The sequence below is a fragment of the Sorangium sp. So ce145 genome, from assembly GCF_051525985.1.
GTDB lineage: Bacteria > Myxococcota_A > Polyangia > Polyangiales > Polyangiaceae > Sorangium > Sorangium cellulosum_B.
Map to the genome: position 1 here is coordinate 4,013,774 of NZ_CP150315.1, position 57,671 is coordinate 4,071,444.

37 protein-coding genes (2 of these 37 running past the window's edge) are annotated in these 57,671 nt (G+C 72.4%); 20 read left to right on the forward strand and 17 right to left on the reverse strand.

Translation table 11 applies throughout. From position 1 onward, the window contains the following. Together WMF34_RS15260 and WMF34_RS15265 are read left to right on the forward strand one after the other, a co-directional pair. Positions 1-7,624, forward strand: partial view of a tetratricopeptide repeat protein gene (locus tag WMF34_RS15260; protein WP_437993729.1) — the 3' portion only. It extends 3,917 nt beyond the left edge of the window; the window shows 7,624 of its 11,541 coding nt (coding positions 3,918-11,541); the start codon falls outside the window, past its left edge; the stop codon is at positions 7,622-7,624. A gap of 267 nt (positions 7,625-7,891) precedes the next feature. After that, on the forward strand, positions 7,892-9,448 hold the full coding sequence (locus WMF34_RS15265; protein WP_231864852.1) for a serine/threonine protein kinase: 1,557 nt from the start codon (positions 7,892-7,894) through the stop codon (positions 9,446-9,448). A 48-nt stretch (positions 9,449-9,496) separates the two neighbouring features. Here WMF34_RS15265 and WMF34_RS15270 read toward each other — a convergent pair whose 3' ends face one another. Beyond that, positions 9,497-13,387: a serine/threonine-protein kinase gene (locus tag WMF34_RS15270; RefSeq protein ID WP_437993730.1), complete on the reverse strand. Its 3,891-nt coding sequence runs from the start codon at positions 13,385-13,387 to the stop codon at positions 9,497-9,499. A gap of 378 nt (positions 13,388-13,765) precedes the next feature. Here WMF34_RS15270 and WMF34_RS15275 point away from each other — a divergent pair, with 378 nt between their 5' ends. From WMF34_RS15275 to WMF34_RS15285, 3 genes are all read left to right on the forward strand, one after another. After that, positions 13,766-15,301, forward strand: a complete 1,536-nt coding sequence (locus tag WMF34_RS15275; protein WP_012235555.1) for a hypothetical protein — start codon at positions 13,766-13,768, stop codon at positions 15,299-15,301. Beyond that, positions 15,298-16,206, forward strand: coding sequence for a hypothetical protein (locus tag WMF34_RS15280; protein ID WP_437993731.1), 909 nt, complete (start codon positions 15,298-15,300; stop codon positions 16,204-16,206). The genes WMF34_RS15275 and WMF34_RS15280 overlap by 4 nt, the downstream gene beginning before the upstream one ends. Positions 16,207-16,406: 200 nt before the next feature. After that, positions 16,407-18,026, forward strand: coding sequence for a tetratricopeptide repeat protein (locus WMF34_RS15285; protein ID WP_231864853.1), 1,620 nt, complete (start codon positions 16,407-16,409; stop codon positions 18,024-18,026). A gap of 576 nt (positions 18,027-18,602) precedes the next feature. Here the strand turns inward: WMF34_RS15285 and WMF34_RS15290 are convergent. From WMF34_RS15290 to WMF34_RS15300, 3 genes are all read right to left on the reverse strand, one after another. Then, positions 18,603-21,035 carry a hypothetical protein gene (locus WMF34_RS15290; RefSeq protein ID WP_437993732.1) on the reverse strand — a complete coding sequence of 811 codons (2,433 nt, stop codon included), beginning with the start codon at positions 21,033-21,035 and terminating at the stop codon, positions 18,603-18,605. 107 nt (positions 21,036-21,142) lie between these two features. Then, on the reverse strand, positions 21,143-21,739 hold the full coding sequence (locus WMF34_RS15295; protein WP_437993733.1) for a hypothetical protein: 597 nt from the start codon (positions 21,737-21,739) through the stop codon (positions 21,143-21,145). Between the two features lie 20 nt (positions 21,740-21,759). Next, complete coding sequence (locus WMF34_RS15300; RefSeq protein ID WP_437993734.1) at positions 21,760-23,127, reverse strand: hypothetical protein; 1,368 nt, start codon at positions 23,125-23,127, stop codon at positions 21,760-21,762. A gap of 322 nt (positions 23,128-23,449) precedes the next feature. Between WMF34_RS15300 and WMF34_RS15305 the strand changes: the two genes are divergently transcribed. The 3 genes from WMF34_RS15305 to WMF34_RS15315 all read left to right on the forward strand — a co-directional run bounded on the left by WMF34_RS15305 (position 23,450) and on the right by WMF34_RS15315 (position 28,582). Beyond that, positions 23,450-25,153, forward strand: coding sequence for a DUF1592 domain-containing protein (locus WMF34_RS15305; RefSeq protein ID WP_012235561.1), 1,704 nt, complete (start codon positions 23,450-23,452; stop codon positions 25,151-25,153). Beyond that, entirely contained in the window at positions 25,150-26,514 is a 1,365-nt protein-coding gene (locus WMF34_RS15310) for a DUF1552 domain-containing protein (RefSeq protein WP_437993735.1), read from the forward strand. Before WMF34_RS15305 ends, WMF34_RS15310 begins: the two co-directional genes overlap by 4 nt. Positions 26,515-26,680: 166 nt before the next feature. Continuing rightward, positions 26,681-28,582 (forward strand): L,D-transpeptidase, encoded by a 1,902-nt coding sequence (locus tag WMF34_RS15315; protein WP_437993736.1) that lies wholly within the window; start codon positions 26,681-26,683, stop codon positions 28,580-28,582. Positions 28,583-28,628: 46 nt separating this feature from the next. Here the strand turns inward: WMF34_RS15315 and WMF34_RS15320 are convergent, their stop codons facing one another. Beyond that, on the reverse strand, positions 28,629-29,345 hold the full coding sequence (locus tag WMF34_RS15320) for a hypothetical protein (RefSeq protein ID WP_012235564.1): 717 nt from the start codon (positions 29,343-29,345) through the stop codon (positions 28,629-28,631). 548 nt (positions 29,346-29,893) lie between these two features. On the opposite strand from WMF34_RS15320, the gene WMF34_RS15325 reads away from it, so the two are divergent. After that, positions 29,894-33,481 (forward strand): protein kinase domain-containing protein, encoded by a 3,588-nt coding sequence (locus WMF34_RS15325; protein WP_437993737.1) that lies wholly within the window; start codon positions 29,894-29,896, stop codon positions 33,479-33,481. Between the two features lie 11 nt (positions 33,482-33,492). On the opposite strand, the gene WMF34_RS15330 is transcribed toward WMF34_RS15325, so the two are convergent. Next, positions 33,493-35,499: a PAS domain S-box protein gene (locus WMF34_RS15330; protein ID WP_437993738.1), complete on the reverse strand. Its 2,007-nt coding sequence runs from the start codon at positions 35,497-35,499 to the stop codon at positions 33,493-33,495. A 493-nt stretch (positions 35,500-35,992) separates the two neighbouring features. Here WMF34_RS15330 and WMF34_RS15335 point away from each other — a divergent pair, with 493 nt between their 5' ends. Further along, on the forward strand, positions 35,993-36,685 hold the full coding sequence (locus WMF34_RS15335) for a hypothetical protein (protein WP_012235567.1): 693 nt from the start codon (positions 35,993-35,995) through the stop codon (positions 36,683-36,685). A 217-nt stretch (positions 36,686-36,902) separates the two neighbouring features. On the opposite strand, the gene WMF34_RS15340 is transcribed toward WMF34_RS15335, so the two are convergent. Next, complete coding sequence (locus tag WMF34_RS15340; protein ID WP_437993739.1) at positions 36,903-40,448, reverse strand: protein kinase domain-containing protein; 3,546 nt, start codon at positions 40,446-40,448, stop codon at positions 36,903-36,905. Positions 40,449-40,622: 174 nt separating this feature from the next. On the opposite strand from WMF34_RS15340, the gene WMF34_RS15345 reads away from it, so the two are divergent. From WMF34_RS15345 to WMF34_RS15360, 4 genes are all read left to right on the forward strand, one after another. Continuing rightward, positions 40,623-40,856, forward strand: a complete 234-nt coding sequence (locus WMF34_RS15345) for a MoaD/ThiS family protein (protein ID WP_157906688.1) — start codon at positions 40,623-40,625, stop codon at positions 40,854-40,856. A 25-nt stretch (positions 40,857-40,881) separates the two neighbouring features. Then, positions 40,882-42,003 carry a GTP 3',8-cyclase MoaA gene (moaA, locus tag WMF34_RS15350; RefSeq protein WP_012235570.1) on the forward strand — a complete coding sequence of 374 codons (1,122 nt, stop codon included), beginning with the start codon at positions 40,882-40,884 and terminating at the stop codon, positions 42,001-42,003. Between the two features lie 78 nt (positions 42,004-42,081). Beyond that, a complete protein-coding gene (gene moaC, locus WMF34_RS15355) occupies positions 42,082-42,597 on the forward strand; it encodes a cyclic pyranopterin monophosphate synthase MoaC (RefSeq protein ID WP_044964956.1) in 516 nt (171 codons plus the stop codon). Further along, entirely contained in the window at positions 42,594-43,139 is a 546-nt protein-coding gene (locus tag WMF34_RS15360) for a molybdenum cofactor biosynthesis protein MoaE (RefSeq protein ID WP_437993740.1), read from the forward strand. The genes moaC and WMF34_RS15360 overlap by 4 nt, the downstream gene beginning before the upstream one ends. A 42-nt stretch (positions 43,140-43,181) precedes the next feature. On the opposite strand, the gene phoU is transcribed toward WMF34_RS15360, so the two are convergent. From phoU to WMF34_RS15395, 7 genes are all read right to left on the reverse strand, one after another. Next, the gene (gene phoU, locus WMF34_RS15365; protein ID WP_044964959.1) at positions 43,182-43,907 is read right to left on the reverse strand and encodes a phosphate signaling complex protein PhoU; all 726 of its coding nucleotides are present in this window, start codon (positions 43,905-43,907) and stop codon (positions 43,182-43,184) included. A gap of 20 nt (positions 43,908-43,927) precedes the next feature. Continuing rightward, positions 43,928-44,791: a phosphate ABC transporter ATP-binding protein PstB gene (pstB, locus tag WMF34_RS15370; RefSeq protein WP_437993741.1), complete on the reverse strand. Its 864-nt coding sequence runs from the start codon at positions 44,789-44,791 to the stop codon at positions 43,928-43,930. Between the two features lie 9 nt (positions 44,792-44,800). Then, positions 44,801-45,712: a phosphate ABC transporter permease PstA gene (pstA, locus tag WMF34_RS15375; protein ID WP_012235575.1), complete on the reverse strand. Its 912-nt coding sequence runs from the start codon at positions 45,710-45,712 to the stop codon at positions 44,801-44,803. Further along, the gene (gene pstC / locus WMF34_RS15380; protein WP_437993742.1) at positions 45,709-46,692 is read right to left on the reverse strand and encodes a phosphate ABC transporter permease subunit PstC; all 984 of its coding nucleotides are present in this window, start codon (positions 46,690-46,692) and stop codon (positions 45,709-45,711) included. Before pstC ends, pstA begins: the two co-directional genes overlap by 4 nt. A gap of 80 nt (positions 46,693-46,772) precedes the next feature. Continuing rightward, positions 46,773-47,882: a phosphate ABC transporter substrate-binding protein PstS gene (gene pstS, locus WMF34_RS15385; protein ID WP_012235577.1), complete on the reverse strand. Its 1,110-nt coding sequence runs from the start codon at positions 47,880-47,882 to the stop codon at positions 46,773-46,775. Between the two features lie 96 nt (positions 47,883-47,978). Further along, complete coding sequence (locus tag WMF34_RS15390) at positions 47,979-49,475, reverse strand: HAMP domain-containing sensor histidine kinase (protein WP_012235578.1); 1,497 nt, start codon at positions 49,473-49,475, stop codon at positions 47,979-47,981. 7 nt (positions 49,476-49,482) lie between these two features. Then, positions 49,483-50,178 carry a response regulator gene (locus WMF34_RS15395; RefSeq protein WP_012235579.1) on the reverse strand — a complete coding sequence of 232 codons (696 nt, stop codon included), beginning with the start codon at positions 50,176-50,178 and terminating at the stop codon, positions 49,483-49,485. 332 nt (positions 50,179-50,510) lie between these two features. On the opposite strand from WMF34_RS15395, the gene ndk reads away from it, so the two are divergent. From ndk to dapE, 4 genes are read left to right on the forward strand one after another with little or no spacing between them, the layout of a single operon-like run. After that, entirely contained in the window at positions 50,511-50,945 is a 435-nt protein-coding gene (gene ndk / locus WMF34_RS15400; protein ID WP_012235580.1) for a nucleoside-diphosphate kinase, read from the forward strand. Then, entirely contained in the window at positions 50,945-51,838 is an 894-nt protein-coding gene (locus WMF34_RS15405; RefSeq protein WP_012235581.1) for a hypothetical protein, read from the forward strand. Before ndk ends, WMF34_RS15405 begins: the two co-directional genes overlap by 1 nt. A gap of 42 nt (positions 51,839-51,880) precedes the next feature. After that, positions 51,881-52,756, forward strand: a complete 876-nt coding sequence (locus WMF34_RS15410) for a 2,3,4,5-tetrahydropyridine-2,6-dicarboxylate N-succinyltransferase (protein WP_012235582.1) — start codon at positions 51,881-51,883, stop codon at positions 52,754-52,756. Then, entirely contained in the window at positions 52,753-53,856 is a 1,104-nt protein-coding gene (dapE, locus tag WMF34_RS15415; protein ID WP_437993743.1) for a succinyl-diaminopimelate desuccinylase, read from the forward strand. Before WMF34_RS15410 ends, dapE begins: the two co-directional genes overlap by 4 nt. 96 nt (positions 53,857-53,952) lie before the next feature. Here dapE and WMF34_RS15420 read toward each other — a convergent pair whose 3' ends face one another. The 3 genes from WMF34_RS15420 to WMF34_RS15430 all read right to left on the reverse strand — a co-directional run bounded on the left by WMF34_RS15420 (position 53,953) and on the right by WMF34_RS15430 (position 56,330). Beyond that, the gene (locus WMF34_RS15420; protein WP_437993744.1) at positions 53,953-54,945 is read right to left on the reverse strand and encodes a sensor histidine kinase; all 993 of its coding nucleotides are present in this window, start codon (positions 54,943-54,945) and stop codon (positions 53,953-53,955) included. A 263-nt stretch (positions 54,946-55,208) separates the two neighbouring features. Further along, on the reverse strand, positions 55,209-55,637 hold the full coding sequence (locus WMF34_RS15425; RefSeq protein ID WP_012235585.1) for a response regulator: 429 nt from the start codon (positions 55,635-55,637) through the stop codon (positions 55,209-55,211). Positions 55,638-55,865: 228 nt separating this feature from the next. Continuing rightward, complete coding sequence (locus WMF34_RS15430) at positions 55,866-56,330, reverse strand: response regulator (RefSeq protein ID WP_012235586.1); 465 nt, start codon at positions 56,328-56,330, stop codon at positions 55,866-55,868. Positions 56,331-56,684: 354 nt separating this feature from the next. On the opposite strand from WMF34_RS15430, the gene WMF34_RS15435 reads away from it, so the two are divergent. Next, complete coding sequence (locus WMF34_RS15435) at positions 56,685-57,506, forward strand: sensor histidine kinase (protein WP_012235587.1); 822 nt, start codon at positions 56,685-56,687, stop codon at positions 57,504-57,506. A 120-nt stretch (positions 57,507-57,626) separates the two neighbouring features. Beyond that, positions 57,627-57,671 carry the start of a HEAT repeat domain-containing protein gene (locus WMF34_RS15440; RefSeq protein ID WP_437993745.1) on the forward strand. The gene runs 4,023 nt beyond the window's last position, so 45 of the gene's 4,068 nt are visible here — the first part of the coding sequence; the start codon lies at positions 57,627-57,629; the stop codon falls past the right edge of the window.

Consider the following 57,671-nt stretch of genomic DNA (forward strand, 5'->3'; position numbering starts at 1 on the left):
GGCCGAGGTCTACGAGCAGCGGCTCGGGCAGCCGGAGGAGGCGATCGCCGCGTACCGCGAGGTCCTCTCCATCGACAACACGAGCCTGGTGGCGCTGACGGCGCTCGACGGGCTCTTCAGCCGCCAGGGCATGTGGGAAGAGCTGGCGGACAACCTCGAGGCGCAGCTCGGCATCGCGGTCGAGGAGGAGGAGCAGATCCGGCTGATGCTCCGGCTCGCCGCGCTGCGGGAGTCGCGGATGCGGCTCGTCGACTCGGCGATCGACATCTACCGGCAGGTGCTCGAGCGCGAGCCGACCAACGTCGAGGCGCTCGGGGCGCTCGAGCGCCTCGGGAAGGTCGCCGAGCACGAGCTCGCGATCGCGGAGATCCTCGAGCCGCTGTACCGCCAGTCGGGCGACTTCCAGAAGCTCATCGGGGTGCACGAGGTGCAGGTGCGGCGCAGCGACGACGTGACCCGTCGCGTCGAGCTGCTCCACCAGATCGCCGTGCTCTACGAGGACGCGGGCGGCGACCTCAGCTCGGCCTTCGACACCTACGCGCGGGCGCTGAGCCAGGATCCGGCCTCGGAGTCGACCCAGGAGGGGCTCGACCGGCTCGCGCGCGCGACCGGTCGCTTCGCCGACCTGGCGCGCGTGTTCGAGACGCTGGCGGCGCAGCAGACCGACGCGGAGCTCGCGAGCTCGCTCTACACGATGAGCGCGCGGATCTACGAGGGAGACCTCGGCGACATGGACAGCGCCGTCGGGCACTACCGGCGCGTGCTCGAGATCGATCCGCGCAACCTGCACGCGGCCGAGTCGCTCGAGCGGCTGTTCAGGACCTCGGAGCGCTACAACGAGCTGTCGCAGATCCTCCAGCAGAAGGCGGACATCCTCGACGACCTGAGCGAGAAGAAGCTCGCCCTCTTCCAGGCCGCGAGCCTCGAGGAGGAGGTGCTCGAGCGGCACGATCAGGCCATCGCGGTCTACGGCAAGGTGCTCGAGCTCGACGCCGAGGATCTGCGGGCGATCGACGCGCTGACGAAGCTCTACCTCAGCCTCTCACGCTGGCAGGAGCTCCTCTCGGTCTACGCGAAGAAGGCCGATCTCGTCCTCGATTCGAACGAGAAGAAGCGCATCTACTACCAGATCGGCGCGGTGTACGAGCGCGAGCTCGGCAACGTCGCGAGCGCGATCGACACGTACCAGCGCGTGCTCGAGATCGATCCGGATGATCTCCAGGCGCTCGGGCGGCTCGACGTGCTCTACCAGACGTCGCAGAACTGGCTCGAGCTGCTCAGCGTGCTCCAGCACGAGGCGGAGATCACCGCGGACCCGGCGGAGGGCATCAGCTACCAGTACCGGATCGCGGAGCTCTACGAGAAGCACCTCGACGACGTGTCCCGCGCGATCGAGCTCTACCGCGATCTCCTGCAGCAGATGCCCGATCACGAGCCGACGCTGCGGGCGCTCGAGCAGATCAAGGACGGCAGCCGCGAGCCGCTCGGCGCCGCGCTGGTGCTCGAGCCGATCTACGACGCGTCCGGCGAGTGGCAGAAGCTGATCAGCGTGCTCGAGGTCCGGGTCAAGGTGGCCGAGGACCCGTACGAGAAGGTCGATCTGCTCCACCGCATCGCGCGCCTCTCGGAGGAGATGCTGAGCGACCACGTCACCGCGTTCGAGACGTACGCGCGGGCGGTGACGTGCGACATCGGCAACGAGGAGTCGCTCTCGAACCTGGAGCGGCTCGCGATGATGGTGAACCGCTGGCCGCAGGTCGCCGCGCTGTACGACACGGAGCTCGGCCGGCTCGACGAGGAGCCGGCGCGCTTCGTGGAGCTCGGGCTCCGGCTCGCGCAGATCTTCGAGACGCAGCTCGACGACATCGACAGCGCCGTCGCGCGCTACCGGCGCGTGCTCGAGGTCGAGCCGGAGAACCAGACCGCGATCGCGTCGCTCGATCGCCTGTTCACCGCGACAGAGCGGTGGGGCGATCTCGTCACCATCCTGTCGCGCGAGTCGGAGATCGCGCAGTCGCCGGACGAGATCCTCGAGTTCAAGTACCGGCTCGGCGTGGTCTATCAAACGCGGCTCAACGACCTGCCCGCGGCCATCGGGGCGTACCGCGAGGTGCTCACGGCGGCCCCCGAGCACTCGCCCACGCTCGAGGCCCTCGAGGGGCTCTTCGCGGCCGGGATCAAGCAGATCGAGATCGGCGCCATCCTGGAGCCGCTCTACCAGGCGGCGGCGGAGTGGGAGAAGCTCGGCGGGGTGCTCGAGGCGGAGCTCACCCACCTCACCGAGGCGCAGGAGCGGCAGGCGATGTACTACCGGCTCGGGGAGCTCCAGGAGGAGCGCCTCATCTCGCCGGACGGGGCCCTCGCCGTCTTCATGCGGGCGTTGAAGGAGTACCCGGGCGACGAGAAGACGCTCGAGGAGGTCGAGCGGCTCGCCGGCTCGGTCGACGGCGGCTGGGAGATGCTCGCCAACGCGTACGCCGACGTGCTGGGCATCCACAGCGACAAGGACGTCCAGACCGGCATCGGCAAGCGGCTCGCGCGGGTCTTCGAGACCGACCTCAGCGACGTCGCCAAGGCCGAGGAGACGTACCGGTACGTGCTCGGCATCGAGCCGCTCGAGGCCGAGGCGCTCTCGAACCTCGATCGGATCTACACGCAGCTCGAGCAGTACCCGGAGCTCGCGAGCGTGCTCGAGCAGCGGGTGCGCGCGACCGAGGATCGGCCGGAGCTCGTCGACCTGTATCTGCGGCTCGGTCAGACGTACGAGGAGCGGCTCGGTCAGCTCGACGACGCCATCCGCGCGTTCCGGCGCATCTTCGACGAGCTCGAGACGACGAACGAGCAGGCGATCAGCGCCCTCGAGCGCATCTACACGGCCAAGGGGGCGTGGACGCAGCTCAAGATCGTGCTGGAGCGGGAGCTCGAGAACGCGATGGGCGACAGCCAGGAGGCCGATATCCGCGCCAAGATGGCGCACCTGCTCGCCGATCGGCTGAACGACGTCCAGGGCGCGGTCGAGACCTGGAAGCGCGTCCTCGACCTCCGTGGCGAGGATCCGGAGGCGCTCGGGGCGCTGTCCAACCTCTACGAGCGGGTGGGGCAGTGGTCCGAGCTCTGCGACGTCCTCGAGCGGCATTACGACATCGCGATCGACGATGAGTCGCGCGTCGCGGTGCTGCTCCGCCGCGCCAAGCTGTTCCACGAGCAGCTCGGCCGCGACGACTCGTCGCTCGACGACTACCAGCGCGTCCTCGACATCGACTACGCGAACCTCGAGGCGCTCTACGCGATCGCGGCGATCTGGCGGCTGCGCAACGAGCCCGAGCAGATCGTGAGCTCGCTCCACCAGACGGTGGATCGGGCGCGGGACGTGCTGCCGGCCGAGAACGTGATCGCGCTGTACCGCGAGCTCGGGACGACCTACCAGCACGTCCTCGGGCAGGCGTATGACGCCATCGACGCCTGGAGGAAGCTGCTCGAGGTCGACCCGAAGGACTTCGAGGCGATGGCCGCCCTGGAGAACCTGCTCCGGGCCGAGGGGCGCTGGGTCGAGGTCGTCGACGTGAAGATGGGCCGGGCGGCGGCCTACGAGTCGCCGGCGGACAAGGTGCGCGAGTACCTCGAGGTGGCGCAGATCTGGGAGCACCAGGTCGAGGAGAAGGACCGGGGCACGCTCGCGTACGAGAAGGTCCTGGAGCTCGAGCCGACGCACGACCAGGCCTTCGCGGCGCTCGAGCAGCTCCACGACGCCGCCCGGCGGAGCGAGCCGCTCATCGAGCTCTACCTCGCGCGGCTCGAGTCGCGCGAGGAGGTCTCCGACAAGACCGACATCCTCCGCAAGGTGGCCCGGGTCTTCGAGGAGCAGCTCGAGGACAAGCCGCAGGCCTTCGACGCGCTGCTCACGGCGTTCGAGATGGACTTCTCCGACATGGACACGGTCCGCTACCTCGAGCGCATGGCGCAGGCGACGAACCGCTGGCCCGAGCTCGTGCAGACGGTGAACGGGTGGCTGCAGCAGCAGACGGCCCCGCTCCAGAAGATCACGCTCTGCCTGCGCCTCGCCAAGTGGTACGCGGAGGACCTCGGCCACCCCGAGTACGCCCAGCCGTACTACCAGCAGATCCTCGCGCACGACCCGAACAACGTCGCCGTGCTGCGCCAGATGGCGAACTTCTTCAAGAAGACCGGCCAGTGGCAGCAGCAGGGGCAGATGCTGACGAGCGCCCTCAACGTCGCGGTGACGGACGTCGATCGGAAGGAGGTCCTGACCGAGCTCGGCGAGGTGCTCGAGAAGCACATGGGCGAGGTCGAGCAGGGGCTCAGCTTCTACCGGCGTGCCCTCGACGTGGATCCGCTGCACCTGCCGGCCCTCGAGGCGCTGGAGCGGATCTACACGGATCGCGATCAGTCGAACGATCTCGTCGACGTCCTGCTCCGCAAGGCGCGGGCCGTGAACGAGCCCGACGTCGTCGCGGCCGTGAAGCTGCGCACCGCCGGCCTCTACGAGTCCAAGCTCGGCCTGATCGAGAAGGCCGGCGCGGTCTACCGCGAGGTGCTGGACATCGACGCCTCGAACCTCCTCGCGATGCGGGGGCTCGAGCGCGTCTACACGGCGACGCACCAGTGGCCCGATCTCGTGCGCGTCCTCGAGATGCAGCTCGACGTGGTCACCACGGAGCGCGAGCGCATCGACGTGCTGATGAAGATCGCGACCCTCCAGGAGGAGCAGTTCCTGAAGCCCGATCTGTCGGCCGCGCGCCTCGAGCAGGTGGTCGAGATCGATCCGAGCCACGAGCCCGCGCTCGAGGCCCTGGAGCGCTGCTATCGCCGGCTCCGCCAGTGGCACGATCTCATCAACACCTACGATCGCCACATCAACGCGGCGGAGGATCGGCAGAAGAAGATCGAGCTCTGGTCCCACACGGCCAAGGTCTACGCGGAGGAGATCGAGGACCTCGACCGCGCCATCGACGCGTACCTGAACATCGTCGACATCCAGGACACGCACATCCCGGCCCTGGAGGCGCTGGCGAAGCTCTACGAGAAGCAGGACAACTCGGCGAAGGCCATCGAGTACATGACGCGCGTCGCCGACCTGACGGCCGACGGCAAGCAGCGCGTCGAGATGTACTTCCGGATCGGCCGGCAGCTCGACGAGAAGCTCGGCGAGCGGGTCCAGGCCCAGGAGCGCTTCGAGATGGCGCTCGATCTCGATCCGTCGCACGTGCCGACGCTGGCGGCGCTGCGGGTGATCGCGATCGACGCGGCCGACTGGGACCGGGCGGCGCGTTACCTCGATCAGGAGCAGATGAACACCGACGCGCCCCGCGCCAAGGCGCGGCTGCTCGTCGAGCTCGGCAAGCTCCGGGACGACATGCTCGGCGAGCACGCGCTCGCGGTGCAGGCGTACGAGATGGCGCTCCAGAGCGATCCCGACAACGAGGACGCCGCGATGCCGCTCCTGAGCGAGTACGTCTCCACCGAGCGGTGGGCCCAGGCCGAGCCGCTCGCGGAGATGCTCGTCAGGAAGAGCGGCAAGCGCGATAGGTCAGAGCAGCACCGGCTGCAGCGGACCTTCGGGCGGGTCCTCGAGCGGCTCGGCAAGGACGACGCTTCGCTCAAGGCGTACACGGCCGCGCACAACCTCGATCTGACCGACCAGGAGACGATCCGGGGCCTGGCGGACGTCAGCTTCAAGCTCGGCGACTGGGCGAGCGCGCTGACGAACTACCAGAAGGTGCTCACCAGCCTCGACGAGGCCGAGACCGAGGAGCGCGCGACCGTCTACTACAAGCTCGGCTGCATCAAGCAGGCCCAGGGGCAGTCGAAGCAGGCGGTCAACAACTTCGAGAAGGCGCTCGGGGCCGAGCCCGCGCACCGGCCGACGCTCGAGGCGATGGTCGCCGTCTACGACGCGCTCAAGGACTGGAAGCAGGTCTGCCACTACAAGCGGCTGATCCTCGACAACATCATGGACGGCGCCGAGCGGTTCAAGATGTTGAACGACATCGGCGACATCTGGGTCGAGAAGGAGAACAACATCCCGAAGGGCGTGGAGGCCCTCGAGGAGGCGCTCGACCTGGAGCCGCAGAACCACGTGCTGCTCCACAAGCTGCTCCAGCTCTACCAGCGCACGGGGCAGTGGGAGCGGATGGTGGACTGCCTCCAGCGCATCGCGGAGCTGGAGCCGCAGCCGGATCGGAAGAGCCGTTACCTCTACACGATGGCGCAGATCTACCGCGACAAGCTGGACGACCCGGCGCGCGCGGTGGAGCTGTTCAACGACACGCTGGACCTGAACCCGCACTCCCTCGAGGCCTTCGAGCGCATCAACAAGATCCTCACGGCGCAGAAGGAGTGGAAGCAGCTCGAGCGGGCGTACCGCAAGATGCTGCACAGGGTCGCCGGCAAGGGGAACACGGACCTCGAGTACAGCCTCTGGCACGCGCTCGGGCTCATCTACCGCGATCGGCTCGGCGACAGGACGGCCGCCGTCGAGACGTTCCGCATGGCCTCGCGGCTCAAGCCCGAGGACGCGACGGAGCACCTGATCCTCGCGGAGCTCTACGAGCAGTCGGAGCAGTTCGATCTGGCGACCGGCGAGTTCCAGGCGATGGTCAAGATCGATCCGATGAAGATCGACCCGTACAAGCGGCTCTACCGCCTGTACGTGGACAGCAAGCGCTACGACCAGGCCTGGTGCGTCGCGGCGGCGCTGTCGTTCCTCCGCAAGGCCGATCCCGACGAGCAGCAGTACTTCGAGGACTACCGCCCGCAGGGGCTCATCCAGGCGAAGAGCCGGCTCGACAACGAGCAGTGGATCAGGAACCTGTTCCACGAGGAGGAGAACCTCTACGTCGGCAAGATCTTCGAGATGATCGCGGGGGCCGCGCTCAGGGCGAAGATCGAGACGCTGAAGCAGCGCCGTGAGCTGCCGGTCCTCGATCAGCGCTTCCTCCAGGATCCGGCGACCTCGACGGTGACGTTCGCCCGGACCTTCGGGTGGGCGGCCAACGTCCTCGGCCTGCCGGCGCCGCGGCTCTACGTGCGGAGCGACGTGCCCGGCGCGCTCGTCGCGGTGGCGAACGAGCAGCCGGCGTCCGTCGCGGGGCAGACCGTGCTGACCGGGTTCTCTCCGCAGGAGCTCACGTTCATCGTCGGCAAGCACCTCGCGATGTACCGCGGCGAGCACTACATCAAGACGCTGTTCCCGACGGTCACCGAGCTGACGGTGCTCCTCTTCGCCGGGATCAAGCTGGTCGCGCCCGACACGTCGGTCCCGCCGGACATCGAGAAGCAGATCACGGCGACCGCGCAGACGCTCCGCGGGTTCATGCAGCCGATGCAGCTCGAGGGGCTCCGCATGGTGGTCAAGAAGTTCCTTGCGGAGGGCGCGAAGGCCAACATCAAGCGGTGGGTCCAGTGCGTCGACATCACCGCGGCGCGCACCGGCCTGCTCCTCTCGGGCGATCTCGAGATCGCGAAGAAGATCATCGCCGCCGAGCCGCAGCAGCCCGGGGATCTCCCGCCCCAGGACAGGCTCAAGGAGCTGATCGTCTTCTCGACAAGCGATCAGTATTTCGCGCTGCGTCAGGCGCTCGGGATCGCCATCGGCGAGGGGTGATCCCGCGCGGCAGCAGGGCCTAAGTAGCGGAATTCACCTCATTAACCGGAGCACCCGGGGCACTCGGGGGAGCGCGCGTGTGCTCCTCGCCCCGGGGCTCCGCTGTGCCGGAGGGATGCACATCTCCATGAGTCTGCTTGACGAGTCAGCAATCCTTACGAACGATCAGGTGCTGTGACCTCGTCATCGATGATCGTCCGGCTCCCCGTGCAGTCCGCGAGAGGCTTCGGGAGATACAGGCTGATCGCAAAGCTTGGGCAGGGAGGGATGGCCGAGGTCTTCCTCGCTGCGCATCGCGGCCCGCTCGGGTTCGAGAAGCTGGTCGTGATCAAGCGGCTCAAGCCGGGGATCGCGACCGAGCCCGAGGTCAACGCGATGTTCCTCGACGAGGCGAGGCTCGCCGCGCGGCTGAACCACCCGAACGTCGTGCAGACGTACGAGTGCGGCCAGATCGACGACCAGTACTACATCGTGATGGAGTACCTGGAAGGGCACTCCCTCGATCGGATCTGCAGGAAGATCGACCCGTCGCGTCACCGCGCGGTCTACCTGGCGATCCTCGCCGATGCGCTCGCCGGGCTTCACTACGCGCACGACCTCATGGATTTCAACGGCCAGCCGCTCCAGGTGGTCCACCGCGACATCAGCCCGCACAACATCTTCGTCACCTACGACGGGCAGGCGAAGGTCGTCGACTTCGGGATCGCGAAGTGGGCGACGCGCGACGCGGACACGAGCACCGGCGTCGTGAAGGGGAAGATCCGGTACATGGCGCCGGAGCAGGCCCTCGCGACGATGGTCGACCGCCGCGCGGACATCTTCTCGATGGGCCTCATCTTCTGGGAGCTCGTCGTGGGCGAGCGCTTCTGGGGGGATCTCTCCGACGTGCAGATCCTCCAGCGGCTCACGTTCGGCGAGATCCCGAAGCTGCGCGAGCGGTGGCCCGCGGCGCCTGACGCCCTCGAGCGGATCTGCTCGCGCGCGCTCGCGATGGCGCCCGAGGAGCGGTACGCGACGGCGGCCCAGATGCGTGACGACGTCGAGGCGTACCTGGCGACGATGGGCCGCCGCCCCTCCTCGGCCGAGATCGGCCGCCTCATCGGTGAGACCTTCGCGCACCGCCGCGCCGAGGTGCGGTCCGCGATCAGCGACCAGCTGGGGCGGCTCCACGCCAGCGCGGCCGAGGGCGGGGAGGAGTTCGAGATCCTGCCGGTGCTCGAGGAGCGCGGCGCCGTGCCGTGGTCTCAGCGCATGCCGCTCTCGCAGATGTCGCAGCAGTTCTCCGCGCCGGTGGGGGACCAGATGCTGGGCGACGACCCGTCGCGCGAGGACAGCATCTCGAACCGCCAGACGATCCCCACGATCATGGTCGCCAACACCAAGTCGACCCGGCGGAAGGCGCTCTGGAGCGCGGGGATCGCGGTGCTCTCGATGCTGCTGATCGGCGGCGCGTGGGCGGTCCTCACGCTCCGCCCCACGACGACGCCGGAGGGCGATGTTCCTGCGGAGACCAGGGGGGGCGAGGCCACGCCGCCTTCTCCTCCGACCTACGCGCCCCCGGTCGCCAACCTCGTCGAGCTCCGGATCATCGCCACGCCGCTGGACGCGAAGATCTACCTCGACGACGTGGAGCTCCCCAGCAACCCGTTCTTCGCGAGGTTCAGCCGGGATGGCACCGGGCACCGCATCCGGGTCACGGCCGACGGGTACACCCCGGAGGCGCGCTTCGTGGTGTTCACGCGCGACGAGGTGCTGACCATCAACCTCCGCCCGGTGCCGTCGACGTCCCCCAAGGCGGGCGGCGGCACCGCGCCTCGGAAGTGACCGGCAGCGCCGCGGGCTCGGCGTGACCGCCGGAGGCCGCGCGGGGCGTTACGGCCGGCCGCTCAGCATCACCTCGAGCTCCGGCGGCACGCAGCCGTAGGCCTCGGCGGCCGCGAGCAGCGCCGAGTTCTGCGGCAGGTTGAGCAGGAACGAGCTGGCGTAGGGCGTCCCCTCGAGGCCCTTCAGCCGGCGCAGGAGCGGGGGCATCGCGCGCTCCATCGCGGCCCGCGCGCCCTCCAGATCGCCCATGTCCACGCAGGCGTCGTGGAGCGCGAGGTAGATCGGCGCCTCGTTGAGCAGGCTCGGCGCGCCCGCCTCGACAAGGGCCGCCGCCTCCCGCGCGATCTCGCGGGCCTGCTCGGCGTTGCCGAAGCGGCGCTCCGCCTCGGCGCAGAACCCGAGCGCCACGGGCAGGACGTCGCGGTTGTCGGTGACGCGGTACGCGTCGGTGGCCTTCTTCAGCAGCGAGCGCGCCCGCGCCAGGCCCGACGACTCGAGGCGCAAGAGCTCGCAGCCCCGGTAGAACAGGATGCCGAGCGTCACGCGGTCGCGCACGACCCACATGCTCCCCGCGGCCTCGTCCGCGCTCGCGCGCGGCTCCGCGAGCACGGCGTCGAGCCGGGGCTCGGGGCCGAACGTCGCCGCCCAGCAGAGCAGGATCATCTGCCCGTGGCGCGCCGCCCCGGAGCTGCCGATCGCCTGCGCCCTGGCGATGCCCCCCTCGATCTCCTGGAGCGCCTCTTCCCGGGCGCCGATGGTCGTCAGCGCGAAGCCGACGTTCATCGTCAGCATCGCCTCGCGCTCCTGCAGCCCGGCGCGGCGCGCGGCCCGCGCCGCGTTCCGGCGCGCCCCCAGCGCGGCGGCCGGCTCGCCGCGGGTCTGGTGGGCGACCGCGCGCGTCTGCCAGGCGTCGACCGCCGCCCAGACGAGGTTCCGCCGGGCCGCGAGGTCGAGCAGGTGCGCGGCCTCCTGCTCGGCCATCGCCAGCTGCCCGGCGAACGCGTGGACCTGCGCCAGCGTCGCCGAGCACTGCGCCTCCTCCTCGACGAGATCGATCGACCGGGCGCGGTCGCGCAGCGCCGTCAGCCGCCCCTCCAGGTCGATCCCCGAGCCGCACGCGTGGTCGTAGCGCGCGCGGGCCGTCAGCGTGCGCAGCTCGCTCGCCTCGTCGAAGACGTTCTCCCACATCGCCCGGATCGCCGAGTCGCGCTCGGGCGAGCGCGCGTCGAGCCGCGAGTACGCCTCCTCGAGGAGGACCGCGCGCGCGAACGCCGTCGGCTTGTCGGGGGAGAACACGAGCGCGCGATCGGCCATGGTGACCGCGTCGAGGAGCGAGTTCGTCGCCAGGGCGCGCCGCGCGGCGGCCTCCCAGCGGATCGCGGCCTCCTCGTGCTCGCCGCCGAGGTCGAAGTGCTGCGCCACCGTCGCGCTGTCCTCGCCGAGCCGATCGAGCCAGCGCGCCGCCGCGGCGTGCAGCCTCTGGCGGAGCTCGTCGCCGACGGAGGCGTACGCGACGTCGCGGACGAGCGCGTGCTTGAACAGGAACTCGCGCGCGGCCGGGAAGCGCGACGCGGGCTGCGCGACGAGGAGCTCCGCGGCGATGAGCTTCTTCAGCGCCGTCGCGGGCTCCGCCACCCCGACCTCGGCGAGGCCCACGTCCCACACCGACAGGCCGAAGACGCTCATGCGCACCACCGCCTCCCGGGTGGGCTCGTCGAGCGCGTCGAGGCTCACCTGGATGGCCGCCTCGATGGTCGGCGCCGTGGCGGCGTCCTTGCCTGAGGCGATGACCCGCGCGAGCTCCTCGGCGAAGAGCGGCGAGCCGGCCGCCTGCTGCGCGACGCGGTCGAGCGTGGCCTCCTCGAACGGCCGCGTGGCCGCGGCCGCGCTGAAGACCGCCCGCGCGATCTCGCGCGTGGCCCGGCGCGCGATGGGGCGCAGCTCCACGCGCACGTGGTCGCGGCCGGCGAAGCGCTGGCCCTGGTCGCGCCAGAACGCCGGGCGCACCATGAGCAGGATGAACAGCGCCCTCCCGGTCGCCCGCCCGAGGAGGTGATCGAGCCACGCGACGCTCTCAGGGTCGGCCCACTGCGCGTCCTCGACGAGCAGCGCGCACGGCTCGCTCGACGCCGCGTCGACGGCGATGTCGGTCATCGAGAGGTAGAGCGCGTCGCGCGCGCCGCGCAGGTCGACGCCGTCGGGGAACGGCTGGTTCGCGAGCAGGCGCGCGAGGAGCCCGCCGTCGCCGTGGAGCGGCCGCCGCGCGCGCACCGCGTCCTCGGCCTGCTCCAGCGACGCGCCCTTCGGAAGGCCCATGAGGACCCGCAGCGCGTCCGTGGCGACGCCGAGCGCCTGCGCGCGGCCGAACGACTCGCAGCGCAGCTGGATGAGCCGCGGCGGATCCGGTCGATCCACGATGCGGGCGACGAACTCGCGCGCGAGGCGGCTCTTGCCGATCCCCGGAGGCCCCGAGATGCTCATCACGACCGGCGTCCCGTCCTCCACGCAGCGCTCGAACGCCGCGACGGTCGTGATGAGCTCGGCGTCCCGCCCCACGAACGGCGTCTGCGCGTCGGGCCGCTTCGGCGCGCGCGCGAGCACCCGCACCGCGCCGCTCTCCAGCGGCTCGCCCATGAAGCGCCCGCGGGACAGCTCCACCGTGGTGGCGTCCGCGAGGACCCTGCCGGGGCCCGCCTCGCGCGCGAGCGCGACAGCGCGGTCGACGACCTCGCCGGCCGCGCGCGTCCTGTCGACGCGCATGCGGCCGGAGGCGACGCCGACGCGGCCGCCGCGGCCGCCGAGCGCGAGCCCGAGCTCCAGGGCGCGGGACGCCTCGTCGCCGTGGGCCTGCCGCACGCCGAGGTGGGCGGCGATCGAGTCCGTGCCGAGCGGCAGCGCGTCGGCCCCGCGGCGGCGCAGCGCATCGAGCTCCCGCTGGCGCTCCTCGCCGGTGGCCACGTGCAGCGCCACGATCGTGGTCACGAGGCGCGTCCCCATCGCGCCCGGCGGGTTGTCGCTCACGCGCAGCGGCGACGGGGTGGGCAGGTACGGCTCGTCGGCGAGCGCCGCGAGCCTGTCCGCCACCTCGCGCGCCGAGCTCGGCCGGAGCTCCCGGTCGGCGAGCAGGAGCGCGTGGATCAGGTCGTCGAGCGCCGGTGGCACGTCGAGCAGGAACTCCGAGAGGCGCGGCGCGGGCGTCGTCGCCAGGCGGACGAGGGTCGCGATCGAGGTCGGCCCCATGTGCGGGGGCCGGCCGGCGACCAGCTCGAACAGCGTCGCGCCGAGCGAGTAGAGGTCGCTGCGCGCGTCCACGGTCGCGTCGCCGCGCGCCTGCTCCGGCGAGATGTACGCCGGCGTGCCGACGAGGCCGCCCGCGTCCGTCGTGAGCACGAGCTCCTTCGACGCCGCCACGCCGAAGTCCACGAGCTTGGTGCGGAGCGGGGCGTCCGGCGAGCCGCGCAGGAGGAGGATGTTCGACGGCTTGATGTCGCGGTGGACGACGCCCGCGGCGTGCGCGGCCGCGAGCGCGCTCGCGACCTGCCGCCCGACCTCGATCCCCTCGCGCAGCGAGAGCGGGGAGCGCTTCTGGCGCGCCGCCAGGTCCTCGCCGTCGAGCCACTCCATCGCGATGAAGGTCGCGCCCTCCTCGATCCGCCGCCCCTCCGCGTCGACAGCGCTCGCCTCGAGCGTCCCGAACGCAACGACCCTCACGATCCCCGGGTGATCGAGCTCGGAGAGGACCTGCCCCTCGCGGGAGAGCCGGGCCTGGCCCTCGGCGTCGACGCCGACCGCCGTGATGATCTTCAGCGCGACGTACCGCTCCGTCTGCACGTCGAACGCGCGGTGCACGGTGCCGATCCCGCCGCGGCCGACCTCGTGCTCGATGTGGAAGCGGCCTGCGACGAGCGGCCGTGGGGACTCGATGCGCGCGGAGCTCATGCGCTAGCCGACGTGGTCCGTGGGATGGGCGCCGGGGGGGCTCCGGCGCAGCGGAGAGGCGATCTCATGGCGCCGGGCCGCGTGGGCCTGCGGTGTTCCGACAGGGCGCATTCGCGAAAGAGACTACGCCGTCGCTCATGGCAGTTCCAGTGTCGCGGTCACGGGAACCCGGCAGCGCGGCGGACGCGGCGATCCGGCCGGAGGCGTCGTCAGGCGTCGTCGAGCGAGCAGCGCGCAGCGCGCGCGGCGGGCCTCCCTTGACGGATCCGGCGGCTCCTCCTACGGTCGTCGGCTCCGCTGCTCGTTCAGCGTAACATTCAGCGTAACATTACGTTACGTTCACCGTTACGTTACGTTCGAGCGGCGGGGGCCATTTCGATGCTCGATCGCGTCGCCGTTCACCAGACCCGGCTGCGCACGCCCGGCCTCGGGCTCGACGCCAAGGGGGTCGCGCTCGGCGCCAAGGGGCTCGTCCTCCTGCCGTCGATCGATCGGCTCGTCGCCTTCCTGGCGCTCTACACGCGGCAGGGCTCGCTCGCGGACATCCTCCGCTCGCTCGTCGTCGAGATCGTGCGCTCGAAGCTGGGGGCGCGGGAGGTCACCCTCCTGTTCGCGGCCGAGAGCAGCGATCGGCTCGACCGTGTCGCCGAGATCGCGCGGCTCGCGGGCGGCTACAGCTTCACCGGCACGAGCCGGCACTTCGTCCAGTACCGCGACGCGGCCGCGCCGTTCGGGTACGACGTCCCGCAGATCCTGCCCAGCGACGCGGCGCTCTCGCTCTACCACAACGCCTTCTCGCAGACGTACGAGGTCGAGCGGCGCGTCGACGTGCGCACGCTGCTGCTCCGGCTCGAGCCGCACCTCGATCCGTCCGCCGGGCAGGACCCGGGCCCGCGCTGGCTGCTCGCGGAGTCGGGGCTCGGCCCGGCGCTGATCCGCTACTTCTCCCGGAGCAGCGTCGAGGCCGAGGTCGGCCTGTGCGAGTGGCCGCCGGAGTCGAGCTTCGATGACGCCCCGGTGCTCCGGTACCTGTTCCGCGCGCCGGCCATCCCTGCCCGGATGGTCCCGCTGCTCACGAGCACGCCGGGGCTCGGGTACTTCGTGCCGGTCGCGCCGGGCGCGGCGGTGGAGGTGGGGTTCCGGCACCCGGTCAACCTCCGCGCCTGCCCGGTGTTCGGCGAGGCGGGCCTCGTGCTCTTCCGGGGCGGGGGCCGCGAGGCGCTGGAGATCGCGAAGCTTCCGGCGATGGGCGACGTCGCGGCGTTCGCCCGGGTGGAGCTCGGCCGCGAGCCCGTCGCGGCGAAGGTGGCGGAGGGCGACGCGCTGCGCCCCGCGTCGGTCGTGCTCTCGCTCCGCCTCGTCCCGAGCTCCGAGCCGTGGCGGTCGGTCACGGCGTCGTGGATCCGGCCGCAGGAGATGCCGCTCCTGCGGCACGTCGCCTATGCGCTCGGCCCCGAGACGCTGCGCCGCGCCCGCATCGCCTTCACCGCGGCAGGCGCGTTCCTCCGGCACCCCACGGGCATCGAGGGGATCCCGGTCGGCGAGTTCTTCCGGGAGGTCCATCCGGGCCTCTACATCCCTGCCGGGTACGACGCTGTCCCTGCGGTCGCGCCCGGCGTGCTGTTCCGAGCGCTGGGCGCCCCCGCCGGGCAGGCGCTGTTCATCGGGCGCGACGGGAGGGCGATCGGCGTGCCGGAGGAGGCGTTCGTCGCGCTCGAGACGGCGCTGCTCGAGGCCCAGCAATGGTCGGCGGTGGCCGTGTCGTCCGCGGGCCTCACGGCGGCGCTGGCCACCGAGCTGCCCGAGGTCGTGCTCGGCGGCGTCGGCATCCGGCCGCTGCGCGACCTCGCCCCGTCCGAGGCGCTGGCCGAGCCGAGGGCGCTGCCGCCGGGCCCTGGCCGGACGCCCCAATGACCCAGCCTGAAGCGATCGCCGAGCGGCTCTCCGAGCTCCAGGCGAACGTGCTCGCCCCGCTCGTCCTCGGCGGTCCGCTGCGCCTGGTGCGCCCCTTCGGCGTCCGGCTCGCGCTCCTCCTCGGCGACGGCGCGCCGGCGCTCGATCGCGACCTCGGCTCGCGCATCGATCTGGTCCGCGTCCGCGTCGCCCGCCTCATCGCCCCGATCGACGTGCTCCCGGAGCTCGGCGCGGCCGAGTGGGCGCTCCTGGCCGCGCTGAACGATCTGCTCCAGCTCACGAACCACGAGCTCGCCGGCGTGCTCACGCGCAGCCGCTATCCCCGCCTGCTCGCGAGCGTGCGCGACCTCTGCGAGCTCGTGCCCGCGCCGGCGGACGTCGGGTCCGCGCTCTCGCGGCACGCGACGTTCGCGCGGGTGCTCGACTGCTTTCGCACGGACGCGCTCGTCGCCTGGTGGACGGGCCGCGCGAGCTTCCGCGGCCAGCGCCCGCCGCCGCGGCTGCTCCGGTGGCGGCAGCTGCGCGGCGTCCAGGTCGAGACCCGGCGCGTCGGCCTCGCGGACATGGGCCACGGCGTCGCGGGGCTCGCCCCGCCGGACTTCGCCGAGGCGCTGTCCCTCTGGATGACGCGCACGCCGCTCACGGATCTCGCGACCGCCGCGCGGAAGGATCCGCCGTTCGCGTGGTCGGCCTCGACGCTCGCGGTCGTCGCCACGCCTCCTGGCCGGAGCCTCGCGTACCGCGTCCTCCTGCGCCAGCCCCACGACCTCGCCGTCGCGGCGCTCGCCCGCGCCGCCCGCGAGGTCCCGCCGCGGTTCGGCCAGGCCCGGGCGCTCGCCGAGTCGTTCGCCAGCGAGGTCGCCGCCGGCATCAAGCTGCTCGACGAGCGCTCCGCGGCCGGCTGACCCGCGCCTCGCCACGCGCCCGTCCCGTCGTCTCCACGCACCGCGCGCGGCTTTGCTCGGTTCAAACGGGGCGTGGTACGCTCCGTCCTCCTTGGAGAGGCGCGCTGTCCTCGTGCCCGCGCCTTCGACATCACCTCACGGGCATGGCCCTGGGAGCGACGAACCGTTTGAACCGGCAAGACGCTGAGACTTCCGACAAGTTGCTTGCTTCCCTCTGGCGCGCGCGGCGCCGCGGCTCCTGTGTCGAGGCGTTGCCGCGCGCCGGGCGCTCCTGCGCGCGCCTTGCCGGCGTCGCGTTCGCGCTCGCGCTCGCGGTGAGCCCGGGCGTCGCGTTCGCGCAGGCGGAGGCGCTGCTCGACGAGGGCAAGAGCCTGATGAAGAAGGGCAAGGTCGAGGAGGCCTGCCCGAAGCTCGAGGAGAGCTACAGGCTGAGCCCGAGGTCGGCGACGCTCCTCGCGCTGGCGATGTGCCACGAGAAGCAGGGCAAGGTCGCGACGGCGTGGTCCGAGTACATCGATCTCGGCGCGGCGGCCCGCAAGGAGGGCAACAAGCGCCTGGAGGCCGACGCGAAGGCGAGGGGAGCGAAGCTGGAGCTGTCGCTCCCGCGGCTGACGCTGAGCGTGCCGCGGGCGGCCGCGGTCGAGGGGCTCGAGGTGATGCTGGACGGGGCGCCGGTCGACGGCGCGCTCTGGGGCCAGGCGCGGCCGATCGATCCTGGCCAGCACAAGGTGAGCGCGAGCGCCCCGGGCAGAAAGCCGTGGGAGAAGTCGGTCACGATCAAGCGGGGCGAGCGGAAGACGGTGGCGGTGCCGGCGCTCGCCAAGGACGCCTCGGCCGCTGCGCAGCCTGCGCCCGCGGCGGAAGCGCCCCCGCCGGCGGCGCCGGTGGCGGCGGCGCCGGAGAAGGGGAGCGCGGGGTCCGGGGACGGCGCCGCAGGGGCCGGGAAGGGCGCTGCTGGGCCGGGGAAGGGCGCCGCGGGGCCGGGGAAGGGCGCTGCTGGGCCGGGGAAGGGCGCTGCTGGGCCGGGGAAGGGCGCTGCTGGGCCGGGGAAGGGCGCGGTGGCTGCGGCGCCAGGGCAGGGCGCAGCGGGGCCGGAGACCGATGCGTCGCCTGCGGCATCTCCTGCGGCCGAGGAGCAGGAGCCGAGCTCTGGATCCTCGCCGAGGCACACCGGGAGCTTCGTGATCGAGGCTGGGGTGGCCGGCGGCGCGTTGATCGGCCTGATGGACTCCGGCAGCTTCGGCGATCTGAGCGCGTACTCGTACAGCTACAACATCCCGGAGGGTGAGCTCATCGCGCCCTGCGACGATGAGGTTTGCCATGCGAGCTTCGATCCGGCGATCGGGCCGTTCGTCGGCGGGGAGGCGTTCATCGGGGTTGCGCTCTCCGAGGATCTGCACCTCGGCGCGCGGGTGCTGGGCGGCTACCGGTTCGGCGGCGGTTATCTCGTTGTCGGCGGCCCCTCTGCCTCGATGCGCCTCGGGCGTCTCTGGCTCGGCCTTTCGGGGCTCGTGGGCCCTGTGGGGCAGCAGGCGAAGGTCACCGGGATCAAGGGGGAGATCCCCTCCGAGGTGGAGCACCTCAACTACGGCCGGAGCGAGGTCGCCGTGAACGCGCGCGAGGGCAGCCTGCCCGAGAGCGCGCTCGTGGAGACGCTCGCGTTCGGCGGGAGCGTCGACGTGTCGCTCGTGCTCGCGGACCTTCCGAGCGCGGGCTGGACGTCGGGCGCGCTCCTGCTGAGCGTCTCGCCGACGGTCATGAAGGGCCTCGACGGCTGGGTGTTCGCGGCGCCGGCGAGCCTCGGTTACCGCTTTTACTGAGCGGCCTCGCGACCTATCGCGCTCTCTCGTCGGGCGCCCGGGTGAGGGCACCGGGAGCTTCGGTGCCCGACGAGCGAGACGCGCGAGAGGGCGCAGCAGCGGCAGCGGATGCCCACCCCCGGTCCGTGCTCGGTGCTCCGCGCCTTTCACCTTTCCGGCCAGGGTGGAAGCCGGCGGGCGTCCCCCCACGCGGCGGTGCGTGCCGGCGGGCGTCCCCCCACGCGGCGGTGCATGCCGGCGGGCGTCCCCCCACGCGGCGGTGCATGCCGGCGGGCGTCCCCCCACGCGGCGGTGCATTCGACGCCGCCCGCGACGCGTTCGAGGCCGCCGCTCGCCTCGATCCCGAGGACGTATCGGCCCGCTGCGACCTCGGCGCCATGCTCTGCGAGGCCGGCCGCACCGGGCCTGCGCCACCTCGAGGCCGTCCTCGAGGCGCAGCCGGCGCACCCGACCGCCTTCCCGATCCACGCCTACCACCGCGCCGCGCGCGACGGCGACGGGGCATGCTGCAGCCCGCGCAGCTCCGCCCCGGTGTGCCACCCAGGGCAGCGCGGCGGGCCCCGCCCGCGGCGTAGCCTAGCCCCTCGGGTCCGCGCGCCGCCGCCGGGCGCGGCGCGCCTCGCCGCGGGCGCTGTCCGCCCCGCTGGCGGGCTCGGGCGGCGGGGCGAAGCCGATCGCCGCGAGATCCTTCTCGCCGATGACGTCGCCCTTGGCCACGAGCGCCGCGCGGAGCAGGACCGCGCCCATCTCGGCGTCGTTGCCGGGCCACGGGTGGTCGAGCACCGCCTGCAGCGCGCGCAGATCCAGGCCGAACGGCCGGCCCCGCAGGCGGACGCCGATGCGCGCGAGGTGATCCAGCGCGAGCGCACGGAGATCCTCGGCGCGCGACGACAGCGAGGGCAGCGCGACGGCCCGGTCGCCGAGCCGGTCCGCGAGCCGCTCGCTCAGCTGACCGGTCGCCGCGAGCGCGTCCACGGTCTGAGGCACCGCCACGACGAGCCCGACGTCGTCCGGCAGCGCCGCGCCGAGGTAGCTCTGCACCTCGGACGGCAAGGCCTGGGCGTCGAGCACGAGCAGCGTGCCCCCACGCGCCGCCTCGATGGGCGAGCTGTCCGGATCGCGCCACAGCGCGAGCGCGCTCGGCGCCCCCGCGGAGCCCTCGATCGCAGCCGCCTCGCCGCGCGCCGGCGCGGCGCCACGCGCCTGCGCGAACCCCTCGGGGACGGGCGCGGCGCCGTCGACGATCGCCAGCGGGCCGCCCGCGCGCGGTGAGGTCAGGTGGACGACCGCGCCCCACGCCACCGCGTCGATCCCGGGCGCCGTCAGCAGCGTGACCGGGCCGCCGGCCACGCCGAGCCGCTCCAGCTGCTCGAGCGCCGCGCGGGCGGCGGGGCTGTAGGCGGCGGCCCGCGCCGGCCGCGCGAGCAGCGCCGCGATCGCGCGGAACCGCCCCGCGCCCTGCGCCACGGCCCGCTCGAGCCGGCTCACCTCGCGCGCGCGCTCCTCCGCCTCGCGGCGGGCGGCGACCTCGCGGCCGCGCGACCCCGACAGCATCGCCGACACCGCGATCACCGCCCCGAGCCGGTCGGCGACCGCGCGCAGGCCGCTCACCTCCTCCAGCGTCATCGGCGACGCGCGCCGGGCCCGCGGGATGGCGAGGGCCCCGATCGGGCCCTCCGCGTCGTTCACCAGGGCGACCACGCCGACGTCGCGCTCCGCGAGCCAGGCGAGCAGCGGGCGCACCTCCGGCCGCCGGACCTCGACGGCCTCGGCGGCCTCGACGCGCAGGACGCGCTCCGGCTCGAGCTGGGCGAGCTCGATGAGGCGCGCCGGCACCTCCGCCGGCTCGGTGTGCTTGTAACCGGCGCGATCGACGGTCACCTGCTCCGGCGGCGAGAGCAGGTAGAGCGCCGGCGGGGCCTGCCCGGCGACGCCGGCGTCCGACGCCTCGCGCAGCGCGGAGAGCGCCGCCTCGAGCGCCGCCTCCGGCTCCGGGTTCATCGCCGCGCGCGTCGCGGCGTCGAAGGCCCCGAGCCAGCGCGCCCCCTCCGGCGCGAACCGGCGCGCGAGCACCGGCGCCGCGAGCCCCGCGAGCGCGCAGAGCGCGCACGCGCCGAACACGGCGACGCCGACGGAGGACTGCGGCGCGCCGCGGAGCCCGAGATCGCCGCGCGGCGCCTGGTGCACGGCGTACACCGCGAGCAGCGCCGGCGGGGTCGCGAGCGTCGCGACGGCGAGCGTGCCGCGGAGCGCGCGCGAGACCTGCGCCGCGTCCGCGGCCACGGTGCAGAACGCGACGCAGACCGCCGCGACGGCGCTCGTGACCGGCAGGATCGACTCGGGGGGCGCGACGCCGACGAAGGCCGCCGCGAGGCCGACCGCCAGCGCGGTCGCCGTGAGCAGCAGCGCGGCCTCGACGCGGTCGGCCACGCCGAGCTCGAGCCGCCGCGCGATGCGGACGCGCGCGATCGCCACGAGCGTCACCGTGAGCGAGCCGAGCGACGCGGCGGACGTGGCGTAGTGGACGAGCAGCGGATCGAGATCCGCCGCGCGCTCGGGCGCCACCGCGGAGACGGCGGGCAGGGCGACCGCCACGGTCCAGAAGAGCGAGGCGAACGCCGCCGCGTCGAGGCGCCGCGTGCTCGGCGGAGGCTCGAGGAGGCCGCCGAGGCCCGCGATGCGCGCGAGCCCGACCAGGGCGGCCATCGCCGCGGCCGCCGCGCCGAGGTTGCCGAGCGCGATCAGCGCGAGCCCGGCGGGGCCGCTCCGCGAGGCGGCGAGCATCGCGGCGCCGGTGAGGCAGACGGCCGCCGCGCGGCGGGCCGCCGGCTCGATCCGGTCCTCTCCCCGCGGCGGCCGCTCTACCCAGCGGAGGCCGAGCGCGAGCAACGCCGGCAGCCCGAGCAGGGCGAGCCACGCGGGCCCGTGGCCGCCGGACGCCCGGAGCGCGGCGAAGGCGGTGTAGGCGACGGCGGCCGCGGCGATCCAGAACGAGCGCCGGCGCAGCATCGCGGCGAGCGTAGCGTCTGGCCACGGGGGCGCCAACGAGGCGGTCTCATCGAGGGGACGACCGCGCCGCCCGCGCCGCTGCCGCGGCCAGAGGCTCCCTTGCTACCTCAGGGCGAGAGCGCCGCGATGTAGTCGTAGAGACACTTCATCTCGTCGGCGTTGAGCATCGGGCCGAGCGGCATCCGGTTGTTGCACGTCGGGTCGTCCGTGACCTTCACGTAGATCAAGCTGGCGTCCGGGTCACCCGGCACGAGCAGCGGGCCCCCGCCGCACGGCGCCGAGGCATTCTGGGCCGCTACCGCGGTTTCCCACCCCGCTGCGAGCGAGAGGCCCGACTGCTTCGACTCCGCGTCGTGGCAGCCCGAGGTGGCGCACCTCTCCATCACCAGCGCCTGCGCTTCAGCGCATCCGGCCCCGCCGCCGCTGCTCGCGCTGGTGGTCGGAGGATCGCCGCCGCTGGTGGTCGTGGGATCGCCGCTGCTGGTGGTCGTGGGGTCGCCGCTGCCGGTGGTCGTGGGGTCGCCGCCGCCGCTGGTCGCCGCGCCGTTGCCCTGGCCGTTTCCGCCGCCAGGCCCGTCGCCGCCGGCGAGGTACTGGTCCTTGTCCTCGAGGGTCCCCGCGCAGCTGATGATGAACGCGGCGCCGCTCATCATGGCGGCAACGGCGAGCGCGGTGCGCCCGCCAAGGAAAGCGATGTACGTCACGTGCTACCTCTCTCTCTCGCTCAGTAAACGTAGGCTCCGGCGAGCCGCACCCCAAGGTACTGGTCGATCGCCCCGCCGGCGACATACCGGTCGCCGATCGCGGGCTCGAACGACGAGAAGAACCGCGCGTACTCGATGAGGAGCCGCGCCTCGACGCCGGTCGTGACGGGCACGAGCACCCCGGCCATCGCGCCGATGCCCTGCACGCTCGCCCCGGCGAACCGCTCGTAGACCTGGCCTGACGAGAGCGGGAAGAGGTAGTCGGCGCCGAGCGCCAGCGCGACCGGGCCGACCGGCACCCGCGCGTCGAGGCCGGCCCGGATCAGCGTGTAGGAGACGTTCGGCACCGTGCTGGCCAGGGCCTCCGCCGCGTCGACCTCGAAGGTCAGGAGCCGGAGCCCGGCGGAGATGCCGAGCACGGACGACTCGCCGATCGACAGCCGCTCCCGCAGCCCCAGGTTGATGCGCTGGTAGGTCGTGCCGAGCGGGTCGCCGTCGCCCACCGCCGAGTTGAGGCCGGGCGCCATCATGAACCCCGCGGTGATGCCGAGGCCCTTGAGCACCGGGATGTCCGTCGACGCGAGCGGGTACACCTCGCCGGAGATCGACAGCGCGGGCTGACCGAAGACGTCGTAGGGCCGGAGGTTCTGCGTGACCGGATCGGAGTAGTCGAACCAGCGGCCGGCAAACTCGACGCCGGCCTCGATCGAGAAGAGCGCCGAGCGGGGGTCGTGGGGCTTGCGCTTCCCGCCCTCGTCGCCGTCGCCGCCCTTGTCGTCGCCGTCGCTGCTCTTCTCGTCGCCGTCCTTCTCGTCGCCGTCCTTCTCGCCGTCGCCGTCACCGGCGCCGTCCTTCGGCTGGTCCTCGTCGGCCGCGGCGGCCGCCGGCGCGATCTGCGAGAGCGTCGGGCCGAGCAGATCCTCCAGCGCCCTCTTGCGGTCGTCCCGCGAGCCGCCCAGCGGCACCGCGCTGTCCACCGCGAGGTCGCCGGCGTTCTCGTCGACGTAGACGAGGTAGACCTCTTTCTTCTTCTTCTTGTTCGTCCGCGAGACGCCGTAGATCACACCCTCGGCCTTCGCGGCCTTGCCCGCCTTGCGGATGCGGTCGATGGCCTTCTTCCGCTGGGCCTTCATCACCAGCGCGTCGCCCACCGGCTTGGTCTGGCCGGCGCTGCGCAGCGACTTCGAGAACGCGTCGTCGTCCACGACCTTCAGCGTCTCCGGGACGAGGGACACGATGTCTTCGCGGATGTCGTCCGCGTTCGGCCCCTCGATGTGGATCGCGATCGACTTCGACCCCTTGGGGGCGGCGAGCGCGATGGGCGAGAGCGCGAACGTCGTGACCGTCGCGGCGGAGAGCCCGAGGAGGATCCTCCCGCAGAGGCTCAAAGAGAGGGACAGCGTTCTGATCCTGATCGGCTTCCGCGCGGGCCTTTTGCCGGCAGCGGCGTCAAACGAAGCTTGCACGCGCGCGAGCCTACAGGTGATGTCGCGGCTGGATCCAGCGTCTTTCGAGGGGGCTCCGCGACATTTCTGATGACGCGCAGTGTAGCTACGAGACTCCGCTAAGATCGGACCCGCGGGCTCACCGAGCCTCGTCTTCCTTGGCGCCTTGACGGGCCCCCGCGACGTGAGACATGTCGTTAGCTCGATGCGCGGCGCCGCAACGCACCGCATCGCAGGCCAGCGCGTCCCCCAGGGGAGAGGGCAGATGGATCGGTCAAGAGGACGGCACCTCCGCGCGGCGCGCGGCCCCGGCGGCTCTCTCGGGCTTGCGATTGTCGTGGCGGCGGCCGCCGCCTGCTCCGGCGGGCGCGGCGGCGGGGCCGCGGGGGGAGCGGAAGGCGAGGCGCCGCGCTGCGCGGAGATAAGGCCGGGCGCGTCGCCGCTCCGGCGGATGACGCGATTCGAGTACAACAACACGATCCGCGATCTGCTCGGCGACGACAGCGCGCCGGCCGACGCCTTCGTGGTCGAGGAGGAGGCGCTCGGGTTCAACAACCAGGCGGCGGCGCTCGGGGTCACGCAGCTCCTCGCCGAGCAGCTCATGAAGGCCTCCGAGGCGATCGCGGCGCGGGCCGCGAAGGATCTCGGGAAGCTCCTTCCGGGGTGCGACCCGGCCGTGCAGGGGCCCGAGGCGTGCGCCGCGGAGCTCATCGAGCGCCTCGGCAAGCGCGCGTTCCGCCGGCCCCTCGCGCCCGCGGAGAGCGAGCGGCTCGCGCGGCTCTTCGCCTTCGGGAACGACGAGCACGGCTTCTCGACCGGCGTCGAGCTCGTGATCCAGGCGATGCTCCAGTCGCCGCACTTCCTTTACCGCGTCGAGCACGGCATGCCGGATCCGGCCGGCGAGGGCGTGGTGGCGCTCTCGGACCACGAGATCGCCTCGCGGCTCTCGTACCTGCTCTGGAGCTCGATGCCCGATGACGCGCTGTTCGCAGCGGCCGACGCGGGGGAGCTCCGCTCCGCGGAGCAGATCGCCGCGCAGGCCCGCCGCATGCTCGAGGATCCGCGCGCCCGCGCCGCCGTCGCGAACTTCCACGCGCAATGGCTGCAGCTCTCGAACATCGACACCCTCACCAAGGACCCGGCGGTGTACCCCGGCTTCCACGCCGGGCTCCCCGCGCTCCTCCGGGCGGAGACCGAGGCGTTCCTCGATCACGTCGTGTTCGAGGACGGCGCCGGCGACGTGGCGACCCTGCTGACGGCGCCCTACTCGCTGATGAACGCCGAGCTCCGCGCGTTCTACGGGCTGGGAGCGAGCGGCGCGGGGGCGCCCGGCGAGCTCTCGGTCGTGCCGCTCGACCCGGCGCAGCGCGCGGGCTTCCTCACCCACGCCAGCGTGCTCGCGGTGCTCGCGAAGCCGGATCAGTCCTCGCCCGTCCACCGCGGCAAGTTCGTCCGGGAGCGGCTGCTCTGCCAGATCCTGCCGCCGCCGCCGCCCGACGTGGACATCCAGCCGCCGCCGGTGCGGGAGGGGATCCCGACCCGCCGACAGTTCGAGCGGCACGCGGAGGACCCGGGCTGCGCTGGCTGCCACAGGCTCATGGATCCGATCGGCTTCGGGTTCGAGCGCTACGACGGGATCGGGCTCTACCGCGAGGTCGACCAGGGCGTCCCGGTCGACGCGAGCGGCGAGATCGTGGCGAGCCGGGATGTCGATGGGCCCTTCGACGGGGCGGTGGAGCTCGCGCACCGCCTCGCGGAGAGCGACGAGGTGCGCCAATGCGTCGCGACGCAGTGGTTCCGCTTCGGCTACGGCCGCGCCGAGCAGGCGGAGGACGAGTGCAGCATGCGCCAGATCCAGGCGGCTTTCGCCGAGAGCGGGTACAACATCAAGGCGCTGCTCGTGGCGCTGACCCAGACGGACGCGTTCCGCTACCGCCGCGCGGCGCCGGACGCAGGGGGCGCGCCGTGAGCGGCGCCGCGCAGCGCCGGGCGTCGAGGGGACGCCTCGATCGCCGCACCTTCCTGCGCGGGGCCGGCGGGCTCGCCCTCGCGCTCCCCTTCCTCGACGCCATGGCGGGATCGGCGAGCGCCGTCGATTTCCCGAAGCGCTTCGTCGTCTTCTTCACCGGCCTCGGCACGGTGAAGGAGGCCTGGCAGCCGACCGGGACCGAGACGTCGTTCGAGCTCGGAGAGATCCTCGCGCCGCTCTCTCCCTACCGGGACAAGCTGCTCGTCGTCGAGGGCATCGACATGGAGTCCGCCTACCACGGCCCGGGCGACTCTCACCAGCAGGGCATCGGCCAGGCGCTCACGGGCACGGAGCTCCAGGAGGGGACCCTCTTCCCGTACGCCTGCAACCCGGCCGCGCGGGTCGGCTGGGGCGGGGGCATCTCGGTCGACCAGTTCCTCGCCGCGCGGCTCGGGGATCGCACGAAGCTCTCGTCGCTCGAGCTCGGCGTCCAGGTCCAGTACGCCAACGTCTCGTCGCGCCTCTCGTACCTCGGCCCGGGCCAGCCGGTCCCGCCCGAGGACGATCCGCGCGCGGCGTTCGACCGCCTGTTCCTGGACCTCAGCGCCGATCCGGCGGAGCTCGCGCGGCGGCGCGTCCTGCGCCGCCGGGTGCTCGGCGGCGTCATGGAGGACTACGGCGCCCTCGCGCGCGAGCTGGGGGGCGAGGACCGGCGGAAGCTGGAGCAGCACCTCGACGCGCTGAACGACATCGAGCAGCGGCTCGACGTGCCGGCGCTCCTCGGCGGCGCGTGCGCGTTGCCGGCGCTGGGCGAGCCGCTCGACGTCTACGCGAACGACAACTTCCCCGCGATCGGGAGGCTGCAGACCGACCTGCTCGCGATGGCGCTCGCCTGCGATCTCACGCGGGTCGCGTCCATCCAGTGGAGCGCGACCCAGGCGGGCAAGGTGTTCACGTGGCTCGGCCAGTCGGAGACGCACCACGCGCTCTCGCACTCGAACATCGGCGACGCGGAAAAGCAGCAGCAGCTCGTCGACATCGGGCGCTGGCAGGCGGAGCAGCTCGCGTACCTGCTCGAGAGGCTCGACGCCGTCCAGGAGGGCACGGGCACGCTCCTCGACAACACGCTCGTCCTCTGGTGCACGGACATCTCGGAGGGGCAGAGTCACTCGCGGCGCGACATGCCGTACGTGATCGCGGGGGGCGCCGGCGGGGCGCTCAGGACTGGCAGATTTTTGCGCTATGCCGGCGATCCCCACAACAACCTGCTCGTCGCGCTCTGCAACGCGATGGGCGTGGACGTGTCGACGTTCGGCAACCCCGCCTACTGCACGGGGGTGTTGCCCGGCCTCTTGGCCTAGGTGCGCGCGCCGGAGATCCCGCCAGGGATCGCTGACCCGCGCGACCAGAGGGGCCGCGGAGCGGGCGCCGGGGTTCGGGGCGGAGCCGCGAAGAACCAGCGCCGGCGCGCGCCCGCCGCGTGTTTTGGGCTTTTCGTCGCGCGCCGATTTTGGCAAGTACGCCCGCATGGGCGCCCTGCTGTCCTCCGGGAAGCCTCACGGCGCGCGGCGCGCGGCGCGCCTCGCTCTCTGTCTCGCGCACCTCGCGGCGCTCGCAGCGGCGGCGTGCGGCTGTCGGAAGCCCGCGGACGTCGCGGCGGACGCGGGGGCCGCGGCCGCGGGCGCCGACGCGGCACCCGCGGCGCTCACGGCGACCGAGGGGCAGGCCGCGCCCGCGGAGCTCGCGGCGCCCGCGTGGCCGCCGAGCGACAAGCCGCTGCTCGGCGTGACGGCCTTCGTGGCGACCGTCTACAAGGAGCCGCGCGACACGTCGAAGAAGCTCGGGTACCTGCGCGTCGGCTCCAGGGTGCCTCGCTCCGCCGAGCCCGCCGGCACCGCGGGCTGTCCGGGCGGCTGGTACGCGATCGAGCCCCGCGGCTACCTCTGCGTGGGCGAGGACGCGACGCTCGACCTGAACGACCCCATCCTCAAGGCCGCCGGCCCCGGGCCGAACCTGAGGACCGCGCTCCCGTACCGGTACGCCTTCGTCCGCGCGGTGCTGCCGCTCTACCTGCGCGTCCCCACCGCCGAGGAGCAGCGCAAATCGGAGTTCAAGCTCGACGAGCACCTGTCGTGGTTCGAGGAGAACAAGGCGACCGTGCAGCGGGTCATCCTCGGCGCGAACGACGTGGCGATCGACGCGCGCGGCGTGCCGCTTCCGGGCAAGCAGCTCGGCGAGCTCGGCCTGGGGAAGAACTCGCTCGAGCTCGGCGAGGGCGCGTTGCTCGGCGGGGAGGGGGACGGCGACCCGATCCCGTTCTGGCTCGAGGGCGGCAAGCGGCTCATCCGAAACATCAGCGACTTCAAGGTCCCGGACTACGCGGTCTTCGCCGATCGCGCGCGGCGCTTCACCGGGCTGTCGCTGATCGGATCGTTCCCGACCGGACCGGAGTCGCTGAGCCGGCGGTTCGCGATCACGACCGATCTGCGGCTTGCGCCTGCGACGAAGATCAAGCCCGACACCGGCTCTCCCTGGCACGGCGTCGAGCTGACCGATGCGCTCACGCTGCCGCTCGCCTTCGTCCGCGCGCGCGGCGCTCGCGACGTCCAGATCCAGGGCGACAAGGCGACGCCGGGCAAGGAGCTGCCGTTCCGGGACGTCGTCCCGCTGACCGGCAGGATGCGCCGGATCGAGGGCGTGAAGTACTACCGCACCCGGGATCAGCGGTACGTGAGCCAGCTGGACGTCGGGCTCGCGGTCGCGCCGTCGGCGTGGCCGGAGGTCGCCGAGAAGGGCGAGAAGTGGATCGAGGTGTCGATCACGCACCAGACGCTGGTCCTCTGGGAGGGCAAGCGTCCGGTCTACGCCACGCTGGTCTCGACCGGCCAGGCCGGGGTGGCCGATCCCAAGACCACGACCGCGACGGTGCGCGGCGCCTTCCGCATCCGCAACAAGCACATCACGGCGACGATGGACTCGAACGAGTCGTCGAGCGTCGGCGGTCGCGCGGAGACGACCGCCGACGCGCCGTCGGCCTCGCGCGGCGCGAAGCCGGACAAGGGCGGCACGTCGAAGGAGCGCGCCTCGAAGAAGCCCGGCGCGAGCGCGGCGGCGAAGCCCGCGGCAGGCGAGAAGGCGGTCCCCCGGAAGGGTGACGGGGAGTACGGCGTGACGCGGCGCCGCGGCGAGGGGACCTACGCCCTCAAGGACGTGCCGTACATCCAGTACTTCGCGAGCGGCTACGCGCTCCACGCAGCGTACTGGCACGACGTCTTCGGCACGCCGCGCAGCCACGGCTGCATCAACCTGGCGCCCATCGACGCCCATCGGGTGTTCCTGTGGACCGATCCCCCGGTGCCGCCCGGATGGCACGCGATCAACACAGGCGAGGAGCTTGGCGAGGGCACGACGATCATCGTGCATGAATAAATAGGGGAGGCGATCGCCGTCCGGAGGAAGGGGAGCGGCGGGCGCTTCAGTGCTTCGGCGCGGTGTGGAGGAGGTCGGCCAGCGCGTCGTCCGCGGAGGCGGCGAGGGCGTCGAGGAGCGCGGCCAGGCGGGTGTGCTGGTCCGGGGTGAAGGGGGGCATGCCGAAGCGCGCGCGCACGCCTGAGAGGCGAAGAACGAGGCCGGCGCCGTCCTGGTAGCCGGCGATCCAGGGGCCGCGGGTGAGCTCGTCGCGGATGCGACGGAGCCGCGACTCGAAGGCGGCGCGATCGGCGAGGGCGCCGGCGGGGGAGGGGGCGCGCTGCTGGAAGTGGTGGATCGAGGCGGCGGCCTCGGTCGGTGCGCCGTCGATGGCCTCGAGGCCGGCGCGGAGGCCGTCGAGGAGGGGCGCGAGGCCGGTCCTGCGGACGAGCGCGCCATCGAGGCACATCTCCCAGAGCACGTGGGCGAAGAGCGCGAGCCGCGGGGCGCCGAGCGATGCGGCGCGCAACGCGGCGGCGAGGCGGCGTTCGCCCTCCACGAAGACGGGGGCGGCGTGGAACCAGCGGTCGGCGGCGACGTGGTGGTCGATGCCGGCCAGCACCTCGGCGAGGCGGGGCGGCGGGGCGGCGGGGCGATCGGGCGCGCGGGAGGGCCTGACGCGCCGGTCGGCCATGCGCCAGAGGTCCGGGAGCATCGCCGCCGCGCCCGCGGCGGCCGAGCCGAGGTCGCGCGCGGCGAGGTGGCGATGAAGCAGGAAGTTCATGCGTTCACGATGGCGCTGCCGTCCGCGGCGGTCGACGGTGAACCGATGCGGCGCGCTTCTCGCTCGCCCGTCGCGCTTCCGGATTCCCGCTCTGGGGCACGGGGAACAACTACGTCGTTCGGCGTCGCAGCGGGCCCGTGAGGTCCTGCAGCGCAAACCGACCATGTCATGTAGGCAAATCAGCGCCATCGAGCTCGAATCTCCGGCCTCTCGCTACCCGGGCACCGGAAATGTCTCCATGCCAGTCGCCCGTCGCGGCCGTCGTGGCTCGCCCGTCGCGGCCGTCGTGGCTCGCCCGTCGCGGCCGTCATAGCCTCCTTTCTTCCCTGGAGCCGCGGGCGAGGGGATGTGCGAGGCGGGGCGCGCGTGGGGACGGGCCGCTGTCCGAGCACTTTTGCCGGTCGCGCCTCCCTCGCGCAGCGAGGGAGGCGCGACCGGCCCATGCGAGTTCGGCGGGGCCCCACGCGCGCCCCGCCTCGCACATCCCCTCGCCCGCGGCCGTTGCATCTCTTGCTCGGGGTTCGGCGCAACAGGTAGCCTAGGCAACGATGCAGGCCAGCGACCCGTTCGGCTGGGTGGGGTCGATCATCGACGGCCAGTTCGCCGTCGAGGCGCTGGCGGGCGAGGGAGCGTTCGGCGTCGTCTACCGGGCCCGGCACCTCGGCTTCGATTCGCCGGTCGCCGTCAAATGTCTCAAGATCCCCGCGGGTCTAAGCCCTGACCAGCAGGACGGCTTCCTCGCCAAGTTCCGCGAGGAGGCGCGCCTTCTCCATCAGCTCTCACGCCGGACGATGGGCATCGTCCAGGCGCTCGACATCGGCGCCGCCGCCGCTCCGAAGGGGCCGTGGACGCCGTACATCGTCATGGAGTGGCTGGAGGGCGAGACGCTCGAGCAGGATCTCAAGCGCCGCAGCGCCGAGAAGCTCCCGCCGAGGAGCCTCGGCGAGGCGATCCGGCTCCTCGCGCCGGTCGCCTCCGCGCTCGCCGTCGCCCACGACGAGAACGTGTCTCACCGCGACGTCAAGCCGGCCAACCTGTTCCTGCTCGGCGACCGCATGAAGGTGCTCGACTTCGGGCTCGCCAAGGTCTTCTCCGAGACGCCGACGTTCGCAGAGGCGCTCGTCCAGACGGGACGAACGTTCCGCGCCTTCACGCCGCAGTACGGCGCGCCGGAGCAGTTCAGCCCGCGGTTCGGCGCGACGGGGCCCTGGACCGACGTCTATGCGATGGCCCTCATCCTCGTCGAGGTCGCGAGCGGTCAGCCCGCCCTCTCGGGCGGCGACGTCATCCAGCTCTTCGTCGCCTCGAGCGACGAGGCGATCCGGCCGAGCTTCCGCGCCCGCGGGGTGAACGCGAACGCCGACGTCGAGGCGGTCCTCGGCCGCGCGCTCGCGATCAACCCCTCGCAGCGGTTCCACAACCTCGGCGAGATGTGGGCCGCCCTGGAGGCCGCCCACCGCTCCAGCGTCGTCGTCGTGGCGCGCGACACCCTGCGCGCGCCCGCCTTCGGCCCGGCCGACGCGAACGACGACGCGGGGGACGGGTTGCTCGACCTCGCCGCCGTCCACCTGCCGCCGCTGCCGCCGCCGCCGGCGCTGTCCGTCCCGCCGCCGTCGCTGCCGCCGTCGTCGACGCCGTGGCGGGCGCCGGACAGCAGCGGGATGAGGGGGAGCGTGAGCTCCGATCGCGGCTCGCCGCGGACCCGGGCCGCGCTGCCGTTCGAGGGCGGTGAGCACCGGGTCTGCACCGTCCTGTTCGCCGATCTGTCCGAGGCGACCGCGCTCTCGTCGCGGCTCGATCCCGAGGACGTCAAGGACGTCGTCGACCGCTGTTATCAGGTGCTCGCGGAGCACGTCGAGCAGATGCACGGGATCGTCGAGCGGCCGATCGGCGGGCGCGTCATGGCGGTCTTCGGCGTCCCTCGCTCGACCGACAGCGACGCCGAGCGCGCGATCGTCGCGGCGCTCGGCGCGCAGGCCGCGATCCCGCGCCTCACGCTGCCGCGCGCCGCGCGATCGGTCCGCCTCTCGGTGCGGTTCGGGATCGCGACGGGGCGGGCCTTCGTCGGCGCCGGGGGCTCGGCGCGGCAAGATCTCGCCGTCATCGGCGACGCGGTCGACGGCGCGGGGCACCTGCAGCAGCTCGCGCCGCGCGGCGCGATCGTGATCGGCCGCGACACCCACCGCCTCGTCCTCGGGCGCTTCCACGTCGAGGCGCTCGACGCGGGCGCGAGCGCCGGCGCGGGCCGGGCGCCGCCGGCGTCCACCGCGCACGGCGCGGCGCCGCCGATCTACCGCGTGCTCGGCGAGGCGCCGCTCCACCACGCGCTCGTGCCGCCCGATTTTCACGGGCTCTCGACGCGCCTCGTCGGGCGCGGCGCGGAGATGCAGCGCCTGTGTGATCTCGTCGAGACCGCCTTCCACGAGCGGCGGCCGCGCCTCATCACGCTGGTTGGCGCGCCCGGCGTGGGACGGACGCGGATGCTCGCAGAGCTCTTCGCGGGCCTCCGCGACGGCGGCGCCGGGGGCGGCGCGCCCTCCTCGGAGCGCGGGTACACGCTCGCGCCGCCCGGGGGGCTGCTCGTCCTGTCGGCGCAGTGCTCGGCGCTCGCGCAGGATTCGAGCTATGGCCTGGCCGGCGCGCTGCTCCGCCGCTGGTTCGGGATCCACGAGGCCGATCCGGCCCAGGTCATCCTGCGCAAGCTGCGCCGCGGCCTGCGCTGGATCCGGCTGCGCGCCGCGCGCGCCCGCGTCCGCGCCGAGCGGGAGGCCGCCGGCGCGGGGGCCAGGGCCGCCGCGCTCGGGGGCGCGTCGCCCATCGTGGCCCGCGCGTCGTCCGTCCCCCTCCGAGGGCCGATCAGCTCGACCGTCAGCGGGCGCAGGGGAGCCGGGGCGGCGCGGTACGAGGACGACGACGAGCTCGATCCGTCCCCCTCGCTGTCGAGGCCGAGCGGGGGGAGCGACCTCGAGGAGATCCTCGCCCGGCTGGCGGCCATCCTGGGCGCGCGGCCTGCGCCCGCCGGGCTCCTCGAGGCCGCGGCGCGCGGCAGCGTGCTGGCGAGGCGCCGGATCGCCTCCGCGCTCGCGCTGCTCGTCGCCTTCGCGCTCGAGCGGACGCCGATGGTGATCGTGTGCGACGACCTGCAGTGGGCCGACGACGCGACGCTCGACCTCGTCGAGGAGCTCGTGGCGCACGCCGAGGGGCTGCCGCTCTGCATCGTGTGCACCGCGCGCCCCGAGCTCTACGAGCGCCGCCCGGACTGGGGCGTCGGGAAGGAAGCGTACGTCCGCGTCGACGCGTCGCCGCTCGCGCGGCGGCACGCGGAGGAGATGATCCGGGATCGGCTCCGCGGCGCCTCCGCGCTCGACCACGAGCTCGTGCGCGCGATCGCCGAGCGCTCCGAGGGCAACCCGCGAACCGTGGAGGAGACCCTCCACCTCCTCGTGGACGCCGGCGCCATCGAGGCCCAGGACGGCGCGTGGCACGTCCGTGACGACGCGCTCGGCGCGCTGAGCCTGCCGCCGGCGGTGCACGGCGTGGTCCAGGCGCGCCTCGACCGCCTGGACGAGGGCGCGCGCGGCCTCCTCGCGCAGGCCGCGGTCGTCGGCCGGACGTTCTGGGAGGGCGCGGTCGAGCGGCTCCGGAACGACGCCCCGCAGGCGCGCTCGCCGATGTCGAGCGAGCGCATCCTCGCGGAGCTCCAGGATCTCGATCCGCCGTTCTCGGTGCGCCACGGGGGCGGCGCGTCCACCGCCGAGCTGCTCGCGCGCCTCTGCGAGCGCCAGCTGATCCGGCTCCGCTCCCCCGCGTCGTTCCCCGGCGAGCGCGAGTACGTGTTCGTGGAGCAGGCGACGTGCGAGGTCGCCTACGAGATGCTGAGCCTCAAGATCCGCCGGCGGATCCACCTGCTCGTCGCCGACTGGATCGAGCACCGCGCGTCGAGCGTGGAGGCGCGCGACGAGGGGGCCGCGCTCCTCGCCCACCACTACGAGCGGGGCGGCGATCTGCGGGCGGCCGCGGCGGCGCACGACCGCGCCGCGGCGCACGCCGCCGCGATGGGCGAGGGCGCCGCGGCGGTGCGCCACGCGGCGCGCGCCCGGGAGCTCCACGACGAGCTCGCGGCCGACGAGGCGTAGGGAGGCCGCCGCTACCGCGCCTTGCCGGGCGCGCTCGGCAGCCGGGCGCCGGACACGACAAGCGCGTAGCGCAGGGCGTCCTCCAGCGCGCCGAAGGTCTCGAGCGCCCGCGCGTCGCTGCCGAGCGTCACGATGGCCTGCGCGACCCCGGGGGAGATCCCGGAGACGAGGCAGCGGCTGCCGAGCAGGCTCGCGGCCCGGGCCACCTGGAACAGGTGGTCGACCGTCGGCGTGTCCACGCCCTCCACGCCGGTCAGATCGAGCACGGCGAAGTGGGCCTGCGTGCGGACGATCTCCCCGAGCAGCTTCTCCATGACGTCCGTGGCCCGGGCGCGGTCGAGCGCGCCGATGATCGGCAGCACGAGGACGCCCTCCCACGCCTGGATGATCGGCGTCGAGAGCGCGCGGATCGCCTCCTGCTGCTGGCGCAGGACGCTCGCGGTCCGCTCGCGTTCGGCGTTCTCCGCGGCGAGCATCCGGTTCTTGCCTTCCAGCTCCTCGGCGTACACCTCGAGGCGCTCGATCGACTGGCGCAGCTGATCTTCGAGCCGCTTGCGCTCGGTGGTGTCCCGCATCGTCACGGCGACGCCGCCCTGGATCGGCACGATCTGGTGGTGCACCCAGACGCTCTGGCGCGACGCCTGGGCGTCCGGCGCGGGCAGGCGGATCTCCTCCTCGATCGGCGCCCCCTTCCGGAGGCAGCGCAGGCACCTCTCGAGGAGGACGCCGGCCTCGACCGAGTGGACGAGCTCCGAGAGGCGCTGACCGAGGAGCTGCTCGCGCGGCATCGACGACAGCATCGTCGCGGCGCGCGCGTTGAGCCCCGTGATCGCGAAGTCGGCGATCTCCTCGCTGTCGTCGCGGCGGGAGGCCAGCGTGAGGAACGCGTCCATGCTGGCCTCGACGGCCGCGTGGAAGCGCGCCTCGCTCTCCCGGCGCTGCTCCTCGGCGCGCCGGCGCTCGGTGATGTTCTCCCCCACGATGAGCGCGTTCGTGACCTCGTCCGCCCCCCGGATCGCGCTGACGTGGTTCGCGTACCACGCCCGCCCGCCGTTCACCCCGAGGCCGACCACCTCGTAGCTCGCGCGGCCTCCCTCCCGGAGCACCGTCTGGAGCGCCTCCCTCACCGTGTCGTGGTACTCCGGCGACGTGAAATCGAAGAGGCTCCGGCCGACGACGCTCTCCTCCCGGACCCCGGGATACGGCCGGTTCACCGAGACGATGCGCGCGTCTTTGTCGACGACGACCAGGTAGTGCGGGATGCCGTCGTACAGCGCCCGCAGCTTCTCCTCGGACTCACGGAGCGAGATCTCGGCGGTCTTGCGCCGCGTGACGTCGCGCGCGACGAAGTAGACGAGCCCCTCGTCGAGCGCGAGCATCGCGTTCCACTCGAGCCACCGGTACGAGCCGTCCTTGCAGAGGAAGCGGTTCTCGTAGGTGATCGTCTGCGCGCCCGTCGAGAACGTGTCTGTCTCCGAGAGGGTGCGCGCCTTGTCCTCGGGGTGGATGAACTCGAGGTAGGGCCGCGCCATCAGCTCCTGGCGGCTGAACCCGAGCGTGCGCTCCCACGAGGGGCTGAGCTCCCTGAACCGCCCGTCGAGCGTCGCGGCGCCGAGCATGTCAACGGCGAGCGCGTAGAGCCGCCGCTGCTCCTTGTCCTCTTCGCGCACGACCGCGCGCAGGATCGGCCCTGCGCGGTCGGGCAGGGCGAGGCGCGCGATCTGCGTGTCGGCCTGGATGAAGTCCCCGCCCGGGCGCCGGTAGAGCCACCGAAACCGCTGCGGCTCGCCCCGGCCCGCCGCGTCGAGCCGCTGCGCGAGGCGTTCGGCGGAGGCCTGCCCGTCGGGCTGCAGGAGCGGCGCGAGGTCCGCGAGCTCCCGTCCGACGAGGCCCTCCGCGGATCCAGTGAGCAGCCGGATCGCGCTCGGATTGGCGTCGATCACGCGGCCGTTCTCCAGGAGGAGGATCGCGTCTTCGGCCGCCTCGAATGCGGCGCGGTGGAGATCAGGCTGGCTCATCGTGGGCGCCGCAGGGGGTCAGGAGCGCCGTGCCGCCGCGTTGTCCTCTCGATCTCGATCGCCAATCAGCACCTCGAGCGGCCGCGGACACCCCCTCTCTGCCGCTGCCGCCAGCGGCGCATTGTGCAGGAAGCCTTTGTGGAGATCGAGGTCCATGAGCCCGCGCGCGGCTCGGCGCGGTGGTTGTTGTCATCGCCCTCGTCGTCCCGATCGGTTTCGTCGGTCTCGCCGGTCTAGTCTGTCTCGTCGGTCTAGTCAGTCTCGTCGGTTTCGCCCTTCGTCCGCTCCCTGGTCCGGGATCCATCCCGGTGCAGGCCGCTCGTGCGGTGGCATTCGAGCGCTGTTGCCTTCGTCGATGTTGTCTTCCACCCACCCGCTGGCGACGACCTCTCGCGTGCTGCGGGCGCCGTGGTAGCGTTGGTCTGTATCGCGGGGGGTTCCTTCTGCGCTGCCTGTCGGCAGGCAGCTCTCGTGCGGTGCGAGGGGGGGTGCGATGATCTCGGAGGCGTGCGGGCTCTGTGCTTGGCCAGCGAGCCTCGTTGTCGACGACGTGCAGCGGCACAAGGGGGCGCTCCTGGACATGGCGCTGCAGATGCGTGCGGACGACAAAGAGCCGCTCGCGCGCGTGGCCTTTCGGGGCGCGCTCTACTGGCAGCGCTGGCTCCTGACGAAGGAGCCTGGGCTCCACGAGGAGGCTCGGGTCGTCTCGGGGCTCGAGTTCGCCCGAGAGGCCGGCGACTGGAAGGAGGCCGATATGCTCCTTGCCCACGCCGACGGATCGAGCGCCCTCGCCGGTCTGCCGTTCGTCGATCACTGGAAGGCGCTCGTCGCGCAGCACTTGCCGGAGCAGGTGAGCGACGAGCACGAGCTCGAGGAGACGTTCCAGGAGTTCCGGCGGCACCCCAGCGAGGAGGCCGCGGAGAGCGTGCGGCGCTGCGCCACGGCCATCGCGCCGCTCGGGTCGCCCGTCCCGGTGCACAGCCTCCTGGCGCGTGTGGCGATGGATCTCGGCCAGACCGAGGAGGCGGAGTTCCACCTCGCCGCGCTCGTCGTCTGCAGGCCGCTCTGGATCCCCTACGTCGTGCAGCTGGCCGAGCACCAGGCGAGGCTCGATCTGCCGCGTGCCCTCCGCACCATCGAGGACGCGCGCCGACTCTTTGGTCCCGACTTCTGGCTCCCTCTTTGAGCGGGGCTCACCCGCGTCGGATACGGGCCCATCTCGGCGTTTTCGGTGCTCAGCGCACGGGAGTGCGCTTGCGCGCCGAAAACGCCGATCTGCACCCGTCTCCTGTGCGGGTGAGCCCCGCTCGGCGACGCATCTTGTGAGAGCGTCAGCCGTCGACAGCCTCTGATCCCCTTGGAGAGCTCTCGTTGCCGGGATCCAGCGCCCCCCGGACTCCGCCTCAGGTGTTCTCGAGCGTGCGCATCCAGCCGCTGATCCGCGCGCCCGCCGGCTTGGGCCAGCCCATCCGCGCGAAGCGCTCGAGGAGCTGCGGCGTGTGGTCTCCGGTGCGGCTGTCCTTGAAGGCCGCGCGCGCCGCGTCGAGCTCGCGCGCCGCCTCGTGGAAGCGCCCCTCGTGGTACGCGAGCCAGGCGAGCGTCAGGTGCCGGTGCTGCCGCGGCTCCGCCTCCGCGAGCGCCACCGCCTCGCACGCCATCAGGTGCTCGCGGGCGAGCTCCGCCTCCCCGCGGTGGAGCGCGATCTGCGCGAAGAGCAGCCGCGCCTCCACCAGGCCCCACGGATCCCCGAGCCGCTCGAAGAGCCTGCCGGCGGCGAGCGCGTGCTCCTCGGCGAGCTCCGGCGCGCCCGCGTCGAGGGCCACCATCGAGAGCAGGCGCTCGCACCCGGCCTCGCCGCGCGGGTTCGCGACGTCGCGGAAGCTCTGCCGCGCCGCGAGCGCGCCCGAGCGCGCCGCCTCGAAGTTGCCGGCGCGGTGGTCCGAGTGCGACAGCGCGAGGTCGCACTGCGCGAGCCCGAGCCGGTAGCCGATGGCGTCGAAATCGGCGTGCGCGGTCGTGAGCAGCGCGCGCGCCGCCTCCGAGGTCGCCCCGGCCTGCTCGACCATGCTCTGCAGCAGCAGGCACTGCGCCCGGCCGAGCCGATCGCCGACCTCCATGAACCTCGACGCCCCGGACGCGAGCACCGCCCGCGCCCGCGCGTGCTCGCCGAGCAGGTAGTCGATCTCGCCGAGCAGCACCTCGCACTGCGCCTGCCCGTGGCCGTGGCCGATCTCGTCGAAGATCGCGTGCGCCCGCGCCACGAGCCGCCGGCCCTGCGCCTCCGCCCCGAGGTCCGACGCGATGTGCCCGAGCAGGCGCAGGCAGTGCGCCTGGTTCTCGCGGTCGCCGGCCTGCTCGAAGATGCGCCGCGCGTCCTCCGCGTCACGCCGCGCCTCGTCGAGCCTCCCCGCCAGCCGCAGCGCCTCGGCGCGGAAGCGCAGCTGCGTCCCGAGGCGCGTCCCCGTCAGCACGGGCCGCGCGTCCACCCCGCCCCGGAGGCCCGGGCGCGAGTCGCTCCCCCCGGGCAGCTTGCCGTCAAGCACGGCGAGATCGCGGAGCGTCGCCGCGATGTCGCGCGAGCTCTGCCAGTGCGCCGCCACGTGCGCGTGCATGAGCGCCGCGGCCTCGTCGGTGTCGCCGGCGCGCAGGAGGCTGACCACCCGGTGCCGGAGGATGCGGCGGCTCGACGCGGCCGGGTGCGCCCCGAGCGCGTCGGCGGCGGCGCGGAACACGCGGGCCGCGTCCGGCTCGAGGAAGAGCTGCGAGAGGAGGTGCTCCTGGAGCAGCGCGTGCGGCCAGCGCAGGCGATCGCCCACGGCGAGGAGGATCTGGGCGCGCTGCATGGACGCGAGCGCCCGGTCCGCCGAGATATCGAGCGAGGTGAGCAGCGCGCGCAGGATCTCGCGCCGGATGTCGCCGCCGAGCGCGGCGGCGGCGCGCGCGCCGGTGCGGAGCTCCTCGGGCAGCGCCGCGAGGCGCTCTTCCCAGAGGTCGGCGGTCGTCGCCGCCTGCACCGCCATCGACGCCCGCGGCACGAAGTACTTGCCCGCGCGGAGCTGGAGGTGCCCGCCGCCCGCCCACGCGTGCAGCAGCTGCAGCGCGAAGAGCGGGTTCCCCTTGCTGCGGGCCGTCGCCGCCTCGGCCGCCGCGTCGTCGAGCGGGAGCGTCTCCCGGAGCAGCGCGTGCGTCTGCGTGGGGTTCAGCGGGGCGACGTCGAGCCGCTCCCCGACGTAGGCCGCGAGCGCCCCCTCGATCCGCCGCGCCGCCACCGGATCGCACTCGACCGCCTCGCTCCTGACCGTCGCCACGACGAGCAGGCCCAGGTTCGGCGCGTCGCGGTGGAGCGTGAGGAGCCCCTCGAACGTCGTCGACGAGGCGTAGTGCAGGTCGTCGAGCCAGAGCAGCACCGGCCGGTCCCGGCCGATCCTCTCCAGCGTCTTGCGGATGATCAGCCAGCGGAGCTCGGGGCGATCCAGGCGGAAGCGCTTCCCCGTCGGGCCGACCGCCTCGCTCCCCGGGGGCGACGGCTTGATCCACTCGGCGGTCGCCGCGACCCACGTCTTGCCGACCTCGTCCTCCGGCGGGACCTCCCAGAGGTTCATCAGCACCTTCTCGACGATCTCGCGCTCGGCCCGCTCCAGCCGGTAGTGCTGGGTCACCGCGCCGAGCACGCCGTCGAGCGGCGCCGCGATGCGCCGGTAGCGCGCGCGGAGCGGCACCATGAGCGCCCGCTCGTGGACCTCCTCGCAGAGCCACTCGGCCAGCCGGCTCTTGCCGACGCCGGCCTCGCCCGCGAGCAGGACGAACCGGTGCATCGCCTTCGGCGCGTCGACCATCTCGGCCACGACCTCCATGAGCCGCGCCCGCTCCCCCGTCCGCGCGACGAACGGGCTGGGCCGGAGCGCGAGCAGACCCGTGGTCGTCACGGACGGCGGCGGGTCGTCGTCTGGAGGCTCGATGAGCTCGGGCGTGAGCAGCTCCTTGCGGCTCGGGGGCAGGCGGCCGCTCGTCAAGAGGGCGATCGGCAGCGGCGTCGCGGTCACGTTCGCGTTGTTGCGCGGCTCGAACCGCTTCCACACCCGCCGCGCGTCGCCCGCGAAGTCGAAGCGGTGCCAGGGCCGCTTCGCGAGCAGCCGCTTCGCGAACTTCGCGACGTCGCCCGGCACCGCCGTGGGGAGCGGCAGGTCCGGGATCGGCGCGCTCCGGTGCTGCTGGAGGAGCTCGTCGTTGTTGCCGTCGTAGACCTCGCCGCCGGCGAGCAGGGCGTAGAGGATGCAGCCGAGCGCGTAGAGGTCCGTCGGCGGTCCGACGTGGGGCGCCGCGAAGCGGATCTGCTCGGGCGCCATCCAGCCCGGGGTGCCGGCGCCCCAGCGCACCGTGGGTTCGCTCTCCCTGGAGCCGTCGAGCCGGTGATCGACCCGGTCCTGGATGAGCCAGGCCAGCCCGAGGTCGAGCACGTGCACGAGCGGCGGCTCGCCCCCGTGCTGCAGATCGACGAGGACGTTGGACGGCTTCAGGTCACCGTGGATCACGCCGCGCGCGTGCGCGTGCGCCAGCGCGCCGAGCACCTGGTCGATGACGCTCCAGATGATCGGCCAGGGCAGCGGGTCCTCGAGCCGCGCGAGGTAGAGCCACTCGTGGAGCGATCGACCTGGGACGGCGTCCATCACGAGGTACGGCGTCCCGTTGCTGAGCGCCCCGAAGTCGCGGGCCTTGACGAGCGCCGGATGGGAGAGCCCGGCGAGCGCCCGGGCTTCCTCCTGGAACCACCAGGCGTCCTCGGGTCGGGCCGCCGCGCCTGGCCGGTCGAGCAGCTTCACGGCCACGCGCTCGTCGAGCACGAGATCGCGGCAGAGATAGACGACCCCCATGCCGCCGCGACCCAGCTCTCGGCGGACCTGATAGCGACCGGCCAGGATCGTGCCCGGTAAAAAGCCTTCTTCCGACATGACGGTGAGCCGCCCGATGATAGCCGTGCCGGCCGGGCCCGGTAGACTCGAATCTCGCCAGGAGCCAGGAGCCAGGGGCCAGGGGCCAGGGCGGCCCGAGGTCGCTTGCCGGCAGTTCGTGGTGTCCGGTCCGCGGAGCGATGCTAGGTTGCGGTGATGGATGCAGCGGTACGCGTGCTTGCATTCGCTGGCGCGAGGGATGTGCTGGGTGCCGGAGAAGTGGCGCTGCCGCTGGCTGGCCCCTGCACCGCAGCGGAGCTCCTGGAGCACGTCTGTGCTCGTTATCCGGGGCTCGGCCCCTACAAGGGATCCATCCGGGTGGCGGTGAACGGCGTCTATGCGACGCCGAGCGATCCTGTAGGTTTCGGTGACGAGGTCGCGCTGATCCCGCCGGTGGCGGGCGGCTAGCGAGAGGACCCGAGAGGGACGCGCCATGCCTTCTTCTATCGGCGGCCTCGATCCTGCGCGCACTGCGGGCGACGCGTCGGCTCAGCGGCGGCGATCGCTGCCGCTGGTCGGCGGCGGAGACGCTGGCCGACGCGCCGCCGTCATCCCGTACCGCGACGGCTCCCGCGAGGCAGCTGGCGAGCACGCGGGGCCCGCGCCGCGGAGCGTGCGCATCTCGGTCACGGATCGGTGCGACTTCGCGTGTACCTACTGCCGCCCGTCGCGGCATGACGGCTATGCCGACGGCAAGCTCATGACGGCCGCCTGGCGCACCATGTTCGAGGCGCTGCGCGACGCCGGCATCCGGCGGGTGCGCCTGACCGGCGGCGAGCCGCTGCTCCACCCCGAGATCGTGTCGATCGTCGGGTGCCTCGCCGCGCTCGGCTTCGAGGATCTGGCCCTCACGACGAACGCGTCGCAGCTCGCGCGGCTCGCCGGGGCGCTGCGCGCCGCCGGGCTGCACCGGCTGAACGTCTCGATCGACACCCTCGATCCCGGGCGCTTCGGCGAGATGACCCGGGGCGGCGAGCTCGCCCGGGTGCTCGACGGCATCGACGCCGCGATCGCGGCGGGCTTCTCGCCGATCAAGCTGAACACGGTGGTCCTCCGCGGCGTGAACGACGACGAGATCGAGCGGCTCGCGCTGTGGGCCTGGGAGCGCCGGATGGTGCCGCGCTTCCTCGAGGTGATGCCGATCGCCGAGGGCGCTCGGCTCGTCGGCAAGCACCTCGTCACCGCGGCCGAGATGAGGGCGCGCCTCGCCGAGCACCTCCTCCCGGAGGAGGCGGCCGCCGAGCCCGGTCTCGGCCCGGCCAGGTACGTCCGCGCTCGCCGCGACCCGTCGCTCCGCGTGGGTTTCATCACGGGCACCAGCGACACGTTCTGCGAGAGCTGTGATCGCCTGCGCGTCTCCTCGACGGGCGTGCTCCGGCCGTGCCTCGCCACCGACGATGGCGTCGACGCCTCGCGCGAGGCGAAGAGCGGCGATCGGGCGGCGATCCGCCTGCGCCTGGACGAGGCGTGGCGCCTCAAGCCGGACGGCAAGGTCTGGAAGGGCTGCACCGAAGAGACGGCCTCCGCGGTGTCGATCCGCGCGATCGGCGGCTGACGGAGCGGGCGGATCCGCGCGGGGCCGGATCACGTTCGGCTTCCGGTCCTCACGGCTGCCGTGTCAGATTCCGGGGCGATGCCGCGAACCCCTGATCGACCCGGCGAGGGCGAAGCGCTCTCGACTCACCTCTCTCCGAGCGGCGAGGCCCGCATGGTGCCTGTCGAAGGCAAGCCCGTCACGCACCGCCGCGCTGTCGCGTCCGGCGCCGTCATGATGCGCCCCGAGACCATCGCCCGGGTCGCGCGCGACGACGCCCCGAAGGGCGACGTGCTGGCCGCGGCGCGGATCGCCGGGATCATGGCGGCGAAGCGCACGCCGGAGCTCATCCCGCTCTGCCACGGCATCGCGCTCACGCACGTCTCGGTCTCGCTCGACGTGGACGAGCCCTCCGCGACGATCCGGGTGACCGCCGCCGCGGAGGCGGTGGATCGCACAGGGGTCGAGATGGAGGCCATGGTCGCGGTGAGCGCCGCGTGCTTGACGATCTACGACATGCTCAAGGGGATCGATCGCGAGATGGTGATCTCGGACATCAAGCTGCTCGAGAAGAGCGGGGGCCGCTCCGGCCATTTCCAGCGGAGCGCGCCGTGACCCGGATCCGCGCCGAGCCGCTCGGCCTCGACGAGCTCATCGCCGCGGTGTCTCACCCTGGCGCGGGCGGCATCGCCACGTTCCTGGGCGCGGTGCGCGACGTCAACGAGGGCCGTTCGGTCACGCTGCTGGAGTACGAGGCCTACGGGACGATGGCCGAGGCCGAGCTAGAGCGGATCCTGTCGGAGATCGCCGCAGAGATCCCGGGCGTGCGCGTCGCCGCGACGCACCGGGTGGGCGCGCTCCGCGTCGGCGATGTCGCCGTCGCCTGCGCCGCGAGCGCGCCGCACCGGGGAGAGGCGTTCCGCGGGTGCCGCCTGCTCATCGACCGCATCAAGGAACGCCTGCCGATCTGGAAGCGTGAGCACGGGCCGGACGGCCCCTACTGGGTCGGATGGGAGGACGCCCGCTGCGCCGGCGAGCACGGGCACGAGGCGCCCCGCGGGCACGCGCACGGCGAAGAGCCCCACGGGCACGCGCACGGCGACGAGGGGCCCCACGGGCACGGTGGGGCGGCGCCTCCGGCCAGCGCTGGCGCCTAGCGCAGGCGCCGGCCGGGCGGCGCCTCCGGGCGGCGCTGGCGCCTAGCGCAGGCGAAGCCCGGCCGGCGGAGGCGAGGAGAGCGGGTCGTTCTCCTTCAGGCGGTTGTGGTGCCGGATGTCCGTCCCCTTGACGAGGAAGACGACCGACTCGGCGATGTTCATCGCGTGATCGGCGATGCGCTCCAGGTACTTGGCGATCGACTGGATGCGTGTGGCCCTGTACACCGTGCTCGGGTCGCGGCTCATGACGAGGAGCACCTCCTGGAAGATGCGGGCGTAGTGCTCGTCGATCACGTCATCGCGCGTGAGCAGCTGGTTCGCTCGCTCGCAGTCGCGGGCGACCAGCGCGTCCAGCGCCTCGTGCACCACCTCGATCGCCTCGTCCGCGAGGCCCTGCAGATCCGCCACCGGCGCGAGCGGCGGCTCCTCGTTGAGCTCCTGCACGCGCTCGCAGACGTTCACCACGAGGTCGCCGACCCGCTCCAGATCGGTGACGATCTTGAGCGCCGTGGTCACGAAGCGCAGGTCGGACGCGACGGGCTGGCGCGTCGCGAGGATCCTCATACAGAGCTCGTCGACCTCGCACTCGAGGCGGTTGATCCGGCGATCGAGCCGGATCGTCGCCTTGGCGAGGCCCGTGTCGCGCGTCGTGAGCGCGGTCGAGCCCTTCTGGATCATCTCCTCGACGAGGCTGCCCATGAGCAGCAGCTTCTCGCGAAGCGTGCGTAGCTCGTGCTCGTAGACCTTGCTCGTGTGCGACGTCGGCATGACTCTATCCCCCGCTTCCATCAGCCGAACTTCCCGGTGACGTAGTCTTCCGTCTTGCTCTCCTTGGGGTTGGTGAAGATCGTCTGGGTCCTGTCGAACTCCACCAAGTCCCCCATGTAGAAGAAGGCGGTATAGTCAGAGCACCGCGCGGCCTGCTGCATGTTGTGTGTTACGAGCACGCAAGTATATCGCTCTTTCAGCTCGTCGATGAGCTCCTCGACGCGCGCGGTCGCGATGGGATCGAGCGCAGAGCACGGCTCGTCGAGCAGGATCACCTCCGGCTCCACCGCGAGGACGCGGGCGATGCAGAGCCGCTGCTGCTGGCCGCCCGAGAGGGATAGCCCGGACTGATCGAGCTTGTCCTTCACCTCGTCCCAGAGCGCCACCTGGCGCAGGCACTTCTCGACGAGGCCAGTGGGATCCTTCACGGAGATGCCGTTCAGCTTGTGCCCGGCGAGGACGTTCTCGCGGATGGACATCGTTGGAAACGGGTTGGGTTTCTGGAACACCATGCCGACGCGGCGCCGCAGCCGCACCGGGTCGACGGCTTTGTCATAGATGTTCACGCCGTCGATCATGACGGAGCCCTTCGCCGAGGCCCCGGGCACCTGCTCGTGCATCCGGTTGAGACAGCGCAGGAACGTCGACTTCCCGCACCCGGACGGGCCGATGACCGCTGTGACCTGGCCGTCGGGGATGTTCAGCGTGATGTCGTGGATGGCGTGGAACTTGTGGAAATAGGCGTTGAGCCGCGTGACGCTGATCTTGGCTGGCGGCGCCTCGTCCTCTGGCTCCATGGAGCGGCTGTCGATGCCGTCCGTGTCGAGCCCGCTGCGACGTTCCCCGAGCCGTACTTTGTTGTGCAGTGAGTCAAACGAGCTCATCGAGTGCCTTTAGCGCGCCTTGACGCTCCGCGACGTGGCGATACGCGCGAGCAAGTTCAGGAGGAAGACGATGACGATCAGCACGAGGGCGCCGGTCCACGCCTCCTGCTGCCACTTCGGGTAGGGCGAAGTAGCGTTCCGCCAGATCTGCACCGGCAGCGAGGCGATGGGGCGGTCGATGGCGAAGCTCCAGTACGATGAGCCGAGCGCGGTGAGGAGCACCGGCGCGGTCTCGCCGGCGATGCGGGCCACGGCGAGCATCACGCCGGTGCCGATCCCGGGCGAGGCCGTCCGGAGCACGACGAGGAGGCTCGTGCGCCACTCCGGCACGCCGAGGGCGAGCGACGCCTCGCGGAGGTGGGCGGGCACCAGCTTGAGCAGCTCCTCCGTCGTGCGGGTCACCGTCGGGAGCATCACGATCGCGAGCGCGATGCCGCCCGCGAGCGCCGAGAAGCGCTTCATCGTGACGACGACGAGGGCGTAGACGAACACGCCGATGGTGATCGAGGGGACGCCGCCGAGCACGTCGGCGATGAACCGGATGGCGGCAGCGAGCTTGCCGCGCCCGATCTCGGCCAGGTAGATGCCGGCGAGGATGCCCGTCGGCAACCCGATGCCGCAGCCGATGGCGACGAGGATGAGCGTGCCGACGACCGCGTTGCCCATGCCGCTCCGCTCGTCGCCGACGGGCTTCGGCAGCTGGGTGAAGAAGTCGAGGGACAGCCCGCTAAGGCCTTTGCTGACGACGTAGACGAAGATCAGGAACAGCGGGACCAGGACGACGACGGCGCTCGACACGCAGAGCCCTTCGAAGAAGTAGCTGCGTACGCGGCGCAGCGTCTCGCCGGGCGCGGGCTCGAGCAGCGTGCGCCGGGGGGCGCTCGTGGGGCTCGCCACGGGGACAGGGGTGTCGCTGTTCATGCGCGCTTCTCCAGCTTGCTCTTGGTCGAGCTCACGAGCCACCGGGCGAAGAGGTTGAGGAGGAGGGCGACCCCGAAGAGGAGCAGCGCGATCTTGGACAGCGCCGACACGTACATGTCGCTGGTCGCCTCGACGAACTCGTTGGCGATGACGCTCGCCATCGAATAGCCGGGGTGGAAGATCGACGCGCTCACCTTCGGGACATTGCCGATCATCATCGTGACGGCCATCGTCTCGCCGAGCGCCCGGTTCAGCCCGAGGATGATGGCCCCGATGATGCCCGAGCGCGCCGAGGGGAGGACCGCGTAGCGGATCGTGTCCCACGCGCACGCGCCGAGGCCGACCGCCGCCTCGCGGTGCAGCTGGGGCACCGCCTGCATCACCTCGCGCGACACCGACGTGATCGTGGGGACGATCATGATGGCGAGGATGACGCCCGCGGCGAACATGCCGAAGCCGAGCGGCGGGCCCTCGAAGAGGGGGATGTAGCCGAAGTACTTGATGATGACCGGCTCGACGGTGTCCCGGAGCCAGGGGCGGAGCACGGCGATGCCCCAGAAGCCGTAGACGACGCTCGGGATCGCCGCGAGGAGCTCGACCATGAACCCGAGCGGCTTGCGGATCCGGTGGGGGGCCAGATCCGACAGGAAGATCGCGAGACCGAGCGAGACGGGGACGGCGAGCACGATGGCGATCAGCGAGGTGACGACCGTGCCGTAGACGAACGGGAGCGCGCCGAACTCCTCGCGCGCAGGGTCCCACACGCTCCCGCCGAGGAACCCCAGCCCGAACTTGTCGATCGCGAGGCGCGACGATCGGATGAGCTCCAGCACCATCAGCGCTGGCACGGCGAGCACCGTGAGGCCGAACATCGTCAGGATGGCGCGGAACGCTCGATCGGCTCCGCGCGTGCCATGTGGCGCGTCGCTGTGCGGCGCGGACGAGGCGGCTTGTTGCATCGGGACTTCTGCGGTGCTCATGGACCTATCCTGCGCTCCTGCGCGCACGCCAGCCGCGCACGGCGGGGCGCCGGTCGCGCGGCTGACGCGCATTCCTGGGGTCATGGGGCGAGCAGGGGCTTGCCGTCAGGGCCGACCAGCGCGGCGAGCTTCTTGTTGACCTTCTCGATGACCGCCGCGGGCAGCGGGGCGTAATGGAGGTCGTTCGTGAACTTCTGGCCGTCTTGCATCGCCCACTTGATGAAGCTGGAGAGCACCTTGCCCTTCGCGAGGTCCTTCTGCTCCTGGTACACGAGGAGATACGTGAAGCCGGCGATGGGGTAGGCGTCCTCGCCCTCGGCATCCACGAGCGAGATCCGGAGGTCGTCGGGCATCCTGGCGGCGGCGCCGGCGCCCGCGGCGGTCGTGCTCTCCAGCGACGGGGTGATGAACTTCCCGCTCTTGTTCTTGAGCGAGGCGAACGTGAGCTTGTTCTGCATCGCGTACGCGAGCTCGATGTAGCCGATCGAGGCCGGCGTGCTCGTGATCAGGGCGGAGACGCCGTCGTTGCCCTTGGCGCCGAGGCCGCCAGGCCAGTTGACGCTTGTCCCGGTCCCTGGTCCGCTCTTCCACTCCGGGCTGACCGCGCTCAGGTAGTCGACGAAGATCTTGGTCGTCCCGCTGCCGTCCGAGCGGTGGACCGTCGCGATCTCCTTGTCGGGGAGCTTCACGTCCGGGTTCTCCTTCTGGAGGGCCGGGTCGTTCCACTTCTTGATCTTGCCCAGGAAGATGTGCGCGGCCGCCTCCGGCGTGAGCTTCAGGCCAGACGGGACGCCCTCGAGGTTGTAGGTCAGCACGACCGCGCCCAGGCACGTCGGCAGGTGAAGGATGCCGGCGGCCTTCCCGATCTGCTCCTCGTTCATCGGCGCATCGGAGGCGCCGAAGTCGACGGTCCGCTCGGTGATCTGCCGGATCCCCCCCCCAGAGCCGATGGACTGGTAGTTGATCTTGACCTTGGAGTTGGCCTTCTGGAACTCAGCGATCCACTTCGTGTAGAGAGGGTACGGGAACGTCGCACCCGCGCCCGTCAAGGTGATGTCCCCGTCAGCGGTCGGCTGCGGCGCGCTGTCCTTCTTCGCGCCGGGGAGAGAGCCGGTTTCCTGGGGGGCATCGGAGCGACCGCACGCCGCGGTCAGGAGGAACATCGCCAGGGTGAGCAGAATTCGAGCCATGCACAGCAAGGCGTAATCGAGGTTTGTGACAGCTCCGTGACGGCAAGGTGGAACAGCGAGTACCGCGCTTTCCTGGCTTTGCGTGGTTCGCGTCGCTCACCCGGCGCGCGCCAGGCGGACGGTGAACTGGGTGCCGCGGCCGATGGCGCTCTCGACCTCGATCGAGCCGTTCATCAGCTCGACCAGGTGCTTCACGATGGCGAGGCCGAGACCGGTGCCGCCCAGATCGCGTGAGCGGCCGGCGTCGACCCGGTAGAACCGCTCGAAGATGCGGCCCAGGTGGTGAGGCGGAATACCGGGGCCGTCGTCGGCGACGGCGAGCGTCACCTGCTGATCGACCGAGCGCGCCCTCACCGTGACGTGAGCTCCCTCGCCCGCGTACTTGATGGCATTGTCGAGCAGGTTCATGAGCACCTGCTCGAGCGCGCGGCGGTCGCACCGAACGGGCGGGAGCGCGGAGGCGTCGACCGTCAGCGTGACCCTGCGCCGGCGCGCCGCCTCGGCGAGCAGCTGCGTGACGTGCTCGATGGCGGGGGCGATGTCGAGCTCCGACAGCGCGAGGCGGAAGTTCTTCGCCTCGATCTTGGAGAGGTCGAGCAGGTCGTCGACGAGGTGGCGGAGGCGCTTCGCGTGCCGATCGATCACGTCGACGAACTCGGCGGCCTCGTGGGGGTCCTTCAGCGCGCCGAGCTGCAGCGTCTCGGCGGCGGTGCTGATCGCGGTGACCGGGGTGCGCAGCTCGTGGGACACGTTGGCGACGAAGTCGGTCCGGATCGTCTCCAGCCGGCGGAGGTCGGTGACGTCGTGGAACACCGCGATGAGCCCCGGCTCGGCGGACGCGCCGTCGTGATCCGCGCCCCACGCGGCGAGGGCCTCGCGCTCATCGTGCCCGAGCCGCTCCGGGCCCTTCCGGCGCGACACGCGCACGAGCAGCCGTCTCGGCAGCGTCCGCCCGAGATCGACCTCGACGTCGACCGGCTCGTCCCGCTTGCCGGCGAGCTGGATCGCCTCGGTGAGCCGCGCGTTGCGGATCGACTCGATGACGGATCGACCGAGCGCGTCCTCGCCGAGGGAGGCCATCGCGCGGAGCGCCCGGTTGGCGAGGAGGATCCTCCCGTCGCGATCGAGCACGAGGACGCCCTCGCTCATCCCGTCGAGGATGCCTGCCAGCAGGGCGCGCTCCGTCCGGACCTCGGCGGTCGAGCGGGAGAGCTCGCTCGTGAGGTGGTTCAGCGCGCGCGCGAGCTGGCGGAGCTCGCCCGAGCCGCGCAGCGGGGCGCGCGTCGACAGGTCGCCCTCGGACATCGCCTGCGCGAAGCGGGTCAGCCCCCGGATCGGGCGCGCGACGAAGAAGGCCGTGGCGGCGCCGACCGAGACGGCGACGACGATCACGGCGCCCATGCCGAGCAGCAGGGTGCGCCGCGAGCGAAGGAGGGCGGCGTCGACGGCGGCGCGCGGGCTGTGCTCGGCGAGCAGCGCCGCTTCCATATCGCGCGCGGCGAGGCGCTCGATGGGGACGCCAGCGACGAGGAGGGCGAGCACCGTCCCCGCCGCGAGCTTCGCGCCGATGCCCAGCCCCCTCCGCAAGCGCATGGGCCCTCTAGGCGACCTCGGGCTCGGCGCGGAACCGGTAGCCGACGCCGCGCACGGTCTCGATGTAATCGCCCGCCGCCCCGAGCTTCTCGCGGACGCGCTTCACGTGGGTGTCGACGTTGCGCGCGGTGACGTCGACGTGCGAGCCCCACACCTCGTCGAGCAGGAGATCGCGCGACAGCACGCGCCCGCGGCGATCGTAGAGCATCATGAGCAGGCGGAACTCGAGCGCGGTCAGCGCGATCTCGGCCTCCTGCACCCAGGCCCGGTGCGCGGCGCGGTCGACCCGCAGGATGCCGAAGTCGAACTTCTCCGGCGCCGACGCCGGGCTCTCCGAGCGCTTGAGGATCGCCCGCGCGCGCAGGATGAGCTCGCGCACGCTGAACGGCTTGACGACGTAGTCGTCGGCCCCGAGCTCGAAGCCGACGATCCGGTCGATCTCCTCGCCCTTGGCCGTGACCATGATGACGGGCACCGCCGAGGTCTGCGGGTTCTGCTTGAGGCGGCGGCAGATCTCCGTGCCCGACATGTCCGGGAGCATCAGGTCGAGCAGGACGAGATCGAACCGCTCCTCTTTGACCGCCCGGAGCGCTGTCTCTCCGCTCCCGGCGGACACCACATCGAACCCGGCCTGACGAAAATTGTAGGTGAGGACGCGCTGCAGGTCGCGCTCGTCCTCCACGATGAGCACGTGGCTCGGCATGGCGGATGTATGTAGCAGCGCATTGTGACAGCTTGATGGCGATCGCGCGTGTCGCGCGTCGCCCTCGCGAGACGGAATTGCGACAAGGACGAGGTGGAGCGCGAGCGTGAGGAGAGCGCGGAGAGGCGAGACAGACGTCGGGGGGATCGGGCGCGGCCGATCCGCGACCGGGGGCGCGGCCGGGAGAGCAGCCTGGAGCGGTGCGGCGGGATGAACAGCGATGACGGAAGCGCGGCCGGGCGGAGGATCGTGCAGCGAGGCGGGCGGCGGACTCCCAGGACGGAATGCGTGAAGCTTGCAACGCTCGGCGTTTTCGCCTAACTGGGCCGCCCATGGCCCTCGAGCGAACTCTCTCAATCATCAAGCCTGATGCGATGGAAAAGAACACGGCCGGCGCGATCGTCGCCCGCCTCGAGCAGGAGGGCTTCACGGTCAAAGCGATGAAGCGCATCCACCTCACCCGCGCGGAGGCCGAGGGCTTCTACGCGGAGCACCGGGGGCGCGGCTTCTTCGACGAGCTCGTGACGTTCATGTCGCGCAGCCCCATCCTGGTGATGGCGCTCGAGCGCGAGGACGCGGTGGCGAAGTACCGCGAGGTCATCGGCGCGACGGATCCGGCCAAGGCGGCGGCGGGGACGATCCGCAAGCTCTACGGGGCGAACGTGGGCGAGAACGCGGTCCACGGGTCCGACAAGCCGGCGACGGCCGCGCGGGAGATCGCCTACTTCTTCGCGGGTTACGAGGTCGCCCCGAGCGCGACGGCCTGATGCTCGGCGAGCGGCTCGCGGCTGCGCTCGGCGCGGCGCGGGACGGCGCGGCAGGCATCGAGAGCTTCGCGCACCTGCTCGGCTCGCGCCGCGTCGGGCCGCGCGGGGTCGCGCTCGCGCTGCCGGAGGTGTGCGAGGGGTGCGCGGCGCTCGTCGTTGCCCTCGACAGCCTGTCCTCGGCGGTCCGCGACGGCTTCGTCGAGACAGGCTCCGCCGTGGCGGCCGACGTCGCGGCGGCCGACGCCGCCTGCGCGGTCCTCGGCCACGCGGGCGTCGAGGTCGCGCGCCTCACGGACGAGCTGTCCCGCGCGGCGGCGGGCGCCTCGCCGGCGCGCGGCGCTGGCCGCGGCCGCGCGGATCGCGGCGGCTCCGAGCGCGGCATCGACGCGCGGCAGCGCCTCGGGCTCGAGGCGTCGGTGCGCAGGACTGCCCGGGAGCTCAGCGGCGCGCTTCGCCTGTCCGAGCTCGTGATCGCGACCCTAGAGCTGCGCCCGACGCCGCTCGATCTCATCGACGTGCTCCGCAACTGGAGCGCCGCCCCGGCCGAGGGGCGGCCCGTGGTCGGCATCTCGGTCGCCTCCTCCGATGGCCGCGCCAACGAGGTGGAAGGCGACGTGCGCGCCGTGAGCGGGCTCATGGAGCTCGCGGTCGGCATGGTCAGCGCCGCGGGCGTGGCGAGCCCGCACCTCACGGTGTCCCGCCTCTCGGACGGGCGCTCGATGGTGCGCATCGCCGAGCGCGGCCCGCGCGAGGGCGCGCCGGCGGTCGCCCTCGACGTGGTGCTGCGCGACGGCGGCGAGCGGGCGGCCGCGGTGGCCCGCGTCGTCGCGCGCCGCGCGCGCATCGAGCTCGTCGAGGCGACGGGCGGGCGCGTCGTCACCATGACGTTCTGACCCCGGTGCCGGTGCTGGCTCGGCCGTGCTAAAGGCGGCGCCATGGCCACCGAAGAATCCATGAAGTCCCTTGTTGAGGCGGCGTTCCGCGACCGCGAGCTCCTCCGCTCGCCCGCGCACGAGGCCGCGGTCCTCCGCACGATCGAGTGCCTCGATCAAGGCCTGCTCCGCGTCGCCGAGCCCGACAAGACCGCGCAGGCGGGCGGCGAAGGCGCGGCGTCCACCGGCGAGGGCGCCCCGCACAGGTGGGTGACGCACGCGTGGATCAAGGAGGCGATCCTTCTCTACTTCTCGCTCCGCGGCATGAGCGTGATGGAGGTCGGCCCCTTCGAGTTCCACGACAAGATCCCGCTCAAGCGCGGCCTCGACAAGGCGGGCGTGCGCGTCGTCCCGCCGGGGACGGTGCGTTACGGCGCGTTCCTCGAGCAGGGCGCGATCGTGATGCCCGGCTACGTGAACATCGGCGCGTGGGTCGGCTCGGGGTCGATGGTCGACACCTGGGCGACGGTCGGCAGCTGCGCGCAGATCGGGCGAGGGGTGCACCTCGCCGGGGGCGTCGGCATCGGCGGGGTGCTCGAGCCGCCGGGGGCGCGGCCGGTGATCATCGAGGACGGCGTCTTCGTCGGCTCCCGCGTGATCGTGGTGGAGGGCGTCGTGGTCGAGGAGGAGGCGGTGCTCGGCGCCGGCGTGGTGCTCACCGCGTCGACGGCGATCCTGGACGTCACGGGGCCGGAGGTCGTCGAGCACCGCGGCCGGGTGCCCGCGCGCAGCGTGGTGATCCCGGGGACGCGGCCGAAGCGCTTCCCCGCAGGGGAGTTCTCGATCCCCTGCGCGCTCATCATCGGCAAGCGGAGCGAGGCGACGGACCGCAAGGTGTCGCTCAACGCGGCGCTGCGAGATTTCGCGGTGCCGGTGTGAGCGCGCGCGCCGACGCGGACGCGGCGGCCGCGGCCGATCTCGCGGACACGTTGCTCTGGCTCTGCTCCGTCCCGTCGCCCACGGGCGAAGAGCAGGAGCTGTGCTGCGCGGTGGCGGAGCGGCTCGGTCGGGCTCGGCTCGCCGCGCCGGTGCGCCGCCACGGCGACTCGCTCGTCGTGCAGGTGACGCAGGGCACGGGCGGCCCGAAGATCGCGCTGGCCGGGCACCTCGACGTGGTGCGCACCTCGCACGACGGGCCGCCGCGGATCGAGGGGGATCGCCTCTACGGCCCCGGCGCGAGCGACATGAAGTCGGGGCTCGCGCTGATGCTCGACCTCGTCGAGGGCGAGCGCGAGGCGATCGCGGGCGTCGATCTGACGCTCGTGTTCTACGCGCGGGAGGAGGGCCCGTACCTGGAGAACGAGCTCGCGCTGGTCATCGATCGCGAGCCGGACCTCCGCGCGCTCGATCTCGCGGTCTGCCTCGAGCCGAGCGACAACCGGCTGAGCCTCGGCGCGAGCGGGTCGCTCCACGCGGGGCTGACGTTCCGCGGGCGGACGGCGCACAGCGCGCGGCCGTGGCAAGGGGAGAACGCCATCTACAAGGCGGGCCCGCTCCTGTGCGAGCTCGCCGCGCTCGCGCCGCGCGAGGTCGAGATCGACGGCTTCGTCTACCGCGCCGTGACGACGGCGACGATGGCGCAGGGCGGGCGCGGGCGGAACGTCGTTCCGGACGAGTTCACGATGAACCTGAACCACCGCTTCCCGCCTGGGACGTCGATCCAGGAGGCGCAGCGGACCATCGAGGCGCTCGTGGACGGCCGCGCCGAGATCGCCTGGCGCGACCTCAGCCCTTCGGCGCCGCCGCACGCGTCGCACCCGCTCGTCGTCGCGCTGCGCGAGGCGGGCGTCGCCGCGGTCGAGCCGAAGCAGGCGTGGACCGACGTGGCCCGCTTCGCGGAGCTCGGGGTGCCCGCGGTCAACTTCGGCCCCGGCGAGAACGCCCAGGCGCACCAGCGGAACGAGTGGTCGTCGCTTCGAAAGCTGTCCGAGGGTCGCACGATCCTCCGCCGCTGGCTCTCGGCGCTCGGACCGGCCTGAGGCCGCGCGCACCCGCTGCGCGCGCTTCGTGTCAGGGGGGAGCCCACCTGATCACGCGCGGCGTTCGGGGCGCGCCCCGGTGATCCTCGTATCCCTTCAGGTGGCCGTGCGCACCGAGAGCCCGGCGGCGGGGATGGTGAAGAAGAACGTGCTGCCCTGGCCGGGCGAGCTCTCGACCCAGATCGTACCGCCGTGGGCCTCCACGATGCCCTTGGTGACGAACGCGGCGAGCCCCATCCCTTGTCCCATGGGCCTTCGGGGGGGCGCGTGGCGGGCGAAGAGCAGCAGTTGTTGCTCGGGGGAGATGCCAGGTCCCGTATCGGAGATCGAGAATCGCGCGTCGGTGCCCGACGGCTCGGCGCGCACCGTGATGCGTCCGCCCTTCGGCGTGAAGCGCATGGCGTTGCCGAGCAGGGTGGCGATGACCTGGACGATGCGCTCCCGATCGCACGCGATGGGCGGCAGCTCGTGCGGCAGCTCCTTCGCGATCTCGAGCGGCTTCAGCGCGACCGTGGGTGCCACGAGCTCGATCGCCTTGTCGAGGATCGGCTCGACCTCGTGCGCGCCTTTGCCGACCTTCAGCGAGCCGTTCTCGATGCTCATGGCGTCGACCAGATCCTGCGCGAGCTGGTTGATCTCGTCCGCCGCGCGGGTGATCGCCTCGAGCTGCCGCTTGCCCGGGCCCTCCTGAGGGACGGATCGCATCAGCATGCGGGCGCTCACGACGATCACGCTCAGCGAGTTCCTGAGGTCGTGAGAGATGGTGGAGACGGTCTCGCGCAGGATGCGCTCCGCCGCCTCCGCGCGGCGCTCGAGGAGCTGGCGCTGCTCCTCGATCATCCGCTCGCGCTTCGCCGCGTCGCCCCGCGGGGCGAGCCGCTCCGCGTCCGCCTTCGATCGCCTGGGCGCCCTGGCGCGCAGGGTCGCCGGTCCCGCGGATCGAGGCCCGCTCGCCGCGGCGGACGTCGAGCCCCGCTTCGGAGCGCGCAGGGGCGCCACCGTGGTGCGCCCGCGGAGCGTGCGGCCGTGCGCTGCGTCCGCGCCGTCCGTCGCGTTCTTCCCGGCTTTTTTTCTCGTCACCCCCGCCATTCTTCTCCCCTCGTGCCTCTCAAGCCCTCAGTTAGCCAGAAAGACCGCACCGAGAATAGTCAGGTGGTGCCGCAGTCAAGTCCTGGCAGCGCGGGAGCGCAGGTGCGCGATTCGCAGTCTCGCCGCAGTCTCGCCGCAGTCTCGCCGCAGTCTCGCCGCAGTCTCACCGCGGTCTCGCGGAGGGCACGCCCCTCGCGGATCTCGCGAGCTCGTGCGCGCTGTGTAGGTTTCGCCGGTTCTTTGGAGGGGAGATTCGCGGCGCGTCAGGGAGCGCTTTCCGGCTGCGATGACGCGCTGCCGCGCGACAGGAGGCGGCGAATCTCGAGCACGAGCGTGTCCGGCAGGCACGGCTTCGTCAGGAAGGCGTCGCACCCCGCGTCCTTCGCCTCGCGCGAGTGCCCCGCGAGCGTGTGACCCGTGAGGGCGACGATGGGGATCCTCATGGTGCGAGGATCGCTCTTGAGGTGGCGCGTCGCCTCCCAGCCGTCGATCTCGGGGAGCGAGAGGTCCATCAGGATGAGGTCCGGGATCAGCTCGAACGCGCGGTCGAGCGCCTCGCGCCCCGTCGCCGCCTCGGCCACGCGGAACCCGGAGAAAGACAGGTACTCCGCGAACATCTCCCGGTTGTCCTGGAAGTCGTCCACAACCAGGACGAGCGGCGAGACCGCGTTGTCATCAGACTTCACTTCCATCCCAGTGAACCTTTCCATTCCTCGGCGCACCGCGCCGCCCGATCGATCGTAAGGGGCTCCGGCATCGCTCGGCCGGCCTCTCACGCAGGGTCATGTAGGGGGGCGATCCGCTCGGGTCACGTCATGTTTGTATACCTGATTGCGGGCACTATGCCGGGCATTTCCCCTCCCGCGCAGGGGTTATCCTGCATTTGCCCTGAAGGGGTCTCAGGCTGCTCCTGATGTGGCCTAGGTAGGTCCGTAGGGGCGGCGGACGCCGACGATCTCGTGGAGCAAACGAGCGGCGCTGTCCCAGTCGACCGGCTTCACGAGGACACCGTCGAACGCCGAGGCGTTGAGGGCGGCGCGGGCCTCGAGATCGCGCCGGCCAGTGCACGCGAAGATGGCGACGTGCTGGGTCGCCGGATCGGCGCGGAGCGCCTCGGCGACGACGAAGCCGTCGATGCCGGGCATCCTCAGGTCACACAGGATCACATCCGGCACGTCCTGCGTCGCGAGGAACACGCCGCGCAACCCGCCGGCTGCCCGCTCTACCAGGAAGCCGTGCGCAGCGAGCGCCGCCTCCGCCATGACGAGGAAATCGGGATCATCATCGACGATGAGGACCCGGCGCCGCCGCTCGATCACCAGGGTATCCTCGTCTCCCTGCTCGTCGTGATGCTCGGTGAACTCTCTGCGCTCTGCCTCGGACATGCGCCCCCGCTCGCGGCTCGGCTGACAGCGCTCCCCAGGTGCTCGGGCTTCGATGCGCTGATGCGCGGAAGCAGACCATGGACCCATGGAAGGAGAGCAATGAGGAGCAACGGCCTCCCGCCGGCGTTTCTGGAAAGGCCCCCCCGCGCTGTTGGAGGCGGAACCTGAACCCCAGGTACACCTTGTGCCCAGGTCGCTTATCCGCAACCATCAACTGTCCAGCGCAGATGGGGGATCTCTGCGCGGTTCACCCCCAGCCTCCGGCGACCGCTGTTTCGGGGCAGCCCCGACGACAGTTGGCTTGCTCGTCTGATGCTCGCGGTCCGCGCTGCTGCATATTCGGAGCAGGCGTTTATGTGGATGGATGACGAGTTCTTCGCGCGTGTGGGCCACGATCTTCGGGGCGAGCTGGCGACCATGCTGGCGGGGGTCCACTATCTCCTGCGTTACCAGAAGGACCTCGGGGCGGCGCCGCGGGATATGCTGGAGCGCGTGCGCGGCGCGGGCGAGCGGCTGAAGCGGCTGCTCGACGAGTTCGACAACTCCATCTGGCTCCGCGCGGACCCGAGCCGTCCCATGGCGATCGCCTCGTGCGATGCAGGCGAGCTCGCCCACCGCGCGGCGGGGCATCTCGAGGAAGCGGCCACCGCGCGTGGCGTGCGCATCTCCTTCGATGCCGAGCCCGACGGCGGCGCGCCCGTGGAGGGGGATCCGGAGCTGCTCCGGGTGGCGATCGAGTACGTGCTCGGCTTCGCCATCCTGCGCTCGCGCGATCGCCCCGTGCAGATGCGCGTCTCCATCGCTGGCGGTGAGGCGGTGGTGACCGTCATCGACGAGGCCGGCCCCGTCGCGCCCGAGCCGCTCGCCCGGCTGCTCGACCCGTTCGGCGAGCGGGCGGCGATCCCCGCCGACCCTGTCGCGCCGCGCCGTCGAGAGCGGCTGGGCCTCGGGCTCGCGATCGCGCGTGGCATCCTCGGTGCGCACGGGGGCGGGCTGACCGTGGAGCCGTCGTCCGGGCGCGCGGGCGGCGGCTCGACGGAGCCGGCCTCGGGGCTCTCCGCGACGGGGCTGCGTTTCACGTGCTCTCTCGGCGGCGTTCGGCGGGGCTCTCCCCCCGGGTCGCCCGAAACGACGGGTCGCGGCCGTGCGGCGAGCGCGAGCGGCGATGACGGATGAGATCTCGCCCTGGGCTCGCAACGCGCGGATCGTGTCCGATGAAGACTTCGTCTAGGATGGACGGGGTCGCACGTCGCGAGCGTGCTCCAACTTCCACTGCCCACCGATGAATGCGCCTCGATGCCGACGCTGAGCTCTCTCCTCGTGCAGCATGGGGTTACCTCG

Excerpts from the sequence above, each read along its gene's own strand:
- WMF34_RS15340 (WP_437993739.1), bottom strand. The coding sequence starts at position 40,448 with ATGTCGGAAGAAGGCTTTTTACCGGGCACGATCCTGGCCGGTCGCTAT.
- WMF34_RS15280 (WP_437993731.1), top strand. The coding sequence starts at position 15,298 with ATGACCCAGCCTGAAGCGATCGCCGAGCGGCTCTCCGAGCTCCAGGCG.
- WMF34_RS15425 (WP_012235585.1), bottom strand. The coding sequence starts at position 55,637 with ATGGAAGTGAAGTCTGATGACAACGCGGTCTCGCCGCTCGTCCTGGTT.
- WMF34_RS15320 (WP_012235564.1), bottom strand. The coding sequence starts at position 29,345 with ATGAACTTCCTGCTTCATCGCCACCTCGCCGCGCGCGACCTCGGCTCG.
- phoU (WP_044964959.1), bottom strand. The coding sequence starts at position 43,907 with ATGCCGACGTCGCACACGAGCAAGGTCTACGAGCACGAGCTACGCACG.
- WMF34_RS15305 (WP_012235561.1), top strand. The coding sequence starts at position 23,450 with ATGGATCGGTCAAGAGGACGGCACCTCCGCGCGGCGCGCGGCCCCGGC.
- pstC (WP_437993742.1), bottom strand. The coding sequence starts at position 46,692 with ATGAGCACCGCAGAAGTCCCGATGCAACAAGCCGCCTCGTCCGCGCCG.
- WMF34_RS15315 (WP_437993736.1), top strand. The coding sequence starts at position 26,681 with ATGGGCGCCCTGCTGTCCTCCGGGAAGCCTCACGGCGCGCGGCGCGCG.
- ndk (WP_012235580.1), top strand. The coding sequence starts at position 50,511 with ATGGCCCTCGAGCGAACTCTCTCAATCATCAAGCCTGATGCGATGGAA.
- WMF34_RS15395 (WP_012235579.1), bottom strand. The coding sequence starts at position 50,178 with ATGCCGAGCCACGTGCTCATCGTGGAGGACGAGCGCGACCTGCAGCGC.
- WMF34_RS15435 (WP_012235587.1), top strand. The coding sequence starts at position 56,685 with ATGTGGATGGATGACGAGTTCTTCGCGCGTGTGGGCCACGATCTTCGG.
- WMF34_RS15430 (WP_012235586.1), bottom strand. The coding sequence starts at position 56,330 with ATGTCCGAGGCAGAGCGCAGAGAGTTCACCGAGCATCACGACGAGCAG.
- WMF34_RS15330 (WP_437993738.1), bottom strand. The coding sequence starts at position 35,499 with ATGAGCCAGCCTGATCTCCACCGCGCCGCATTCGAGGCGGCCGAAGAC.
- WMF34_RS15420 (WP_437993744.1), bottom strand. The coding sequence starts at position 54,945 with ATGGCGGGGGTGACGAGAAAAAAAGCCGGGAAGAACGCGACGGACGGC.
- pstB (WP_437993741.1), bottom strand. The coding sequence starts at position 44,791 with ATGAGCTCGTTTGACTCACTGCACAACAAAGTACGGCTCGGGGAACGT.
- WMF34_RS15390 (WP_012235578.1), bottom strand. The coding sequence starts at position 49,475 with ATGCGCTTGCGGAGGGGGCTGGGCATCGGCGCGAAGCTCGCGGCGGGG.
- pstA (WP_012235575.1), bottom strand. The coding sequence starts at position 45,712 with ATGAACAGCGACACCCCTGTCCCCGTGGCGAGCCCCACGAGCGCCCCC.
- WMF34_RS15410 (WP_012235582.1), top strand. The coding sequence starts at position 51,881 with ATGGCCACCGAAGAATCCATGAAGTCCCTTGTTGAGGCGGCGTTCCGC.
- WMF34_RS15265 (WP_231864852.1), top strand. The coding sequence starts at position 7,892 with ATGGCCGAGGTCTTCCTCGCTGCGCATCGCGGCCCGCTCGGGTTCGAG.
- WMF34_RS15335 (WP_012235567.1), top strand. The coding sequence starts at position 35,993 with ATGATCTCGGAGGCGTGCGGGCTCTGTGCTTGGCCAGCGAGCCTCGTT.
- WMF34_RS15405 (WP_012235581.1), top strand. The coding sequence starts at position 50,945 with ATGCTCGGCGAGCGGCTCGCGGCTGCGCTCGGCGCGGCGCGGGACGGC.
- pstS (WP_012235577.1), bottom strand. The coding sequence starts at position 47,882 with ATGGCTCGAATTCTGCTCACCCTGGCGATGTTCCTCCTGACCGCGGCG.
- WMF34_RS15270 (WP_437993730.1), bottom strand. The coding sequence starts at position 13,387 with ATGAGCTCCGCGCGCATCGAGTCCCCACGGCCGCTCGTCGCAGGCCGC.
- moaC (WP_044964956.1), top strand. The coding sequence starts at position 42,082 with ATGCCGCGAACCCCTGATCGACCCGGCGAGGGCGAAGCGCTCTCGACT.
- WMF34_RS15275 (WP_012235555.1), top strand. The coding sequence starts at position 13,766 with ATGCTCGATCGCGTCGCCGTTCACCAGACCCGGCTGCGCACGCCCGGC.
- WMF34_RS15290 (WP_437993732.1), bottom strand. The coding sequence starts at position 21,035 with ATGCTGCGCCGGCGCTCGTTCTGGATCGCCGCGGCCGCCGTCGCCTAC.
- WMF34_RS15325 (WP_437993737.1), top strand. The coding sequence starts at position 29,894 with ATGCAGGCCAGCGACCCGTTCGGCTGGGTGGGGTCGATCATCGACGGC.
- moaA (WP_012235570.1), top strand. The coding sequence starts at position 40,882 with ATGCCTTCTTCTATCGGCGGCCTCGATCCTGCGCGCACTGCGGGCGAC.